Source organism: Streptomyces sp. NPDC039462 (assembly GCF_055639375.1).
The window spans coordinates 1,996,179-2,052,453 of record NZ_JBVKAO010000001.1; the positions used below are offsets into that span (position 1 = coordinate 1,996,179).

General features: G+C 71.2%; 52 protein-coding genes (2 of these 52 only partly in view). 35 read left to right on the plus strand and 17 right to left on the minus strand.

Annotation, left to right across the window (positions count from 1 at the left end):
• Both ACZ7LU_RS08000 and ACZ7LU_RS08005 read left to right on the plus strand, forming a co-directional pair.
• On the plus strand, positions 1-133 hold the final stretch of the coding sequence (locus tag ACZ7LU_RS08000; RefSeq protein WP_468084438.1) for an acyl-CoA dehydrogenase family protein. Its footprint begins 1,103 nt before the window's first position; the window shows 133 of its 1,236 coding nt (coding positions 1,104-1,236); its start codon lies off the left edge, out of view; its stop codon occupies positions 131-133.
• Positions 130-882 carry an SDR family oxidoreductase gene (locus tag ACZ7LU_RS08005; protein ID WP_471916080.1) on the plus strand — a complete coding sequence of 251 codons (753 nt, stop codon included), beginning with the start codon at positions 130-132 and terminating at the stop codon, positions 880-882. Before ACZ7LU_RS08000 ends, ACZ7LU_RS08005 begins: the two co-directional genes overlap by 4 nt.
• Positions 883-943: 61 nt before the next feature.
• Here ACZ7LU_RS08005 and ACZ7LU_RS08010 read toward each other — a convergent pair whose 3' ends face one another.
• Positions 944-1,567, minus strand: a complete 624-nt coding sequence (locus tag ACZ7LU_RS08010) for an MmyB family transcriptional regulator (protein WP_471916081.1) — start codon at positions 1,565-1,567, stop codon at positions 944-946.
• Positions 1,568-1,670: 103 nt separating this feature from the next.
• Complete coding sequence (locus ACZ7LU_RS08015) at positions 1,671-2,615, minus strand: MBL fold metallo-hydrolase (RefSeq protein WP_471916082.1); 945 nt, start codon at positions 2,613-2,615, stop codon at positions 1,671-1,673.
• A 182-nt stretch (positions 2,616-2,797) separates the two neighbouring features.
• Here ACZ7LU_RS08015 and pstS point away from each other — a divergent pair, with 182 nt between their 5' ends.
• Positions 2,798-3,949 carry a phosphate ABC transporter substrate-binding protein PstS gene (gene pstS / locus ACZ7LU_RS08020; protein WP_471916083.1) on the plus strand — a complete coding sequence of 384 codons (1,152 nt, stop codon included), beginning with the start codon at positions 2,798-2,800 and terminating at the stop codon, positions 3,947-3,949.
• A gap of 28 nt (positions 3,950-3,977) precedes the next feature.
• On the opposite strand, the gene ACZ7LU_RS08025 is transcribed toward pstS, so the two are convergent.
• Positions 3,978-5,210, minus strand: coding sequence for a cytochrome P450 (locus ACZ7LU_RS08025; protein ID WP_468559920.1), 1,233 nt, complete (start codon positions 5,208-5,210; stop codon positions 3,978-3,980).
• Positions 5,211-5,465: 255 nt separating this feature from the next.
• On the opposite strand from ACZ7LU_RS08025, the gene ACZ7LU_RS08030 reads away from it, so the two are divergent.
• From ACZ7LU_RS08030 to ACZ7LU_RS08040, 3 genes are all read left to right on the plus strand, one after another.
• Positions 5,466-5,777, plus strand: a complete 312-nt coding sequence (locus tag ACZ7LU_RS08030; protein ID WP_471916504.1) for an SCO0607 family lipoprotein — start codon at positions 5,466-5,468, stop codon at positions 5,775-5,777.
• A gap of 323 nt (positions 5,778-6,100) precedes the next feature.
• Positions 6,101-7,459, plus strand: coding sequence for a cellulase family glycosylhydrolase (locus ACZ7LU_RS08035; RefSeq protein ID WP_471916084.1), 1,359 nt, complete (start codon positions 6,101-6,103; stop codon positions 7,457-7,459).
• A 90-nt stretch (positions 7,460-7,549) separates the two neighbouring features.
• Positions 7,550-8,569 carry a LacI family DNA-binding transcriptional regulator gene (locus ACZ7LU_RS08040; RefSeq protein WP_471916085.1) on the plus strand — a complete coding sequence of 340 codons (1,020 nt, stop codon included), beginning with the start codon at positions 7,550-7,552 and terminating at the stop codon, positions 8,567-8,569.
• Between the two features lie 9 nt (positions 8,570-8,578).
• Here the strand turns inward: ACZ7LU_RS08040 and ACZ7LU_RS08045 are convergent, their stop codons facing one another.
• Complete coding sequence (locus tag ACZ7LU_RS08045; protein WP_471916086.1) at positions 8,579-9,616, minus strand: LacI family DNA-binding transcriptional regulator; 1,038 nt, start codon at positions 9,614-9,616, stop codon at positions 8,579-8,581.
• A complete protein-coding gene (locus ACZ7LU_RS08050; RefSeq protein ID WP_471916087.1) occupies positions 9,613-12,042 on the minus strand; it encodes a glycoside hydrolase family 2 protein in 2,430 nt (809 codons plus the stop codon). Before ACZ7LU_RS08050 ends, ACZ7LU_RS08045 begins: the two co-directional genes overlap by 4 nt.
• 267 nt (positions 12,043-12,309) lie before the next feature.
• On the opposite strand from ACZ7LU_RS08050, the gene ACZ7LU_RS08055 reads away from it, so the two are divergent.
• From ACZ7LU_RS08055 to ACZ7LU_RS08115, 13 genes are all read left to right on the plus strand, one after another.
• A complete protein-coding gene (locus ACZ7LU_RS08055) occupies positions 12,310-13,629 on the plus strand; it encodes an ABC transporter substrate-binding protein (protein ID WP_471916088.1) in 1,320 nt (439 codons plus the stop codon).
• Positions 13,630-13,653: 24 nt separating this feature from the next.
• Positions 13,654-14,622: a carbohydrate ABC transporter permease gene (locus ACZ7LU_RS08060; protein WP_471916089.1), complete on the plus strand. Its 969-nt coding sequence runs from the start codon at positions 13,654-13,656 to the stop codon at positions 14,620-14,622.
• On the plus strand, positions 14,619-15,497 hold the full coding sequence (locus ACZ7LU_RS08065) for a carbohydrate ABC transporter permease (protein WP_471916090.1): 879 nt from the start codon (positions 14,619-14,621) through the stop codon (positions 15,495-15,497). The genes ACZ7LU_RS08060 and ACZ7LU_RS08065 overlap by 4 nt, the downstream gene beginning before the upstream one ends.
• 73 nt (positions 15,498-15,570) lie before the next feature.
• Positions 15,571-15,966, plus strand: coding sequence for a four-helix bundle copper-binding protein (locus ACZ7LU_RS08070; RefSeq protein ID WP_398304067.1), 396 nt, complete (start codon positions 15,571-15,573; stop codon positions 15,964-15,966).
• 161 nt (positions 15,967-16,127) lie between these two features.
• Entirely contained in the window at positions 16,128-16,895 is a 768-nt protein-coding gene (locus ACZ7LU_RS08075) for a class I SAM-dependent methyltransferase (RefSeq protein ID WP_471916091.1), read from the plus strand.
• A gap of 81 nt (positions 16,896-16,976) precedes the next feature.
• The gene (locus ACZ7LU_RS08080; RefSeq protein WP_471916092.1) at positions 16,977-18,116 is read left to right on the plus strand and encodes a FecCD family ABC transporter permease; all 1,140 of its coding nucleotides are present in this window, start codon (positions 16,977-16,979) and stop codon (positions 18,114-18,116) included.
• On the plus strand, positions 18,117-18,992 hold the full coding sequence (locus tag ACZ7LU_RS08085; RefSeq protein ID WP_471916093.1) for an ABC transporter ATP-binding protein: 876 nt from the start codon (positions 18,117-18,119) through the stop codon (positions 18,990-18,992). It abuts the gene before it with no gap.
• Complete coding sequence (locus ACZ7LU_RS08090) at positions 18,989-20,008, plus strand: ABC transporter substrate-binding protein (protein ID WP_471916094.1); 1,020 nt, start codon at positions 18,989-18,991, stop codon at positions 20,006-20,008. The genes ACZ7LU_RS08085 and ACZ7LU_RS08090 overlap by 4 nt, the downstream gene beginning before the upstream one ends.
• 70 nt (positions 20,009-20,078) lie before the next feature.
• Positions 20,079-21,269, plus strand: a complete 1,191-nt coding sequence (locus tag ACZ7LU_RS08095; RefSeq protein WP_471916505.1) for a pyridoxal-phosphate dependent enzyme — start codon at positions 20,079-20,081, stop codon at positions 21,267-21,269.
• A complete protein-coding gene (locus tag ACZ7LU_RS08100; protein ID WP_471916095.1) occupies positions 21,266-22,540 on the plus strand; it encodes an ATP-grasp domain-containing protein in 1,275 nt (424 codons plus the stop codon). Before ACZ7LU_RS08095 ends, ACZ7LU_RS08100 begins: the two co-directional genes overlap by 4 nt.
• On the plus strand, positions 22,537-23,778 hold the full coding sequence (locus ACZ7LU_RS08105) for an MFS transporter (RefSeq protein WP_471916096.1): 1,242 nt from the start codon (positions 22,537-22,539) through the stop codon (positions 23,776-23,778). Before ACZ7LU_RS08100 ends, ACZ7LU_RS08105 begins: the two co-directional genes overlap by 4 nt.
• A 109-nt stretch (positions 23,779-23,887) precedes the next feature.
• The gene (locus tag ACZ7LU_RS08110; protein ID WP_471916097.1) at positions 23,888-25,075 is read left to right on the plus strand and encodes an acyl-CoA dehydrogenase family protein; all 1,188 of its coding nucleotides are present in this window, start codon (positions 23,888-23,890) and stop codon (positions 25,073-25,075) included.
• 90 nt (positions 25,076-25,165) lie between these two features.
• Positions 25,166-25,906, plus strand: a complete 741-nt coding sequence (locus tag ACZ7LU_RS08115; protein WP_471916098.1) for a hypothetical protein — start codon at positions 25,166-25,168, stop codon at positions 25,904-25,906.
• Between the two features lie 33 nt (positions 25,907-25,939).
• Here ACZ7LU_RS08115 and ACZ7LU_RS08120 read toward each other — a convergent pair whose 3' ends face one another.
• Positions 25,940-26,698, minus strand: coding sequence for a helix-turn-helix domain-containing protein (locus ACZ7LU_RS08120; protein ID WP_471916099.1), 759 nt, complete (start codon positions 26,696-26,698; stop codon positions 25,940-25,942).
• Between the two features lie 77 nt (positions 26,699-26,775).
• Here ACZ7LU_RS08120 and ACZ7LU_RS08125 point away from each other — a divergent pair, with 77 nt between their 5' ends.
• Positions 26,776-27,930 carry an NAD(P)/FAD-dependent oxidoreductase gene (locus ACZ7LU_RS08125; RefSeq protein WP_471916100.1) on the plus strand — a complete coding sequence of 385 codons (1,155 nt, stop codon included), beginning with the start codon at positions 26,776-26,778 and terminating at the stop codon, positions 27,928-27,930.
• A gap of 10 nt (positions 27,931-27,940) precedes the next feature.
• Entirely contained in the window at positions 27,941-28,492 is a 552-nt protein-coding gene (locus tag ACZ7LU_RS08130) for a GNAT family N-acetyltransferase (RefSeq protein WP_471916101.1), read from the plus strand.
• Positions 28,493-28,538: 46 nt separating this feature from the next.
• On the opposite strand, the gene ACZ7LU_RS08135 is transcribed toward ACZ7LU_RS08130, so the two are convergent.
• The 4 genes from ACZ7LU_RS08135 to ACZ7LU_RS08150 are packed head-to-tail and all read right to left on the minus strand — an operon-like array spanning position 28,539 to position 33,807.
• Positions 28,539-29,015, minus strand: a complete 477-nt coding sequence (locus tag ACZ7LU_RS08135; protein ID WP_471916102.1) for a (2Fe-2S)-binding protein — start codon at positions 29,013-29,015, stop codon at positions 28,539-28,541.
• Positions 29,016-29,031: 16 nt separating this feature from the next.
• On the minus strand, positions 29,032-31,320 hold the full coding sequence (locus tag ACZ7LU_RS08140; RefSeq protein WP_471916103.1) for a molybdopterin cofactor-binding domain-containing protein: 2,289 nt from the start codon (positions 31,318-31,320) through the stop codon (positions 29,032-29,034).
• Between the two features lies 1 nt (position 31,321).
• Entirely contained in the window at positions 31,322-32,545 is a 1,224-nt protein-coding gene (locus tag ACZ7LU_RS08145; protein WP_471916104.1) for an oxygenase MpaB family protein, read from the minus strand.
• Positions 32,546-32,577: 32 nt separating this feature from the next.
• A complete protein-coding gene (locus ACZ7LU_RS08150; protein WP_471916105.1) occupies positions 32,578-33,807 on the minus strand; it encodes an oxygenase MpaB family protein in 1,230 nt (409 codons plus the stop codon).
• 119 nt (positions 33,808-33,926) lie between these two features.
• Between ACZ7LU_RS08150 and ACZ7LU_RS08155 the strand changes: the two genes are divergently transcribed.
• From ACZ7LU_RS08155 to ACZ7LU_RS08175, 5 genes are all read left to right on the plus strand, one after another.
• Positions 33,927-34,625, plus strand: a complete 699-nt coding sequence (locus tag ACZ7LU_RS08155) for a TetR/AcrR family transcriptional regulator (protein WP_471916106.1) — start codon at positions 33,927-33,929, stop codon at positions 34,623-34,625.
• 63 nt (positions 34,626-34,688) lie between these two features.
• Complete coding sequence (locus tag ACZ7LU_RS08160; protein ID WP_471916107.1) at positions 34,689-35,831, plus strand: acyl-CoA dehydrogenase family protein; 1,143 nt, start codon at positions 34,689-34,691, stop codon at positions 35,829-35,831.
• An 88-nt stretch (positions 35,832-35,919) separates the two neighbouring features.
• Positions 35,920-36,894, plus strand: coding sequence for an oxygenase MpaB family protein (locus ACZ7LU_RS08165; RefSeq protein ID WP_471916108.1), 975 nt, complete (start codon positions 35,920-35,922; stop codon positions 36,892-36,894).
• Positions 36,876-39,113 (plus strand): serine/threonine-protein kinase, encoded by a 2,238-nt coding sequence (locus tag ACZ7LU_RS08170; RefSeq protein ID WP_398304103.1) that lies wholly within the window; start codon positions 36,876-36,878, stop codon positions 39,111-39,113. Before ACZ7LU_RS08165 ends, ACZ7LU_RS08170 begins: the two co-directional genes overlap by 19 nt.
• Positions 39,114-39,202: 89 nt before the next feature.
• Entirely contained in the window at positions 39,203-39,451 is a 249-nt protein-coding gene (locus ACZ7LU_RS08175; RefSeq protein WP_398304105.1) for an SCO4226 family nickel-binding protein, read from the plus strand.
• A 14-nt stretch (positions 39,452-39,465) separates the two neighbouring features.
• On the opposite strand, the gene ACZ7LU_RS08180 is transcribed toward ACZ7LU_RS08175, so the two are convergent.
• From ACZ7LU_RS08180 to ACZ7LU_RS08190, 3 genes are read right to left on the minus strand one after another with little or no spacing between them, the layout of a single operon-like run.
• Complete coding sequence (locus ACZ7LU_RS08180) at positions 39,466-40,143, minus strand: response regulator (protein WP_468084497.1); 678 nt, start codon at positions 40,141-40,143, stop codon at positions 39,466-39,468.
• Positions 40,140-41,375, minus strand: coding sequence for a sensor histidine kinase (locus ACZ7LU_RS08185; protein WP_471916109.1), 1,236 nt, complete (start codon positions 41,373-41,375; stop codon positions 40,140-40,142). The genes ACZ7LU_RS08180 and ACZ7LU_RS08185 overlap by 4 nt, the downstream gene beginning before the upstream one ends.
• Positions 41,372-42,004: a hypothetical protein gene (locus ACZ7LU_RS08190; protein ID WP_470977275.1), complete on the minus strand. Its 633-nt coding sequence runs from the start codon at positions 42,002-42,004 to the stop codon at positions 41,372-41,374. Before ACZ7LU_RS08190 ends, ACZ7LU_RS08185 begins: the two co-directional genes overlap by 4 nt.
• Before the next feature lie 155 nt (positions 42,005-42,159).
• Here ACZ7LU_RS08190 and ACZ7LU_RS08195 point away from each other — a divergent pair, with 155 nt between their 5' ends.
• On the plus strand, positions 42,160-42,498 hold the full coding sequence (locus tag ACZ7LU_RS08195) for a hypothetical protein (protein ID WP_398304113.1): 339 nt from the start codon (positions 42,160-42,162) through the stop codon (positions 42,496-42,498).
• Positions 42,499-42,572: 74 nt separating this feature from the next.
• Positions 42,573-44,144, plus strand: coding sequence for a phytoene desaturase family protein (locus ACZ7LU_RS08200; RefSeq protein ID WP_471916110.1), 1,572 nt, complete (start codon positions 42,573-42,575; stop codon positions 44,142-44,144).
• 34 nt (positions 44,145-44,178) lie between these two features.
• Here ACZ7LU_RS08200 and ACZ7LU_RS08205 read toward each other — a convergent pair whose 3' ends face one another.
• Positions 44,179-44,532: a VOC family protein gene (locus tag ACZ7LU_RS08205; RefSeq protein WP_471916111.1), complete on the minus strand. Its 354-nt coding sequence runs from the start codon at positions 44,530-44,532 to the stop codon at positions 44,179-44,181.
• Positions 44,533-44,628: 96 nt separating this feature from the next.
• Between ACZ7LU_RS08205 and ACZ7LU_RS08210 the strand changes: the two genes are divergently transcribed.
• From ACZ7LU_RS08210 to ACZ7LU_RS08225, 4 genes are read left to right on the plus strand one after another with little or no spacing between them, the layout of a single operon-like run.
• On the plus strand, positions 44,629-45,576 hold the full coding sequence (locus tag ACZ7LU_RS08210; RefSeq protein WP_468714127.1) for a MerR family transcriptional regulator: 948 nt from the start codon (positions 44,629-44,631) through the stop codon (positions 45,574-45,576).
• Positions 45,573-46,889 carry an MFS transporter gene (locus ACZ7LU_RS08215; RefSeq protein ID WP_471916112.1) on the plus strand — a complete coding sequence of 439 codons (1,317 nt, stop codon included), beginning with the start codon at positions 45,573-45,575 and terminating at the stop codon, positions 46,887-46,889. The genes ACZ7LU_RS08210 and ACZ7LU_RS08215 overlap by 4 nt, the downstream gene beginning before the upstream one ends.
• 54 nt (positions 46,890-46,943) lie before the next feature.
• Positions 46,944-48,071, plus strand: coding sequence for an NAD(P)H-dependent flavin oxidoreductase (locus ACZ7LU_RS08220; RefSeq protein ID WP_468307582.1), 1,128 nt, complete (start codon positions 46,944-46,946; stop codon positions 48,069-48,071).
• Complete coding sequence (locus ACZ7LU_RS08225) at positions 48,068-49,633, plus strand: acyl-CoA synthetase (RefSeq protein ID WP_471916113.1); 1,566 nt, start codon at positions 48,068-48,070, stop codon at positions 49,631-49,633. Before ACZ7LU_RS08220 ends, ACZ7LU_RS08225 begins: the two co-directional genes overlap by 4 nt.
• 17 nt (positions 49,634-49,650) lie before the next feature.
• Here the strand turns inward: ACZ7LU_RS08225 and ACZ7LU_RS08230 are convergent, their stop codons facing one another.
• Complete coding sequence (locus tag ACZ7LU_RS08230) at positions 49,651-50,529, minus strand: nitroreductase/quinone reductase family protein (protein ID WP_471916114.1); 879 nt, start codon at positions 50,527-50,529, stop codon at positions 49,651-49,653.
• Positions 50,530-50,718: 189 nt separating this feature from the next.
• Between ACZ7LU_RS08230 and ACZ7LU_RS08235 the strand changes: the two genes are divergently transcribed.
• Positions 50,719-51,117 (plus strand): MarR family winged helix-turn-helix transcriptional regulator, encoded by a 399-nt coding sequence (locus tag ACZ7LU_RS08235; RefSeq protein WP_468085013.1) that lies wholly within the window; start codon positions 50,719-50,721, stop codon positions 51,115-51,117.
• A gap of 84 nt (positions 51,118-51,201) precedes the next feature.
• Here ACZ7LU_RS08235 and ACZ7LU_RS08240 read toward each other — a convergent pair whose 3' ends face one another.
• Positions 51,202-53,613, minus strand: a complete 2,412-nt coding sequence (locus ACZ7LU_RS08240) for a penicillin acylase family protein (RefSeq protein ID WP_471916115.1) — start codon at positions 53,611-53,613, stop codon at positions 51,202-51,204.
• Between the two features lie 120 nt (positions 53,614-53,733).
• On the opposite strand from ACZ7LU_RS08240, the gene ACZ7LU_RS08245 reads away from it, so the two are divergent.
• Positions 53,734-55,236 (plus strand): acyl-CoA synthetase, encoded by a 1,503-nt coding sequence (locus tag ACZ7LU_RS08245; protein WP_471916116.1) that lies wholly within the window; start codon positions 53,734-53,736, stop codon positions 55,234-55,236.
• A gap of 20 nt (positions 55,237-55,256) precedes the next feature.
• Here the strand turns inward: ACZ7LU_RS08245 and ACZ7LU_RS08250 are convergent, their stop codons facing one another.
• Positions 55,257-55,607 (minus strand): helix-turn-helix transcriptional regulator, encoded by a 351-nt coding sequence (locus ACZ7LU_RS08250; RefSeq protein WP_398304133.1) that lies wholly within the window; start codon positions 55,605-55,607, stop codon positions 55,257-55,259.
• A gap of 128 nt (positions 55,608-55,735) precedes the next feature.
• Here ACZ7LU_RS08250 and ACZ7LU_RS08255 point away from each other — a divergent pair, with 128 nt between their 5' ends.
• A protein-coding gene (locus tag ACZ7LU_RS08255; RefSeq protein ID WP_471147348.1) for an anti-sigma factor antagonist crosses the window boundary here: on the plus strand, positions 55,736-56,275 show its 5' portion. 270 nt of this gene lie beyond the right edge of the window; the window shows 540 of its 810 coding nt (coding positions 1-540); it begins with the start codon at positions 55,736-55,738; its stop codon lies off the right edge, out of view.

Here is a 56,275-nt window from a genome sequence, read left to right on the forward strand (position 1 = left end):
CGACTTCCCGCTCGCGAGCATGTACGCCCATCTGCGCACCCTGCGCCTCGCCGACGGCCCCGACGAGGTGCACAAGCGCACCATCGCGCTGCGCGAGCTGCGGCGCCGCGAGACCGAGCGGAACGCGCGATGAGCGGCCCGCTGGACGGCAGGGTCGCCGTCGTCACCGGCGCGTCACGCGGCATCGGCCTCGCGGCGGCCGCCGCCCTGCGCGACCGCGGAGCGCAGGTCGTGATCACCTCGCGCAGTGAGGAACGCGCCAAGGAGGCGGCTGCCCAACTGGGCGGCAGCGTTGCGGGGTTCGGCGCCCATGCCACCGACGAGGCCGCCGCGCGCGCCTGCGTGGACCACACCGTCGCGACGTACGGCAGCCTCGACATCCTGGTCAACAACGCCGGGACGAACCCCGCGTACGGCCCGGTCATCGACCAGGACCACGGGCGCTTCGCCAAGACGATGGACGTCAACCTGTGGGCGCCGATCCTGTGGACGTCGCTCGCGGTGAAGGCGTGGATGGGGGAGCACGGCGGGTCCGTCGTCAACACCGCCTCCATCGGCGGGCTCTCGGTCGCCCAGGACGTCGGGATCTACCACGTCTCCAAGGCCGCGCTCATCCACCTCACCAAGCAACTCGCCCTGGAACTCGGCCCGAAGGTCCGGGTGAACGCCATCGCGCCCGGCGTCGTCCGCACCAGACTGGCCGAGGCGCTCTGGCAGGAGAACGAGGCGCGGGTCGCCGCGGCCACCCCGCTCGGCCGCATTGGCGAACCGGAGGACCTGGGGGAGGCCGTGGCGTTCCTCGCGGGGGACGGCGCGCGCTGGATCACCGGCGAGACACTCGTCGTGGACGGCGGTCAGCTCCTCCGGGGCGGGCCGTTGTGAGCCACCCATGACGGCCGGCGGACGCCCCGAACCGACGCGCGTGCTCAAGCCACCGGGCGTCTCAACTCCTTGACGTGACAGGAGTACTGGCGAGCGCGTCCGGACGCGACGACGCGTGTCCGGCTCGCAGGGGCGGGGGCTGTTGAGGACGGACCGTGCCCGGCCGGAACCGCATCATCACGAACCGCGCGTCGATGTCCGGGAGGGGGTTCGCGGCAGTCACGATCACCCAGCCCGGCCCGTGCGCGGCATGGTCGACCCGGCGCACGGCTCCGTCGGGGTGCACGGCGCGCGAGGCCGCCGTCGCCAGGTAGATGGGCCCGGCGACGGGGTCGAACCGGACATCGCTGGCCAGCTCGACGAGTTCGGGGTCGGCCGGGTGGTCCGTGACGGCCTGCCGGAGCGCCGGGCAGGCTCCCCGCGCCCAGTCCTCGGCCCAGTTCAGCAGCGTGCCCTCACGGGCCCGGTCGTCCAGCAGCATCCACCGCATGATGTTGGACGGCGCCCGGCCGTCCGGGAAGAGGCCTTCGAACTCGGCGTTGCACGCCACGACGTTCCAGCGCCGGTCGGCGATGTAGGCCATCGAACCCGTGACTCCCTCGACGACCGTCCGCCAGACCCCATGCATCGGCGCCCACCCCTGTAAGTCCTGCCCGTCCGGCTGCACTTGTCGTTCCCCTCGCATCACATCGTGTCGGCCCCCGTGCGATCACAGCTCGTCCGGACAAGCGTAGCCAGCGCCGGCCGACAACGGAGGCGGGGCTTCCGAGTGGCCGACGGACGGTGGACTACTGGTACACCCAGGCCGCCGCTCGGCCGGCGAGGTCGAGCACACCGGGCGGCGACGAGTCGCCCCGAAGGTGGCTGTACTCGAGGGCGGTCACGATCATGAGGCGCTCGGGCATTCCCAGGTGGGGGTAGAAGTCCCGTTGGGTCAGGTCCTCCATCGCCTTCTCCGCCGTCATCCCCGCCTCGAAGCGCAGCCGGATCTCGCGTTGCACGGTGCGGAGGTAGACGAGGTGCTCTTCGAGTCCGGCCCGATCGGTGCGCGGCCCGTGGCCGGGAATGACGACCCGTGGGTTGAAGCCGAGGACGAGTTCGCACGCGTCGATGATGTTCTGCAGCGGTCCCGCCCAGTGCGGGGGGTGGTCGTCGTGGAAGAAGATGTCGCCGGTGCAGACGACGTCCCCGACGCGGGCCACGAGGTCGCCGGCGTGGTGCGCGGGCCCCACCTCGTGCAGCTCCACCTCCTTGTCTCCGACGGTGAACGCGTACCGGCCGGAGAAGGTGAGGGTGGGCTCGGTCAGCCGGGCCGACGTGAAGTCGAAGACGCCGAAGTGCTCGCGCAGGTACCGGCCCAGAGGGGTGTCGAGCGGCGATTCCTGCACGAGTGCGTGCATCTGTTGCGGGGTCGGCTCGTGGTGGAGGTGGTCGCTCGCCGCGCGGGTGGCGACGATCTCCGCTCCGGGGAACAGGTGGTTGCCGAAGGTGTGGTCCCCGTTCGCGTGGGTGTTGACCACGGTCCGCACGGTCCGGTCGCCGAGCCGGGGCCGGGCCGCGGCGATCATCGCCTCGGTCAGCCGGCCGTCGTAAGGGGTGTCGACGACTGCCGCCTCGGAGCCGGAGACGATCCATAGGCAGTTCGCGTATCCCCAACGGCCCGCGCCGTCAGGAGCCCAGAGGAAGAGCCCGTCGGCGCCGGGTACGGGAGTGAGCTGGTCGGGTAAGTTCATGCGGACATTGTGTACCAAGTGACCGTATGACCTCACACTGCGTCATGTTCAGCCTACCGATCGACCTCCGTACCACGGGGTGTCGCCCGATGTTCGCTCTGGATTTACCCGGCGACGTCGTGGATCGGCGAGCATCTGAGGTCCGGTTGAGATCCATTTCGCGGTACCCCGAGGGGACAACGTTGCAACGCCCACGTCCAGGACGTACGTACCAAGGAGGGAGAGCGCGCACCGCGGTCTCCCTGACGGCTCTGCTGTCGCTGTCACTGACGGGATGCGGTGTCCTCGGGGACGGCGGTGACGACGGGGGCGGGGCGTCGTCCGCCGGTGCCGCCGCCGTCGCGGGGATCGACTGTGCCGCCACGGGCAAGGTCCAGGGGACCGGGTCGAGCGCCCAGCAGAACGCGATGAAGTACTGGATCAAGCACTATCAGGCCGCGTGCCCCGGCGTGCGGATCGCGTACAACCCGATCGGGTCCGGTGCGGGCGGCGCGCAGTTCCTGCGGGGCGCCACCGCGTTCGGCGGTTCCGACAGCGCGCTGAAGCCCGACGAGGTCGAGCGCTCGAAGGCTGTCTGCAGGGGCGGGCGGGCCATCGACCTGCCCATGGTCGGCGGCCCCATCGCGATCGGCTACGACGTGCCCGGCGTGACCGACCTCGTGCTGGACGCCCCGACCCTCGCCAAGATCTTCGACCGGAAGATCACCGCGTGGGACGACCCGGCGATCCGGCGCCTCAACCCCGGCGCCGAGCTGCCCGCCATGCCCATCCGCCCCGTGCACCGGTCCGACGACTCGGGCACCACGCAGAACTTCCAGGCCTATCTCGCGGGCGCGGCCCCCGCCGCCTGGCCCCACCCGGTGGGCAAGGCCTGGCAGGGCACGGGCGGCGCGTCCGCGAGCGGATCCAGCGGTGTCGCCTCCGCGGTGACCTCCGGCTTCGGCGCGATCGGCTACTTCGAGCTGTCCTTCGCGCGGGCTCGTCAGATAAAGACCGTGAGCATCGACACGGGGGCGCCCGCGCCGGTCGCACCGACACCCGGGTCGGCCTCGGCCGGCATCGCGGCCGCCGCCCGCGTCGCGGGCGAGGGCAAGGACATGAAGCTGAAGTTCCGTTACGGCGCCGCGACTCCGGGCGCGTACCCGATCGTCCAGGTCACCTACGAGATCGTGTGCGACAAGGGGAACCACAAGGAGACCCTGCCCGCGCTCAAGTCCTTCCTGACCTACACCGCGAGCAAGGCAGGGCAGAAGGACCTGTCCCGGCTGAACTACGCGCCGCTGCCGGAGTCCGTCGCCGGCCAGGTGCGCGACGTGGTGCGCACCCTCTCCTGACGCACATGCCCGGGCGCCGGGCCGCCGCCTACGAAGCGTCCCAGGTGACGGGGAGTTCGTGCACCCCGAAGATGTTCATGCCCTCGCGCAGCGGTACGTCCTCGGGCGCGACCGCGAGGCGCAGTGTCGGGAAGCGGGTGACGAGGGCGGGGAAGGCCACTCGCATCTCGACGCGGGCCAGCTGCTGGCCCAGGCACTGGTGGGCGCCGTGGCCGAAGCCCAGATGTCCGCCTGCCTTGCGGCGCAGGTCGAGCACGTCGGGGTCGGGGAACCTTGCCGGGTCGCGGTTGGCGGCCTCCATCGACACGGCGACGGACTCGCCCTTCCTGATCAGCTCGCCCTCCACCTCGACGTCCTCCAGCGCGGCGCGCACCCCGGTCTGCGCGATGGTCGCGTACCGCATGAGCTCCTCGACGGCCCGATCGGCGAGTTCGGGCTCGGTGCGCAGGGCGGTGAGCTGGTCCGGGTGGGTCAGCAGGGCGAAGGTGCCGAGGGCGATCATGTTGGCGGTGGTGTCGAGCCCCGCGCCCAGCAGGAAGCCGCCGATGCCGGTGAGTTCCTCGTCGGTGAGGTCGCTGTCGGTCAGATCGCTGAGCAGGTCGTCGGTGGGGGCGGCGCGCTTTCGCAGGACGAGTTCCCGCATGTACTCCTCGATCGCGGTCATGGCCGCGTAGCGCTCCTCCTCGGTGGAACTCAGCGTCATGGCCGTCTCGGTGTGCCGTTGGAACAGGTCCTGGTCGGCGTAGGGCACGCCGAGAAGCTCGCAGATCATGAGGGCGGGGATGGGCCGCGCGTACGCCTGCACCAGGTCGAGGACGGGGCCCTGTCGCTCCATGGCGTCGAGGTGGTCGGTGCTGATCCGCTCGACGCGTTCCGTGAGCAGCCGCATGCGGCGCACGGTGAACTTGCCCGCGAGCAGCCGCCGGTAGCGGGTGTGCTCGGGTGCGTCGATGCCCGTGAGGTCTCCCGTGGGGGCGGGCGGCAGCTCACCGGTGAACCCCATGGCCATGGGCATGTGCAGCAGTTCGTAGCGCGAGCTGAAGCGCGGGTCGCTCAAGACCGCACGGGCGGCGGAGTGCCCGGTGGCCAGCCAGCCCAGGTGCCCGTCGGGGTAGCGCAGCCGTGTGAGCGGCCGCTCCCGGCACAGCCGCGTCAGTTCGGCGGGCGGGTCGAAAGGACAGCCCTCGGCGCGGGACGTCGGAAAGCTGCCGACAGGTGTGTGCGAGCTGCTGACGGAATCGGTCGACAAATCGTTCTGCATCGGTGTTCCCCTCCGGTACGAAGCGCTGTGACGTCAGCATGGCACATGAAGTGGCACATGAGTGACGCCATATCGAGCCAGTGTGGCCCACGGTGGCGCATCGTCTGCACGCGCCGGTCTGAGTACTCGTACTCATGAACACTCCGCGCGGCTCCCGCAAGCTGGTCGTACAGAGTCGAAGTGATCGTGGAGAGGGAGTCAGCCGTGGGTGGCAGCATGCGAGTCCGTCCGGTGTCGCGAGTGCGTCCGCGTCCGATGTCGCGGGCGACGGGCGGCCGATCCGCGCGATCCCTTGTCGGGCTCGCACTGGCGGGCGCGACGGCCGCCGCGCTGCTGACCGGCTGCTCCGCGGAGGACGCGATCTGCGGCGGCGGGGAGTATCCGGTCCTGCGGGTCGGCGGCAGCGGATCCACGTGCCAGCCTGACGGGGAGGAGCCGCCGAAGGGCTACGCCCGCTACCCGGAGGGCAAGGTTCCCGAGCATGTGGGGGACAAGTGGGACACGTACTGGAGCGACCACACGCTCGACAAGAACGGAAAGATCATCAAACTGAAGGAAGGCCAGTGACCGGACGGTGGCTCGCGGGGCGCGCCCGGACCGAGGAAATCGGAACGCATTCCGACGCGTGGGTGTGAGCGCCTCCTCAGCGGGCACTCGACTGTTGGGCCCCGCCGTGTCTCCCCCGTCGCGGCGGGGCCTTCCTCGTCTTCGCGCGTTCTGCCGCGCCTCCTCCGACACGCCGCCCCAGCGGCCGCGCTCCGTCGACTTAACCGGTTCCGTTCGAACCATTGTGCTCGGTTTCCGCGGCCTCTAGTGTCGTGGCCGTCGCCGGGCCCGGGGACCCCTCACGCCCATCGTCGGGCGCGCCCCGATCGAACCAGGAGCACCAGATGAGACGTACCCGAGCCGCCGTCACGGCAGGCGCCCTGCTCGCTGCCTCCGCTTCTCTCCTCACCGTCCCCACCCCGAACGTCCAAGCCGCCGAGGCCGCCCACGCCGCCCAGGCCCCCGGCTTCCACATCCAGGACGGACGGCTGTTGGACGCCAACGGCGAGGAGTTCGTCATGAGGGGCGTCAACCACGCCCACACCTGGTATCCGGGCAGGACCGACCAGGCGCTGAAGGACATCAAGGCCAAGGGGGCCAACTCCGTACGTGTCGTGCTGAGCACGGGCGACCAGTGGACCAAGAACGACACCGCCGACGTCGCCCACGTGGTGGACGAGTGCAAGAAGAACCGGCTCATCTGCGTCCTGGAGGCCCACGACACCACCGGCTACGGCGAGGCCGGCGCCGCGGTCGCGCTCGCCGAGGCCGTCGACTACTGGCTCAGCGTGAAGGGCGCCCTCGTCGGCCAGGAGAAGTACGTGCTGGTCAACATCGGCAACGAGCCCTTCGGCAACACCGGCTACACGGCCTGGACCGATGCCACCAAGAACGCGATCGGACGGCTGCGCGACGGCGGCCTCGACCACACCCTGATGGTCGACGCCCCGAACTGGGGCCAGGACTGGTCCTTCACCATGCGGGACAACGCCGCCGGTGTCTTCGCCGCCGACCCGGACAAGAACACCGTCTTCGACATCCACATGTACGGCGTCTACGACACCCCGGCCGAGGTCAGCGACTACCTGAACCGCTTCACCAAGGCCAAACTCCCCGTCGTGATAGGCGAGTTCGGCGACATGCACTCCGACGGCAACCCAGACGAGGGTGCCATCATGGCCACCGCCCAGTCCCAGGGCATCGGCTACCTGGGCTGGTCCTGGAGCGGCAACGGCGGCGGTGTCGAGTATCTGGACCTGGTCCGGGATTTCGACCCGAACCAGCTCTCCGACTGGGGCAAGCGCCTCTTCGACGGCGCCAACGGCATCAAGGCCACCGCCAAGGAGGCCGGCGTCTTCGCCGACCCCGGAGACGGCGGCGGGAGCGGCGCCTGCGCTGTCACCTACCGCCTCAGCGACTGGGGCGACTCCTTCAACGCCGACATCACCGTCCGCAACACGTCCCGGCAGCCGGTCGACGGCTGGAGCCTGGACTTCGCCTTCACCGGACAGCAGAGGATCCGGTCGGTGTGGAACGCCAAGGCGACCCAGGATGGCGCCCGCGTACACGTCACGTCCGAGTCCTGGACGAAGACCATTCCCGCCGACGGGTCGGTGAGCTTCGGCCTCAACGGGTCCTCCACCGGGCACAACGCCGCACCGAGCACCTTCACCCTCGACGGCAAGACCTGCACCACCGCCTGAATCCTGGTTCCGCGACCGGATGAGCGCACTTCGGCGGGCGGCCGGTAAGGTCGGCCGCTGAAGTGCGGAACCGGTCCAGCAGGAGGGCGCATGAAACGGCCGACTATCGCGGACATCGCGCGCAGCGCGGGCGTCTCGAAGGTCGCGGTGTCCTACGCCCTCAACGACCAGCCCGGTGTCTCCGAGCAGACCCGGGCGAAGATCAAGGCCATCGCGCGGGACGTGGGTTGGCGGCCGAGCAGCGCCGCGCGCGCCCTCAACGGCGCGAAGGCCCGCGCGGTGGGCCTGGCCGTGTGCAGGCCCGCCCGCACCCTCAGCGTCGAGCCGTTCTTCATGGAGCTGATCAGCGGCATCGAGTCCGAGCTGGCGCCGCGGTCCATCGCGCTCATGCTGCAGACCGTCACCAGCCACGACGACGAGATCGAGCTGTACCGCCGCTGGTGGGGCGAGGGCCGGGTGGACGGCGCGCTCCTCGTGGACCTGCACGACGACGACATCCGCGTGCCGGCCTTCGCGGCCATGGACCTGCCCGCCGTGGCGCTCGGCCCGCCCGAGGCGGCCGGCGCGGTGCCCGCCGTCTGGTCCGACGACGGCGCGAGCATCCACGAGACCGTCGCCTATCTGTCGGCTCTCGGGCACCGGAACATCGCGCGCGTGGCGGGTCTGCCGAAGCTCGCGCACACGACCGTGCGCGACACCGCGTTCGAGGCGGGCTGCCGCGACGCCGGTCTGCCCGCGCCCGTCGTGGTGCACACCGACTACTCGGGCGACGAGGGAGCACGGGCCACCCGCAAGCTCCTCATCGCCGCGGAACGCCCGTCGGCGATCGTCTACGACAACGACATCATGGCGGTCGCCGGCCTCTCGGTCGCACAGGAGCTGAACCTGGAGGTGCCGCGCGACCTGTCCCTGGTCGCCTGGGACGATTCGCCCTTCACCCAGGTCGTGCGCCCGCAACTCACCGCCCTGACGAGAGACATCGCCGAGTACGGTGCCTGCGCCGCACGGACCCTGCTGGCCGCCGTCGACGGCGAACCCGTCGAGAACAGCCAGGCCACGGCCGCCAGGCTGGTCCCCAGGGCGAGCACGAGCCCGCCGCGGCACGCCTAGACGTACGGCTCAGGTCCGGGGCTGCCGCGGCGCCGCCGTGGACGCGCGCGGCGTCAACGAAGGCGTCGAGACCGGGTGGGCGGACACCGCACGGCCGGCGATGACGGCGAACAGCTCGCGGGTGACCTCGGCCCCGAAGCCGTACACGTCGTGGCTCATCGCCGACAGCGTCGGATGCGTGAGCCGGCACAGCTGGGAGTCGTCCCAGGCGAGCAGCGACAGCTCCTCCGGCACCGGGACGCCCATCTCGGCGGCGACGCCGAGACCCGCCACGGCCATCAGGTCGTTGTCGTAGACGATGGCGGTCGGACGGTCGGGGCGCAGCAGCAGCGAGCGGGTGGCACGTGCTCCCTCCTCACCGGCGAACCCGGTCGCAACCTGCGGACTCGGCTCCAGGTGCAACGCGCGCAGGGTGGCCTGGAACGCCTGCTCCCGGATGGCGCTGTGGCCGAGGCCCGTGGGGCCGCCGACGCGTGCGATGCGCCGGTGGCCCAGGGCGGCGAGGTAGCGGACGGCCTCGGCCACGGCGGTGGCGTCGTCGGTCCACACCGAGGGGATGCCCCCGGTCAGGTCCGGATGGCCGACCGCGACCGCGGGGAGGCCGAGCCGTCTGAGCGGTTCGACGCGCGGGTCGTCCCGGTGGAAGTCGACCAGGATGGAGCCGCCGATCTGCCGCTCCCGCCACCACGTCTCCTGGAGGGCGACCTCCTCCTCCAGGCTGCTGACCAGGCGGAGCAGCAGGGAGCAGGACCGTTCGGCCAGCACGCTCTCGATGCCGGAGATGAACTCCATGTAGAACGGTTCGAGACCGAGCAGCCGGGCCGGCCTGCACAGGGCGAGGCCGATGGTGTCGGTTCTCCGGGTGGACAGGTTCCTGGCGGAGGAGTCGGGCGCCCAGCCCAGCTCCCGGGCGACGGCGAAGATGCGTTCGCGTGTCGGCTCCGAGAGCCCGGGTTTGTGGTTGAACGCGATCGACACCGCGCCCTTGGAAACGCCGGCGGCAGCCGCGACGTCCTTGATGGTGACGCGCCGCGGGGGAGCGCTCACGCCGGTTCCACGCAGAACAGCGCGGCCCGGACGGTGTTGGCCCCGGCGCCCCGCGCGCCCCGCACGCGTATCCGGGTCCGCTCGCCGGGCAGCAGCGTGATCAGGCCGCGGTCGGCCGTGGCGTCGGGGGCGATGCGGTCGGACTGGAGCAGCAGGTCGCGCACGAGGGTCTGCGCGGTCACGACGACGTCCACCGTGTCGCGGTCGCCGCCCACGGTCGTGACGGTGATGTCGTAGCGCGGCTCCGGATAGTCGAACTCCTTGTCCCGCACGGGCAGCTGAACGGCGCGCAGTCCGTCGGCGTCGGCGACCAGGTACTCCTTGGCGGAGCCCGTCGCGGGGACGGCCTCCGGCGGGACCGGGAGCCGCAGCACCTCGCGGGGCGGTGCGGTCAGGCCGAGCGAAAGGCGTTCGGCGAGGGTGCCGTCGGTGCGCATCAGACGCAGCGTGACGGTGGTCGTCCACGGCTCGGCGCCCTGGTTGGCGAGGACGAGCTCGGGACCGTCGGCGCCCGGCTGGAGGGTGAGGAGACGGTCGGCGTAGACGCGGCGCAGTTCGTGGTGGAGCGGCTTGAGCCGGCCGTCGCCGTCCACGGCGGACCAGGAGCTGACCGGCCAGCAGTCGTTGAGCTGCCACACGACGGTGCCCGCGCAGCGCGGCCAGTTGGCCCGCCAGTGTTCGATGCCGGTGGCGACGGCGCGGGCCTGGACGACCTGGGTGAGGTAGTGCCAGCGGTCGAAGTCGCCCTCGGGCAGGGCGAAGTGACGGGCGACGCCGCGGTTCAGCTTGCCGTTGCCGTCCTCGGCCTTCTGATGGTGCAGCATGCCGGGGGAGTCCGGTGCGAGCTCCTCGCCCGGCAGGGCGCGGTGCAGTGTGGCCAGCGCCGGGGGCGCCTGCCAGCCGAACTCGGCGACGAACCGCGGTACTTCGGCGCGGTATTCCGTGTAGTCCTGCCGGTTCCACACCTCCCATGAGTGGTACGTTCCGTGATCGGGGTCGTTGGGGTGTTGGTCCCACGACCCCGACCACGGGCTGCCCGGGGTGTAGGGGCGCGAGGGGTCCAACTCGGCCACCACGCGCGGCAGAAGCCCGAGGTAGTACCCCTCGCCCCAGGACTCGCCCGCGAGTTGGCCCTCCCACTCCCAGTCGCGGAACCCCCACAGGTTCTCGTTGTTGCCGTTCCACACCACGAGACTGGGGTGCGGCATGAGGCGTACGACGTTCTCGCGGGCCTCGGCCTCGATCTCGCCGCGCAGCGGCTGTTCCTCGGGATAGGCGGAACAGGCGAACAGGAAGTCCTGCCAGACCATCAGGCCGAGTTCGTCGCAGGTGTCGTAGAACGCGTCGTCCTCGTAGATGCCACCGCCCCAGACGCGGATGAGGTCGATGTTGGCGTCGGCGGCCTGGGCGAGGCGGGTGCGGTAGCGCTCGGGGGTGACCCTGGAGGGCAGGACGTCGTCGGGTATCCAGTTCACGCCGCGTACGAAGAGGCGCTCGCCGTTGACGACGAAGGTGAAACCGGTGCCGTGTTCGTCGGCGGTGCGGTCCAGCTCCAGGGTGCGGAAGCCCACCCGGCGGCGCCACACGTCGAGCGGGACGTCCGCATCGAGCGGGATGTCTGCGGCGCACAAGGTCAACTCGAGGTCGTACAGGGGCTGTTCTCCGTACCCGCGCGGCCACCACAGTCGTACGTCCGGCACGTCGAGCACCAGAGTGACGGCGTCGCCCTGGACATCGGCCCGCGCCTCGACGTCCGCCACGGTGGCGCGCGCGACGAGCCGCTGGTCCGCGCCCCGCGCGGTGCGCTCCAGATCGACCCGCAGCTCCATGCGCCCCGCGCCGCCGTCGACGGTCACCAGCGGCCTGACCCGGGCGATGCGCGCCGTCGACCAGTGTTCGAGCCGCACCGGGCGCCACATACCGGCCGTCACCACGGTCGGCCCCCAGTCCCAGCCGAACGAGGACGCCATCTTGCGGATGTACTGGAACGGCTCCGGATAGACGTTCGGGCGCTCTCCGACCGCCTCCCGGACGGCCGCCGCCTCCGCATAGGCGGAGGCGAACTCCACGCGCAGCTCACCGTCGAGGCCTGTGATGTCGAACCGGTAGGAGCGGTGCATGTTGCGGGTGCTCCCCAGCTCACGGCCGCCCAGGGTGACGCGGGCGGCGGTGTCGAGTCCGTCGAAGACCAGGTCGGTCCGCTCGTGCTCCTCCGCGAAGGCCCCGTCGGCGTCGAACGGGTGCCTGTATGTCCAGGGCCGCCGTCCCACCCAGGCGATGTCGATCTCGTTCGTGCCGAGGAAGGGGTCGGGGATGAGGCCCGCGGCGAGCAGATCGGTGTGGACGCAGCCGGGGACGCGGGCGTCGAGGAGCGCCCCCTCATGGCTGAGACTCCAGCCTTCCGTCAGCTGGGTGACGTCCTTCATGTGTGGCTCCAATCGGACAGGCGCAGGCCCTGCTCGGATGCGATGCCGGTCAACTTAACTCGTGGTGGTTAACCGGTCCAGTAATTCGAGGCGATCGAGGACGCTCACATCGTGGCAGGTGGCGCGGGGACCGCCAACTACAGGTGCGCCAGCGGGTAACGATCGGGTATCGCGCCGGAAATCAGAGCTTTACCGGTTCACGGATCGCTGACATAGTGCCGTCAGCCGCTGGGGCCTGAGCCGTAACCCTTGAAAGGAGTTGGGCACATGAGGAGGAAGCCGCTGAGCGCCGCGCTGCTCGCCACCGCGATGCTGACCGTCGCGGGGTGCGGCGGGGGAGGGGCGCCGTCCACCGAGACGGCCACCGCCCCCTCGGACGCGGACGAGGTGTCGGGCACCGTCACGATGCTCACCCACCGCACCGATCTCGTGCAGGACGGCACGATGAAGAAGTACGCCGCCGCGTTCAACAAGATCTACCCCGAGGTGAAGGTCGAGTTCGAGGGCATCACCGACTACGAGGGCGAGATCAAGATCCGGATGAACACGGAGAACTACGGTGACGTCCTCTCCATCCCGGCCGTGATCGCCAAGGGCGACTACCCGAAGTTCTTCGCCCCGCTGGGCGACACCCCGACGATGGAGCGGAAGTACCGCTTCACCGGCAAGACCGACGTCGGTGGCAAGACCTACGGCATAGCCAACTTCGGCACCGCGAACGGCCTCGTCTACAACAAGGCCCTGTGGAAGAAGGCCGGCATCACCGACTGGCCCACCACTCCCGCACAGTTCCTCGACGACCTGAAGAGGGTCAAGGACAAGACGGGTGCCACGCCCTACTACACCAACTTCAAGGACGGCTGGCCGCTGAGCAGCCCCTGGACCAACAGCATCGGCTCGGCGAGCTGCGACGCCAAGGCATCCGACGCCCTGGCCACCTCCGACAAGCCGTGGGCCGAGGGCAGCGATCTCCACGTGATCGACACTCTGCTGCACGACATCGTCCACGGCGGGCTCTCCGAGAAGGACCCCACCACCACCAACTGGGAGAGCTCCAAGGCGCAGCTGGCCAAGGGTGAGATCGGCAGCATGCTGCTCGGCTCCTGGGCCATCAACCAGCTGCGCGACGCCGCGAAGAAGGCGGGCGAGAACCCCGACGACATCGGCTTCATGCCCTTCCCCGTCCAGAAGGGCGGCCGGTTCTGCGCCACGCTGCTCTCGGACTACCAGCTGGCGGTCAACGCGCACTCCGACAACAAGGGCGCCGCACGCGCCTGGCTCGACTGGTTCACCGAGAAGTCCGGCTTCGCCGCGAAGGAGGGCGGTGTCTCCGCCCTGAAGGCCACCAAGCTGCCCGACGTCCTCAAGCCCTACCTGGACAACGATGTCAAGCTGGTCGAGCGGTCCGAGGCCAGGACCGAGGACGTCAACGCGATCGACAACGCCGCCGAGATCGGCCTCGCCAAGCAGGACTACCGGCAGAAGCTCGTCGACATCGCCCGCGGCGCACGGGACGGCGATCTGCGGGGGTACTTCGACGACTTGAACGAGCGCTGGGCCGACGCGGCCGCGGCCGTCGGTTCCTGATCGAACACGAGAGGCCGCCGCCCCATGACCGACACCACGTCCAAAGCGCCGCCTACACCGCAACCGCCCCTGGCCGCCCCCCGCCGCCGCGCAGGCCGCTCCGTCGCGCCCACCCGCTCCTGGCGCGACCGTCCGCTGCGGCGGATCACCCCGTGGCTGTTCCTGCTCGCGCCGCTGGCGCTGCTGGTCACGTTCACCTACGTCCCCGTGGGCAACATGATCTATTACAGCTTCACGGACTGGGACGGGGTCAGCCCGGACCGGAACTTCACCGGACTCGACAACTACCGGCAGCTGTTCACGCGGCCCGAGCTGTTCCGGGTCTTCTTCGTCAGCTTCTACTACCTGGCCGCGTCCGCCGTGCAGATCGTGATCGCGCTGTACTTCGCGACGGTGCTCAGCTTCGATCTGCGCTTCCGGAACCTCTTCAAGGGAATTTTGTTCTTCCCCTACCTGATCAACGGCGTCGCCATCGGCTTCGTCTTCCTCTACTTCTTCCAGGACGGCGGCACCCTCGACTCGATCCTGTCCTGGTTCGGCGTCGGCGGCGACCACGCCTGGCTCGGCGACCCCGAGTCGGCCAGCACCTCGCTCGCCGGGGTCTCCGTGTGGCGTTTCACCGGCCTCAACTTCGTGCTCTTCCTCGGGGCGATCCAGTCCATCCCCGGTGAGTTGTACGAGGCGGCCCAACTGGACGGCGCCACCCGGTGGCAGCAGTTCCGGCACATCATCGCGCCGAGCATCCGGCCCGTGCTCAGCCTCAGCGTCATCCTGGCGATCTCCGGCTCGCTCGCCGTCTTCGAGATCCCGTACATCATGACCGGCGGCGCCACCGACACCTCGACGTTCGTGATCCAGACGGTGAAGCTCGCCTTCCAGTTCAACAAGACGGGCCTGGCCTCGGCCTGTGCCGTCGTGCTGCTCCTGATCATCCTGCTGGTCACCTGGATCCAGCGCCGGCTCGTGCCCGACGACAAGGTGGACCTCGTATGACCACGCCGACCATTCCCGGCAAGCGGCTCCGCGGCATCGAGCGGTCACGGCCGCGGCCCCGCGTCGGCCCGGCCCTGACCTACCTGTCGCTGGTCGTCGCCTCGCTCGTGGTGCTCATCCCGCTGGTCGTCGTCTTCCTGACCTCGCTCAAGACCTCCCGCGAGGTGACGGACGGCGGCGCGATGAGCCTTCCGCGGAACTGGCTGAACGTCTCCAACTACGCGACCGCCTTCCACGACGGCAAGATGCTCACCGCGTTCGGGAACACGGCGTTCATCATGGTCTTCTCGATCACCGGCACCGTGCTCATTGGCTCCATGACGGCGTACGCGATCGACCGCTTCGAGTTCCGCCTCAAGAAGACCGTCATGGCACTGTTCCTGATCGCCACGCTCGTCCCCGGAGTGACGACGCAGGTGGCGACCTTCCAAGTGGTCGACAGCTTCGGCCTGTTCGACACCCGGTGGGCCCCCATCCTGCTCTACATGGGCACCGACATCGTGTCGATCTACATCTTCCTGCAGTTCATCCGGTCCATTCCCACCTCGCTCGACGAGGCGGCCCGGCTGGACGGCGCGAACACCTTCACCATCTACCGCAAGATAATCCTGCCGCTGCTGAAGCCGGCGATCGCGACCGTCGTCATCGTCAAGGGCATCACGACGTACAACGACTTCTACATCCCCTTCCTCTACATGCCGTCCGAGGACAAGGGGACGATCTCCACCGCCCTGTTCCGCTTCAAGGGGCCCTTCGGCGCGCACTGGGAGAACATCTCCGCCGGGGCGATCCTCGTGATCCTGCCGACGCTGCTCCTCTTCCTCTTCCTCCAGCGCTACATCTACAACGGGTTCTCCCAAGGAGCCACGAAGTAGGCGGCCGCGGGGAACGGCTGGTTTCATCCGGCACGTGGCGGCTACCCGTGCGGGACCGAAGGGAGGGGTCCCCGTGACAGCCACGCCTGTGCCCGCAGCCCCGCCGACGAAGCAGCGGGAGGAGCTGAGCCACCAGGACCTCGTCCGCTATCTGGAGGACCGCTTCGCCTGCGCCCAGGCCTGCGACGACTGCGTGCGCGCCTGCGCCGTGCGCCAGGGCCCGGCCGAGTGCGGGGACGGGCCCCGGCTCAACACCGCCTGCGCGGACGTGTGCGACGCGACCTCCCGCATCCTCGCCGAACAGCCCGACCAGGACGAGCAGCGGATGCGCATGCAGGTCGAGTGGTGCCGCGAGATCTGTCTCCAGTGCGCCTCCCTCTGCGACCTCGACTCCACGTCGGCCCGCTGCGCCGACGCCTGCCGCCGCTGCGCGAAGGCGTGCGACGACTTCCTGACCACACTGGGCTGAGCACTTCCTGACCACACCGGGCTGAGCACCGGAGGCTGCGTGGCCACCGGGATCACGTGACCACCGACCCGTCGGGAACCAGAACGGCTCTCCGTCCGACCACTGCACCAGAGCCCCGCGCACTCCGCGCGCACCACGCAGTGGAACGAGGTAGCAGCTGTATGCACTGGTACGAGGACGACGGATTCTGGTCGGACTTCTCCGAGACCATGTTCTCCGAGCGCAGGCGCACGGAGGTCGAGACCCTGGTCACCGGGGCGCCGCTGCTCGACTTCCCGGCCGGCACCCGGGTGCTCGACCTGTGCTGCGGGCCCGGCCTCTATCTGGTGCCGCTGGCCCGCCGCGGCTGCGCGGTGACCGGGGTCGACCTCAGCGCGGCCATGCTGAAGCAGGCCGAGGCGGCGTGCGCGGCCGCCGACGTCGACGTCCGGCTCGTGCGGGCGGACATGCTCACCCACGTCGAACCGGAGACGTACGACGTGGTGCTCAACCTCTTCACCTCGTTCGGCTACTTCGACGACCCGCTCGACAACGAGCGCGTGCTGCGCAACGCCCACGACTCCCTCGTACCGGGCGGACGGCTCCTCGTCGACGTGATGGGCAAGGAGGTCCTCGCGGGCTGGATCGGCCGGCCGCAGGTCGTCGAACTCGACGGCGGGGCCTACGTCGTGCAGCGCGACACCGTCCTGGACAGCTGGACCCGGCTGCGCACCGACTGGACGCTGGTGCGGGACGGGCAGGCGCGCGAGTCGTCCCTCACCTCCTTCCTCTACAGCGCGGCCGAACTGCGCTCGCTCTTCGAGGCGGTCGGCTTCACCGACGTGCGCTGTTACGGCGACTTCGACGGCGGCCCCTACGACAACCACTCGAAGCGCCTGGTGGTGAGCGGCACCCGCCCCGAACCGGCCGTGAACACCCGGGAACTTTGAGGCGGTCGCGGCCGACTACTGGTCGGTGGACGGAGTCGAGCCCGACGCGTCCGCCGACTCGCACGTGAACGAGGGGACTTCATGACCGAGGCCGCATCCGCGACGCCGACTCCGGGTCGCGCCGCCCGCTCGCGCGGCGCGCCACGCCCGGGCCCCGAGGACGGTCTCGTGGAGGACCATCCCGCGGGGCGCGGCCGTCTGCTGACCACGCTGGTGGCGCTCTCCGTGACGCTCGTGGTGTCCGTCCTGGCGGGCATCGCGCTGGGACCGACCGTCGTACCGCTCGGCGACGTCGTGCACTTCCTCACCGCCGCCCTCACCGGAGGCGGCATCGGGGCGGACGAGGTGACGGGGTACTCCATCGTCTGGCACGTGCGCACCCCGCGGGTGCTGCTCGCCGCGGTCGTGGGAGCCGGGCTCTCCGTCGTGGGCGTCGCCATCCAGGCGCTGGTGCGCAACGCCCTCGCGGACCCGTTCGTGCTCGGCATCTCGTCCGGCGCCTCCGTGGGGGCGACCGGTGTCGTCGTGTTCGGGATCTTCGCCGGGCTCGGCGTCTACGCCCTGTCGGCCGCCGCGTTCCTCGGGGCCCTCGGCGCGACGGTCCTCGTGTATCTGGCCGCGCGCGGTCCGACGGGACTGACACCGCTGCGCCTCGTGCTGACCGGGGTGGCGCTCGCGTACGGCTTCCAGGCGCTGATGAGCGTCCTGGTGTTCCTCGCGCCGAACGGACAGGCCGCGCGGACGGTGCTCTTCTGGCTCCTCGGCAGCCTCGGGTCGGCGACCTGGGAGTCCCTGCCCCTGGTCACCGCGGCGGTGCTGACCGCCGTCGTGGTGCTGCTGCGGCACAGCAGGTCCCTGGACGTGCTGTCGCTCGGCGACGAGACCGCGGCCAGCCTGGGCGTGGACGCGGACGCGCTGCGGCGCGGGCTCTTCGTGCTCACCGCGGCCGTCACCGGTCTGATCGTCGCGGTGAGCGGCGCGATCGGCTTCGTCGGCCTCGTCCTGCCGCACGTGGTGCGGATCTGGGTCGGCTCCACGCACCGGCGGGTGCTCGCCGTCGCGCCCCTCGCCGGGGCCTGCTTCATGGTCTGGGTCGACCTGGTGGCGCGCACGGCGTTCGCGCCCGAGGAGCTGCCGCTCGGCGTGATCACCGCGCTGATCGGGGTGCCGGTGTTCGTCGTCCTGATGCGCCGCCGCGGCTATCTGTTCGGAGGCCGGTGAATGGTCCTCTCCCTGCACGACCTGACCGTCGAGGCGGCCGGGCGCGCGCTCGTCGACCGGTTGCGCCTCGACGTCGCCGCCGGTTCGATCGTCGGGCTCGTCGGCCCCAACGGAAGCGGCAAGTCGACCGCTCTGCGCTGCGTCTACCGGGCGCTGAAGCCGACGTCCGGAGCCGTCCTGCTCGACGGGACCGACCTGACGTCGCTGAAACTACGCGACAGCGCCCGCTCGATCGCCGCCCTGACCCAGGAGAGCCACACCGAACTCGACTTCACCGTCGAGGAAGTGGTCGCCCTCGGCCGCGCCCCGCACGCGCGGGGCAACGATCCGCTGACCGGTCGCGAGCGGGAGCTGTGCCGGCAGGCGATGGACCGGCTGGACGTCGCCTACCTCGCGGACCGCAGTGTGCTGAGCCTCTCCGGAGGGGAGCGGCAGCGGGTGCTCGTCGCGCGTGCCCTCGCCCAGGAACCCCGCCTCCTCGTCCTCGACGAACCCACCAACCACCTCGACGTACGGCACCAGGTGGAGCTGCTGTCCTTCCTGCGCGGCTCCGGCCTCACCGTGCTGACCGCTCTGCACGACCTCAACCTGGCGGCCCAGGTCTGCGACCGCATCGCCGTGCTCGGCGGCGGTTGCCTGGTCTCCTCGGGCGCCCCCGCCGAGGTCCTGACCCCGGAACTGGTGCGGAAGGTGTTCGGCGTCGACGCGGACGTCGTGCCCCACCCGCGTACCGGAATCCCCCAACTGCTCTACGACCTCGCTCCGGCCCCCACCGCCATCCCGAACCCGACCGCCGTCCCCGCCCCCACCGAGCCCCTGGCTCCCGCTGAACCACCGGCCTCCGCCGACGCTTTCCCGGAAGGACCACACTCGTGACCAGACCACCGTTTCCCCGAGCCCTCACCGCAGGGCTGCTGGCCACCGGGCTCGTGCTGACCGCCGGCTGCGGCGCCGAGGTCGAACAGAAGGCGGCGGACGGCAAGCCCGACACCGTCACCGTCTCCAACTGCGGCAAGGACGTCACGTACACCCGTCCCGAGCGGGCGGTCGCCTACGACGTGAGCGGCGCGGAGAAGATGTTCGCCCTGGGCCTGGCCGGCCGTATGCGCGGATACGTCATGAACAAGCTCGGCGACCCCGCCATCAAGGGCTCGCCCTGGCGCGAGAAGTACACCGAGGTCGAGCGGCTCGGCACCGAGCGCATCACCCGGGAGATCGTCGTCGACGCCAACGCCGACTGGGTGCTCGCGGGCTGGAACTCCGGCTTCAGCGAGGAGCGCGGCATCACGCCCGCCCTGCTGGACAAGGTCGGCGTCGCCAGCTACCTGCACACGGAGACCTGCTGGGACTACGGCAAGAAGAACGCCCGTGACACCGATGTGTCACCGCTCCAGGCGCTCTACACCGACCTGGACAACCTCGGCAGGATCTTCGGCGTCGAGAAGCGGGCCGACAAGCTCGTGAAGGACCTCAAGAACCGCGTCGCCGCGGTGAAGAAGACGTGGCCCGACAAGGGCGACCCGGCCAAGGTGTTCGTCTATGACTCGGGCACCGACCAGCCGTTCACCGCGGGCCGGCACGCCGCACCGGACAGCATCATCACCGCCGCCGGCGGCACCAACGTCTTCGGAGACCTCGACAAGGGGTGGACGACGGTGGGCTGGGAGCCGGTCATCAAGGCCAAGCCCGATGTCATCGTGATCGTCGACTACGCGGACCAGCCCGCGAAGGAGAAGATCGCCTACCTCAAGTCGCTGCCGTCCCTGAAGTCCGTCCCCGCGGTGAAGAACAACCGCTTCCACGTCATGTCGTATGGCGACGTCGTCAGCGGCCCCCGCAACGTCACGGGCGCCGAGGGCCTGGGCCGCTACCTGCGCTCGGTCGGGCGGTGACGGCGACGTGCCCCTGACACACCCCGCCCACAGCCCCGCGCCCGCCCCGGTCAACGCCGCGCCCGCCCCGGTGAGCCCCGCGCCCGCCCCGGCCGGCACCGCGCCCGTCCCGGTCCACGAGCACATCACCGACGCGATCAAAGCGCCCGACCTGCTGCGGCTCTCCGACAACGTCGTGCTCGCCCGCTTCGAGACCCTCAAGGTCTACGCCGCCCTCGGCGCGGTCCGCACGCTGCTGGAGCGCGGCACCGTGAAACCCGGCCAGACCCTCGTCGACAGCTCCAGCGGCATCTACGCCCTGGCCCTGGCCATGGCCTGCCACCGCTACGGACTGAACTGCCACATCGTCGCCTCCACCACCGTCGACGCCACGATGCGCGCCCAACTGGAAGTCCTCGGCGCCACCGTGGACCAGATGCCGCCATCGAAGGACCTGCGGCTCGACCAGGAGGGCCGCGTCAGGCGCGTCCGCCGGCTGCTGGCCGAGCGCCCCGGCATGCACTGGATGCGCCAGTACCACGACGCCGTCCACTACACCGGCTACCGGGAGTTCGCCGCCCTCGTCGACCGCGCGCTGCCCGACGTGCCGCTGACCGTGGTGGGCGCCGTCGGCACCGGCTCCTCCAGCGGTGGCCTCGTCCAGGCGCTGCGCGGGCGCGGCCGCGACGTACGCCTGCTGGGGGTGCAGCCCTTCGGCAGCGTCACCTTCGGCAGCGAGGGGTTCAGCGACCCCGAGGCGATCATCGCCGGGATCGGCAGCTCCATCCCCTTCGACAACGTCCACCACGATCTCTACGACACCCTCCACTGGCTCGACTTCCGGCACGCCATGGCGGGCGCCGTCGGCCTGCTGCGGGAGCACGCCGTGTTCGCCGGTCTGTCCACCGGCGCGGCCCACCTCGTCGCGGGCTGGGAGGCCGCCCGCGATCCCGGCCGCACGCACCTGGTCATCGGCGCCGACACCGGACACCGCTACACCGACCGCGTCTTCGCCCGGCACCGCGAGGCCCTCGACCCGCGCGCCCTGAAGCCCCACCAGATCGCCGACCTCGGCGACCTCGCCCCGCCCTGGTCGGCGATGGAGTGGAACCGGAGGCGGTACGAGGTACGCCGACCGTCAGTACCGGCACCCCCGTCATCCGTACCGGCGCACCCCTCACCCGTACCCGCGCCCCCAGCACCCGCATCCGCGTACCCACCCGTACCCGCGCAGCCGACCGCCGCGCTCGGCGCGCCGCCCCAGGAGGACCAGGCACCGTGACCATCGCCGCACTCGAAGCACTCACCTTCGGCCTGGGGCGCCTCGTCGAGGCGGCAGGGAGCGCCGGACACCGGCTGTGCCTGCTCACCGGCGACCGTGACGTCTACCGCCACGAACTCGCCCACCTCGACCCCGGGGCGCTCGACATCGTCGACGTCGACCCCGACGACACCGCGGCCTGCGCCGCCGCCCTGGCGGCCCTGCCCGACCTGAAGGGGCTCATCAACTCGACCGACACGTGGGGCGTCCCGGGCGCCGACCTCGCGGCCAAGTTCGGCCTGCCGGGACCGGACCCGAGCACGGTCCGGCTGCTGCGCGACAAGAGCCGGGTGCGCGCCCTCCTCCATGAGCGGGGCCTGAGCCGCAGCGGTACGGTCGACGTTCCCGCGGATGTCTCCGCGGCCGCCGACATCCTCCGTACGGTCGGCCTGCCCGCCGTCCTGAAGGACTCCGCGGGCACCTCCTCCCGGAACGTCTGGCCCGTACGCGACGAGCGGCAGCTCCGTACGGCACTCGCCGAAGCGTCCCAACGCGCCTTCAAGGGGCGGCTGTTCGCCGAACGCTTCTTCTCCGGCCCGGTCTACAGCGCGGAAACCCTCGGCTGGGAAGGCGAGACCAGGCTGCTCGGCGTCCTCAGCCGCCAGATGTCAGCCGAGCCCTCCGTCCGCGAGGAGGCCGCGGCCTTCCCCGTCGCCTTCCCGCACGCCGAACTCGTCCTGATCGAGGACTGGGTGGGGCGTGTGCTGGCCGCCGCGGGCCACGACAACGGGTTCGCACATGTGGAGTTCGTCCTCACCGCGGACGGCCCGGAGCTGGTGGAGATCAACCGCCGCATCGGCGGCGCGCTCGTCGGTGAGGCCCTGTGCCGCGCCCTGGGCACGAACGTCTACGACGCCATGGTCGACGTGGCGCTGGGCCGGCGCCCCGCGCTGCTGGACGCCGTGGTCGGGCCGGGCGCTCCGGACGCGCTGAACCCCCAGGCCACCGGGCGCCGTTCAGCTGGCCCGGCCACGGCGTTCGTGCTCGTCTACCCCGACAGCCCCGGCACCCTCACCGGCTGGACCGGGCTCGACGGCCTGTCCGCCTTCCCCGGCTCACCCGAGTGGTATCCCACCGCCGTCCCGGGCCGACGCGTCGAGCACCTGAGCGACCAACGCGGCTGCACCGGCATCCTGCTGGCCGAGGGCGACACCGCCGAGCTGGCCCTGCACCGGGCGCTCAGCGCCGCCGGGAGCATACGGCCGACCGTCGTGGCCGACGGCCGGGGATGACGGAGGCGCCGTCGCGGAAGCCGCTCGGGCGGCGGGACTCCCGCCTCGCACGGTTCACGGAGCTCACAGGACCGCAGTACTTCCTGCTGGCCGGTTCGTTCCTCATACCCCTGGGCAGCTTCGCCGTGCTGCCCTTCATGTCGGTCCTGCTGCACGAACGGCTGGGCATCGGGCTCGGCACCGTCGGCGCGGTGCTCGCCGTCGCGTCGTTCGTGCAGTTCTCCGGCGGTGTCGTCGGTGCCGCCATCGCCGAACGCATCGGCCTGCAGCGCACCATGCTGCTCGCGCTGCTGGTCCGCACCGCGGGGTTCGCCGCCTTCCTGCCCGGACTGAGCCGACCGGCGGCCGCGATCACCGCGCTGTTCCTCGTCTCCGGCGGGGCCGCGCTCTATCTGCCCGCCAACAAGGCGTACTTGGTGCACGGCGTGGGGGAGAGCCGACGCCCGCTGCTGCTCTCCGCGAGCGGCTCCGCCCTCAACGCCGGGATCGCGCTCGGCCCCATCGCCGCCGCCCCGTTCATACTCACCGCATCGGCAGGGCTCTTCACCGCCGTGACGGTTCTGTTCGCGCTGATCACGGCGGGGCACGCGCTGTTGCCCGTTGAGACCCCCGAGGGGCGGCGAGAAGCGACAGGACAGACGGGTGGGGAGCGCTCAGGTGACGGCCCGATCGTTCTGTCCCTCCCCTTCGCGATCACCGTGCTGAGCGTGTACGTCTTCATGTTCTTCCAGCACTACCTCGCGATCTACGTGGTGGGCAGAACCTCAACGCTCTTCTACAGCCTCGTCCTCGCGCTCTACGCCCTGCTGCTCGTCGTTGCCCAGCCCCTCCTGTCGGACTGGATAGCCGACCTGCCCTATCCCCGCGCCCTGCGCGTCGGCTTCACGGCGCTCGCCACCGGCATGGCCGCCCTTGCCCTCGGTCACCCCGCCGCCATCCTGGCCGGAGCCCTGCTCATCTGCCTCGGCGAGGTCGTCCTCTTCCTCAAGAACGACCTCGAAGCCCTGGCCGGGTCCGCCCGTTCACCTGCCGTCGTCTTCGGCCGCCAGCGCATGGCCGCCGGGATCGGCGCGTTCGCCAGCGGCATCGCGGGGGGCGAGGGCTATGCGTGGGCCGAACGGGCCGGCCACGCGAGCCTCTTCTGGCTGGCGGTCGCGCTGCAGTGCGTACTGCTGCCCCCACTGCTGATCCGAACCCTGCGCCGCCTCCGTCCCACAGGGGTTCCTGCGCGGAGCTGAGCACCGTCCATTCCCTATTTCTGCAACGGGTTCTACTGTGTGCGCCGTCAGGTCGGGGCCGGGCGATTCTCTCGGTCCGAGCAGTGAGGCAGCAGAGCCTGGAGGGGCCGTGCATCTCGAATACACGCCTGAGCAGCAGCAGTTGCGCACCGAGCTGCGCGCGTACTTCGCCGAACTGGTGCCGGACCATTCCGCCGCGCGCTACGGCGAACCCGCCGCTCAGAAACGGTTCTACCGGGAGACGATCCGGCGCCTGGGGGCCGACGGGTGGCTCGGGGTCGGCTGGCCACAGGAGTACGGCGGCCGCGGGCTCTCGCCCATGGAGCAGTTCATCTTCTTCGACGAGGCGGCGCAGGCGGGCGTTCCGCTGCCCCTCATGGCCCTCAACACCGTCGGCCCGACCATCATGCAGTTCGGCACGGACGAGCAGAAGGCGTACTTCCTGCCCCGGATCCTCTCCGGCGAGCTCGACTTCGCCATCGGCTACAGCGAACCCGACGCCGGCACGGATCTCGCCTCGCTGAAGACCAAGGCGGTCAGGGAAGGCGACGAGTACGTCGTCAACGGGCAGAAGATCTGGACCACCAACGGCGACACCGCGGACTGGGTCTGGCTCGCGGTCCGCACCGCCACCCCCGAAGAGGGCGTCCCGCTCCACAAGGGCATCACCATGCTCCTGGTCCCGACCAGCGACCCCGGCTACTCCTGCACCCTCATCAACACCCTGGCTTCGCACGACACCACCGCCAGCTACTACGAGAACGTCCGCGTTCCCGTCTCCCGTCGCGTCGGCGAGGAGAACAAGGGCTGGCGCCTGATCACCAACCAGCTCAACCACGAGCGGGTCACCCTCGCCGCCCACGGCACCATGGCCATCCGCGCCCTGCACGACGTGCAGCGCTGGGCGATGGACACCAAGCTGGCGGACGGCCGCCGCGTCATCGACCTCACCTGGGTCCGCAGGCGGCTCGCCATGACCCACACCAAGCTCGACGCGATGAAGCTCCTCAACTGGCAGATGGTCAACGCCCTCCAGGAGGGCACCCTCACCCCGCAGGACGCCTCGGCCGTCAAGGTCTACGGCTCCGAGGCGCGCCGCGACGCGTACGCCTGGCTCATGGAGGCCGTCGGCGCGGCCGGCGCACTGAAGGAGGGTTCGGTCGGCGCGATCCTCCACGGCGAGCTGGAACGCGGCTACCGCTCGGCGGTGATCTTCACGTTCGGCGGTGGGAACAACGAGATCCAGCGCGAGATCATCTCCTGGATCGGCCTGGGAATGCCACGGGTGCGCCGCTGATACCGCGTCGCTAGTGCCTCGCTGGAGGGAGCCCGCCGCGAGGCGTCGCAGACCCTGCACCCTCAGGCCGAGCGGCTAATCTCCGTACGTATGACCGATTCTCAAACGCGGGGCCGGGTCGTGGGTGGCCTCGCGAGACCCTCGTCCCGATCCCACCGCGTCTTATGGTGCGCCGCGGGCGCCACCGCGGCCTTGCTCCTCGCCGATCTCGCCACGCGCGCCTACAACCACTACGACCCCATCCCGACCGTCCGCAGGCTGGTGAACGTGGACGTCGAGGCCAACCTCGCCACTTGGTGGAACAGCACGCTGCTGCTGGCCGTGGCGGGCATGGCGCTGACCGCCGCGCTGCTCAGCGGGCGCGGCGCGCGCCCCGGGCGGCTGTCCTGGCTGGGTCTCGCCGCCGCGACGGCCCTGCTCAGCATCGACGAGACGGTCTCGTGGCACGAGCGACTCGGCGAGGTCGGCCGGTCGTGGAAGGAGTGGGCCGGGGGCTCGCTGCCCACGCACGCCTGGGTGTTGCCCGGCGCGGTCCTCGCGGTGGCAGGCACCGTGTGCGCAGTGTTGTGGGCGCGGAGGCTGCCGCGTGACCTGCGGTACGGGCTGTTGGGCGCGCTAGCGGTCTATCTGGGCGGGGCGTTGGTGACCGAGGCGTTCAACGGGTGGGCGCTCGACGGCGGTCACAGCACCGTCCTCATGCTGGGGACCCTCGTGGAGGAGGGCCTGGAGATGAGCGGCTGCCTCGTCGCCCTCGCCGCCCTCAGCCGCTACGTGGTGCTGGAGTACACCCCGGCGACGGGCCGCGCGGCGATTCGGCTGCGCGACGGCTGAGCCCCGCCGCCGACTCTCCCGCGAAGTCTGCCCTCACACTTCGCTACGTCGTAGCGAGGCAGGCGTACGCCCTATGAACTCCCGTGCCGTACGGGCGAGATGAGCCTGGTCGGCGAAGCCGGCGGTGGCCGCGGCCAGGGCGGCGGTCGAATCCGGCAGCTCCGCGACGGCCGCGCGGAGCCGGCCCCACCGGCGCAGGTGGGCGAGTGTGATGCCCACGTCCCGCCGGACCAGGGCGCGCAGCCGCGGGGCCGACACGCCGACTTCTTCGGCCACGGACACGAGGGACATCTCCGGATCGCACGACACGCACAGGCGAACGGCGTGGGCGACTCTCGGATCGAGCCGTGCGAGCGGGGCAGGGGACCCGGCGAGCGACCGCAACTCGGCGTATCCGGCGGCCACATCCGCACCGGGCCCGGGACCGTCGGCATCGGTGGTGCCGAGCGCGGCAAGCAGGCGACGGACCTCGTCGGCATCGAGCCGTATCGGTCCCGGGTGTGAGGGCAGCAGCCAGGAGTCGATGAACAAGGCGATGTAGGACGAGGTCGACACACAGCTGTGCACCAGCTGGGGCGGAACGATCAGCCCCGGCGCCGCCACCACGGGCCGGCCGGGCGAGCGGAGTTCGGCGTGGCCGCCGATCGACAGCACGGCCTTCCAGGCGGGCAGCCGGTGCTGGGCGACGCGGAACGGACGGGACTCCGCGAACATCGTCGCCTCGTCGCCGGAGGCGAAGACGACGCGGCGATCGTTTTGTTCAAGTGCCCAGGCGCGAGGTGAAAGGATCATCGTGCCCCGCACGCTACCGCTGCCGTCCGGTCGGCAGCCTTCCTGGTCGTGCCCGAACTCCCAGAGGAAGTCATGCCATGAGTCATCGCCTGGTCATCGTGGGCGCCGGCTACGCCGGTCTGTCCGCGGCCCGACGCCTCGCCCGCAAGCTGCGCGGCAGCGATGTCACCATCACGCTGGTCAATGCCTCGGACCGGTTCGTGGAGCGCGTCCGGCTCCATCAACTGGCCGCCGGGCAGCGGGTGGCGGCGCCGTCGTTGCGTCAACAGCTCAGCGGTACACCGGTCCGGCTGGCCGTCGGACGCGTGACGTCGATCGACACCACCGGCCGGACCGTGGTCATGGACCGCGCGCCCGGAGCGATCGGCTACGACACCCTGGTGTACGCGCTGGGCAGCCGGGCATGGCTCGACGACGTGCCGGGGGCGGCCGAGCACGCGTACGCCGTAGCCACGCCTGAGGAGGCGACGCGGTTGCGGCACAGGGTCGCGGAGATCGCGTCGGGCGGCACTGTCGCGGTGGTCGGGGGCGGGCTTACCGGGTTGGAAACCGCCTCCGAGCTGGCCGAGAGCCACCCCGGGCTGCGCGTGCGGCTCTTCACCGGTGCCGATGACGTCGGGCCCGGCCTCACGCCGCGCGCCCGCACCCACTTGCGGCGTGCTCTGCGCCGACTGGACGTCTCGGTCCATTCCGGGGCCCTCGTCACAGCAGTGCGGGAGGACGGCCTGGACCTCCGCGACGGCGCGCCGTTCGCCGCTGACGCCGTGGTATGGACCACCGGATTCCGCGCGCCGGAGCTGGCACGCGCGGCGGGGTTCGCGACGGACGAGAGCGGACGGATGCTCGTCGACGCGACCCTGCGCTCGGTCTCGCACCCCGAGGTGTACGCCGTCGGCGACGCGGCGGCCGGTGTCTCGGTGGGCGGGGCACCGAGCCGCATGTCCTGCCAGGCGGCCCTGCCGATGGGCCGAGGCGTGGCCGACGTCGTCGCGGCGAGGCTGACGGGCAGGGAGCCGGAGCCCGTCCGGATCGGCTACATCTTCACCAACATCAGCCTCGGCAGACGCGACGGCGTCGTCCAGTTCACCCGCGCCGACGACAGCCCGCGCAGGTTCGTCCTGACAGGACGCGCCGCGGCAGCTTTCAAGGAAGCGATCGTGCGCAGCACGGTACGCTCCGGACCGCGCGACGGGTCAAGCCTCTTGGAAAGCACCCCGACAGACGTGCGATAGGTTCCCCGCCATGACGGAACCCGCACCCCTGCCCTGGCCACCCGCCGCGCCGATCAGGACCGAGCGCCTCGTGCTCCGGGAGTCGGAGGCCCGGGACCGCCCGGCGTTCGTCGAGCTGTTCGCCTCGCCGGAGGTGAACGCCTACGTCGGCGGCCCTCGACCGCGCGACGAGCTCGAGCGCGCGGTGCCCGAGGTGCCAGGGCGGCGCCCCGGCTTCTTCGTGGTCGAGCTCGACGGAGCCATGATCGGTACGGTCATGCTCGACCGGCACGACGCGAGCCGTCCGGGACACGTCCGTCCGGATGTCGGGGAGACCGAACTCGGCTATCTGTTCCTGCCGGAGGCGTGGGGGCACGGGTACGCCGCCGAGGCGTGCGCGGCGGCGCTCGGCTGGTTCGCGGACGAGCTGCCCGGCAGGTCGGTGGTGCTGCGGACCCAGACCGCCAACGAGCGGTCGATGCGGGTCGCGGCCAAGTTGGGGTTCACCGAGGTGGAGCGGTACGAGGACTACGGTGCCGAGCAGTGGTTCGGGGTGTGGTCCTCGGCCGGGTCGCCCGGGTGACGCGGCCCGTCGGCGGGCCGGTCCCGGACTCCCCGACGCCCGTGCGTCACATGTGGCGGGCGCCCTCCCTGACCGCTTCGCGGATGCGGAAGTACGTGCCGCAGCGGCAGATGTTGCGGATGCCGTCGAGGTCCGCGTCGGTGATCTGGCGGCCTTCCTCGGCGACGCGTCTGACCAGGGCGACGGCGGCCATGATCTGGCCGGGCTGGCAGTAGCCGCACTGGGCCACGTCCTGGTCGAGCCAGGCCTGCTGCATCGGGTGCAGCTCCGCGTCGACCGTGGCCGGGAGGCCTTCGATCGTCGTGACCTCGTCGGTCGGGCGCAGGTCCTTGACGGGGATGGCGCAGGGGTTCGCGGCCTTGCCGTTGAGGTGGCTGGTGCAGGCCTTGCAGACGTTGATGCCGCAGCCGTACTTGGGCCCGGTGACGCCGAGGATGTCGCGCAGCACCCACAGCAGCCGTACGTCGTCGGCGACGTCGACCGTGACCTGCTCGCCGTTGAGTCGGAAGGTGTGCTCGGGCACAAGATTCTCCTGGTGGTCAGCGGACGTGGTCCAAGCCGTCGGTGGGGGACTGGGGGATGGGCGGTACGGTCGGTTTGGGCACGAAGGAGAGCGTGCCGTGGTTGATCGGAAAGGTGGTCGGCATCGTGCCCGTCGCCCGGCCGTAGGCGCAGGCGACCGCGGCCGTCGAGGCGGCGACACCGAGTTCGCCGGCACCGCCGGGTCTGCCGGTCGTGGTCGGCATCACGACGATCTCCAGCTCGGGTGGCGTGTTCCACTGCCGGGTGTAGAAGTAGTTGTCCCAGCTGGCCTCCAGGAAGTATCCGTCGCGCAGGTGCAGGCTCGACGTCAGGGTCAGGGCGATGCCGTCCATGAGGCAGCCCATCATCTGGGCCTCCAGGCCGCGCGGGTTGACGGCGAGTCCGACGTCCACGGCGATGACGGCCTTCGTGACGCGCGGTCCGGTCACCCCGTCGCGGATGGGCCGGTTGACGGTCTCCGGCCGGCAGTCGATCTCCACGAGCACCGCGCTCGTGGCGTGGTATTCGGAGTGCACGGCGATGCCCTGCGCGGTGTGGGCAGGCATCGGCCGGCCCCACTTCCCCACCTCGGCGGCCTTTTCCAGCACCGCTCGCATGCGGTCGTCGCGGAGGAAGTCCCTGCGGAACGTGAAGGGGTCCTTGCCCATCTTCGCGGCGAGCCGGTCGACGATGAGCTCCCGGGCGCAGGTGACGTCGGGGGAGTACACGTTGCGCATGCTGCCGGTGTTGAAGCCCTTGTCGGTCTCGCTGAGCAGTCGGCTGTGCACGCCGAAGTCGTAGGGCATCGACTGGGAAAGGTGGAAGAACGTCTGGGAGAAACCGATGTCGCCCACGGGCAGCTTCGCCGCCATGGCGGTGAAGAGCTCGCCGAGGCCGTGCCCGAGGTCCGTGGAGACACTGGTGTGCCGTTGCTTGTAGCCGAGTACGGTGTCGCCCGCGTAGGCGACGCGTACCCGTGAGGTGGCCATGGGGTGTGTGCGTCCCTGGCGGGAGTCGTCGGCGCGGTGCCACATCAGCTTGACGGGTTTGCCGAACTCCTTGGAGATCTCGGCGGCCTCCAGCGCGGCGTCGAAGAACAGCTTCCGTCCGAAGGAGCCACCGCCTTCGGTCACGTGCACGGTGACCGCGCTCTGCGGAAGCCCGAGCCGGGCGGCGATGGCCTGCTTGGCGACGATCGGCGCTTTGAGGGCGGACCAGATCTCGGCGCGGCCCGGACGCACGTCGGCTATCGCGCAGTTGGGTTCGAGCGCGCTGTTGCTGCGGAAGTGGAAGGTGAACGAGGCCTCGACCGACGGCGTCACAGGCGGCAGCCCGAGCGGCAGTTCGGCCGCCCGCAGCTCCTTGAGCACCGTCTCGTCGGACTTTCCTTCCGCACTGCCGGGTTTCCACGACACGCGCAGGGCCCGTACGGCGTCGATGCACTGGCCGAAGGTCCGTGCACGTACCGCGACCCCGGTGGAGATCACCGCGGCGTCGGTGACGCCCGGCATGGCCCGTACCTCTTGGAGATTGGCCACCGAGCCGACCTTGCCGTTGAGGGTCGGCGGGCGGCACACCATGGTCGGCAAGGCGTCCGGCACGTCGAGGTCCAGCGTGAACTTCTTGCGCCCGGTGACCGCGGCGAGTGCGTCGACGCGGTTGTGGGGCCGCCCGATGACGGTGAACCGCTCGCGCTCCTTGAGCTCCACGGACATCCGCCGCGGGCTGCGGCTCGCGGCCTTCCCGGCCAGCTCCCCGATGCCGACCCGGCCGCCCGCGCGGTCGGTGACGACACCGGCCTTCAGCGTGAGGTCGCCGACGGCCGCGCCGAGTTCGACCGCCGCGGCGTCGAGGAGCCGACGCCGGGCGACGGCCGCCGCCACCCGGATCGGGGTGTACGTGGAGATCGTCGTGTTGGACGCGCCGGTGAGCTGGTTGAACACCAGCTCGGGGCGCGCGTCGGCCAGCGTCACCCGGACCCGGTCCAGCGGTACGTCCAGCTCCTCGGCGATCAGCATGGCCGTCGACGTCGTGATGCCCTGCCCGACCTCCGCCCGTGGCAGCGCGAACGACACGGTGCCGTCCCCGCCGACCTCGACCGTGATCAGGTGCGAGGTCGGCAGGGCCGCCGCGGTCATCACGTCGTTCAGATCGACCAGCTCGGTGACGTCCGGCGACGGCACCGCGGCCTCGGCCTCGGCTTCGGACACGAGCGGGGCCGCGGTCACCAGGGTCGGCGCGGCGAGTACGTAACCGAGGAAGCGACGCCGCCCGAAGCCGGACGTGCTCGACTGCGATTCCCCCATGTCAGTGCGGCCGGTTCGCGTCGGGGATCTCCAGGTGGATGGGTCTGCCCTCGGACAGGAAGAGCAGGACGAACCTGCGGATGGCCTCTTCCATCGCCCAGGCGGCCTCCGGGACCAGGGGCAGCGGAATCAGCTTCTCCCGGAACGCCACCAGGAGGGGCCACGCCTTCGAGATCAGCGGCTGCCAGAACGGTTCCCGGGACAACCCGATCATGTCGCCGATCCGGTCGCCCAGCGTGTACCGCGAGAACGCGCTGACCAGGGGCCGCGTCACACCGGCGTCGAGCTCGGCGACGATGTCGAGGAGCACCTCGGTCAGCTTGACCCCCTCGTCCGTGCGGGCGAGGACCGGGTCGAGGAGCTGCCGCGACTGGGCGTTGGCCGCGTCCCAGGTGGCCGGGATGTACTCGTCGTGGACGCCGAGCATGTGGGCGGTCACCTGCCACACGTGCAGGTATGCCTCGGACTCGGCGCGGGACACCGGAACGTCCCAGTCGAGCAGCTTGCGCATGACGAACGTGGCCAGGCTGTGCCAGGTGACCAGCACGTCCGCCTGGCTGATGGGGATCTTCTGACCGCCGCTCGTTCCGGACCAGCCCGGGGACTTGGGCAGCAGATTGCGTACGGCCGCGTGGACCAGCCGGGTCCGTACCGCGGTCGCGATCATCGAACCCTGCGGCTGGTACGCGTCCAGGTCCCCGACGTCGTATCCGAACTTCGCGGTCTTGGCGATGCGGTCCTTCATGTCCGCGCCGCCCTTGGAGTAGTAGACGGCCCGCGCCTCCCTGGGGATCGCGGTACTCATCAGCCCGCTGCCGAGGCCGTACAGCGCGCCGACGTAGATCCCCTTGGTCTTGTTGAACTTCGCGGCGGTCTCGAGCTTGGCCCGGTCCACCCACGGCGGCAGCCGGCGCGCCTTCTCCATGAACTCCTTGAGGTCCCGCGGGAGTTCGTCGGGCAGCGGCTGGTCGTTGCGGGTCCAGTTCCGCAGCAGCTGGTTGACCTTCGGTATGTCCCCGCGGTCGAGCAGCGAGCCGAGCAGCCGGTCGGCCTCGTCGTCCCACATCAACTGCGGGTCGGTGCCCGCGCCCGCCCCGGCCACCGAACCGCTCGCTGCCCACGACCACAGGGGCCGCGCGCTCGCGGGCGACGCCGCGCCGAGCACACCGAGCGCGCCCAGCGCGCCGCCCGTGAGCAGCATCTTGCGCCTGCTGAGTTCGTCCATGAGAGAACTCCTCCTTCTGTAGGGCTCGTTGGTCAGGCGGGGCGGTTGGTGTCGGGGATGTCTATGTGAATCTCACGCCCTTTGGAGAGATAGAACAAGATGTACTTGCGGGCCGCTTCGTCGATCGTCCAGGCGATCTGCGGCACCAGGGGCAGCTTGATGAGGCCCTCGCGGAAGGCCACCAGCGGCGGCCAGGCGGTCTTGACCGCCGCTTCCCAGAACGGCTCGCGCGGGATGCCGTCCCAGTCGGCGATCCGGTTGCCGACGAGGTACCGGGCGAAGGCGTTGACGAGGGGCCGGTCGACGCTGCCGGGGCTCGTCTGCTCGGCGAGCTGCCCCAGGAGGATGTCGGTCAGTTCGACGCCTTCCGGCGTGGGGCCGAGGACCGGGTCGAGGAGCTGCTTGGACTGCGCCTCGGCCGCGTCCCAGGTCGCGGGGATGTACTCGTCGAGAACGCCGAGCATGTGCGCCGTCACCTGCCACACGTGCAGATACGCCTCGGACTCGGCGGACGTGATCGGGACCTTCCACTCCCGCATCTTGCGCATCGCGTAGGTGGGCAGCGTGTGCCAGGTGACCAGCATGTCCGACTGGCTGATGGGGATCTTCTGGCCGTCCCCGGTGCCCGTCCAGCCCGGCGACTTCGGCAGCAGGTTACGGACCGCCGCGTGCACCATGCGGGTCTTCACGGCCTCCACGACGCAGGTGCCGTCGGGCCGGTAGGCGTCCAGGGCGCCGACGGCGAAGCCGAGCTTGCTGGTCTTGGCGACCCGGTCCTCCATGTCGGCGCCGCCCTTGGAGTAGTAGACGGCCCGCGCCTCGCGGGGGATGGCGGTGCTCAGCATGCCGCCGCCGATGCCGTTGAGGATGTTGAGGTAGAGGCCCCTGCTCTCGTTGAACTTCGCGGCGGTCTCGAGCTTGGCCCGGTCCGCCCACGGCGGCAGCCGGCGCGCCTTCTCCATGAACTGCCGCAGATCGCGGGGGAGTGCGCCGGGAAGCGGCTGGTCGTTGCGGGTCCAGGTGCGCAGGAATTCGTTGACCCTCGGCACATCGCCCCGTGCGAGGACGGCTCCCAGGAGCTCGTCGGCCTCGTCGTCCCACACCCACTGCGGGTCGGTGCCCGCACCCGATCCAGCCACCGAGCCGCTCGCGGCCCACGTCCACGTGGACCGCGCGCTCGCCGGCGATGCCATGCCGAACACGCCGAGCGCGCCCAACGCGCCGCCCGTGAGCAGCATCTTGCGCCTGCTGAGTTCGTCCATTCCCGGAACTCCTCCTTGAGTCGCCTCAGCGCTGGCTGATACCCTGCCTGATACTCTGATACAGAGTCCGTATCTGTGTTTCATCGAGAGAAGCACAACCCGGATCGGAGCACCAGACTGTGGAACCCGCATTTCCCTTTCTCGCCGCGCCACAGGACTCGGACTCCGTGCTGGACCGCGCGTTCGCCGAGGCCGCCGAGCGGGCCGAGGCCGCCGACCAGACCGGTGACGACCATGACGAGGTCACCACACGCGTGCTCGACGCGGCCTTCGAGCAGTTCTGCCGCATGGGCATCAGGCGGTCCACGATGGAGGACGTGGCCCGCCGCGCCGGGGTCTCCCGGATCACGCTCTACCGCCGGTTCGCCTCCAAGGACGCACTCGTCGAGCAGGTCGTCCGCCGCGAATTCCGGCGGTACTTCGACCAGTTCATCGTCGACGTCCGGGGCGCGGAGACCGTCGCCGACCGCGTGGTCCTCGGCTTCGTGAGCTCGCTCCGCGCCATTCGCGGCAACCCGCTCATCGGCGGCTTGATCGACGCGGAGCCGGACGCGGTCGTGCCGTCCATGACCACGGACGGGGGCCGCACGCTGGCCGTCGTGCGGCAGTTCGTCGCGGGCAGGCTGCGCCGCGAACAGCAGGCGGGCAACGTCGCGCGCGACGTGGACGTGGACGTGGTCGCCGAGCTGATGGTCCGGGTGTCGGCGTCCTTCCTGGTCATTCCCGGCCAGGTGGTCGACCTCGACGACGAGGAGCAGGTGCGGGCGGTGGCGCGCCAGTTCCTGGTACCGATGCTGGGACCGCCGCCCGCCCGGTGAACGCGATGTGCCCTTGATCCTTGATCTTCGGCTCTTGACCCTGTTCGAGGAGGAACGCGCACCATGCCCCGAGTCCTGACGGACGAGCGACGCGATCTGGTCAAGGCGGTCGGCGATTTCTGCCGCCGCGAGTGCGGCACCAAGGAGCAGCGGGACAAGCTGACCGAGGGCGGCCGGGAGCCGCACAACCAGAAGCTCTACGAGAAGATGGCGGAGCTCGGCTGGCTGGGCATCGTCGTCGCCGAGGAGTACGGCGGCGCGGGCCTGGGCATGGCGGACCTGTGTCTCTTCCTGGAGGAGACCTCGTACGGCCTCGCGCCGATCAGCGGCTTCTCCACCACGGTCATCGCCGCCGCGGCCTACGACAAGTTCGGCACCGAGGAGCAGAAGCGCGTCGTGCTCGAAGGCGTGGCGGGCGGCCGGGTCGAGGCCATCTCGATGTCCGAGCCGGGCGCGGGCTCCGACGTGGGCGCGCTCATCTGCCGCGCGGACCGCACCGACGGCGGGTACGTGATCAACGGACAGAAGACCTGGTGCTCCAACGCCCACATCGCGGACCACATCCTGCTCATCGCCCGTACGTCGCACGGGGCGTCGAAACACGACGGGCTCACCCAGTTCATGGTGCCGAGCGACGTCGAGGGCCTGGAGATCAGGGGCATCGACACGATGGGCGGCCGGGAGGTCAACGACCTGTACTTCACCGACTGCTTCGTCCCGGACTCGGCGGTCGTCGGCACCCCGGACCAGGCCTGGCCGCAGCTGATGTCCGGTCTCAACCTGGAGCGGATGATCCTCGCCGCGCTGATGCTGGGCACCGCCCGGCGCGCCTTCGACGACACCCTTCAATATGTGCGGCAGCGCGAGCAGTTCGGCCGGCCCATCGGCTCCTTCCAGGTCCTCAAGCACCGCATCGCCGACATGGCCACCGAGCTCGAATGCGCCCGGCTCCTGGTGGACGACGTCGCTGCGGCCATCGACGCCGAACCCGGCCGGGTCTTCGCCCGCGAGGCCTCCATGGCCAAGCTCAAATGCACCGAGCTCGCCAAGCACGTGGCCCTGGAGGGCATGCAGATGATGGGCGGCTATGGATACGCCACCGAGTACGGCATGGAGGCCCTGCTGCGCTCGACCGTCGTGTCCACGGTGTACGGCGGGACGAGCGAGATCCAGCGAGACATCATCGGCAGGACGTACGGGCTGTAGAGGGCGCCCCGGCGGCGCTGGTGTCAGGGCACGGAGCCGGGATACTGGTCGCGGACGTCCGCGTCACCCGTCAGGAGAGGGTCGCATCATGCCCAAGCACATATCCCCGCCCGATCCGGCGTCCGGACCCGCGCCCGCGCCCCGGCCCGACCCCGGGCTCTTCGGGCCGGCCTCCGTGACCTGGCAGGCGCACTCGGACCCCATGATGTGGATCGCCGGGATCCGGGCGCTCTACCTCCAGGCCCTGCACCCGCGCGCCGTCCGCGGCGTCATGGAGAACTCCGACTTCCGCAAGGACGCCTGGGGCCGCCTCATGCGCACCGCCAACTTCGTCGGCACCACGACCTACGGCACCACCGAGGTCGCCGAGAAGGCGGGCGCCCGCGTGCGGAAGATCCACACGATGCTCAAGGCCACCGACCCCGAGACGGGGGAGCGCTACGGCGTCGACGAGCCGGAGCTGCTGCTCTGGGTGCACTGCGCGGAGATCGACTCCTACCTCCACGTCGTACGCCGCTCAGGCCTCCCCCTCACCGACGCGCTGGCCGACCGCTACGTCGACGAACACCGGCAGAGCGCGCGCCTGGTCGGCCTCGACCCCGCGGACGTACCCGCGTCGACGGCCGAACTCGCCGCGTACTTCGAGGAAATGAGGCCCCGGCTGGCCGCCGGGCCCGACGCCCGCGCCGTCGACGCCTTCCTGCAGCGCCCGCCGACGCACCCCCTGCTCGTCCCGGCGCGCGAGCTGCTGTGGCGGCGCGTGGCGAATCTGGCCTACGCCTCCCTGCCGCCGTACGCCCACACGCTGTACGGCAGGGCCGCCCCGCCACCCGCCACGGTCACCCGCCGCCTCGTCCTCACCGGCACCGCCCTGCGCCGCATCCCCGCGCGTGTGCGCTGGCAACTCCCGCCCAAGCACATCCTGCGCGCCGTGGCCCGGCTCGGGCCCGGCAGCCGCCCCGCCCCGTACAAACTCGACAGCCGGAACGCCATACTGGACGGGCCGGGGAGGGCGCAGCGAGGCAACGGGGGCGACAACACGAGATGGCGGACACCAGGCTGATCCAGGGCCGGTACCGGCTCCTGGATCTGATCGGGCGCGGCGGTATGGGCGAGGTGTGGCGGGCGCGCGACGAGTCGCTCGGCCGCCAGGTCGCCGTCAAATGCCTCAAACCGATGGGGCACCAGCACGATCAGTCCTTCACGCGCGTGCTGCGCGAGCGCTTCCGGCGCGAGGCGCGCGTCGCGGCGGCGCTCCAGCACCGCGGCGTCACCGTCGTCCACGACTTCGGCGAGTACGACGGCGTGCTGTACCTCGTCATGGAACTCCTCGAAGGGCGCAACCTCAGCCAGCTCCTGGAGGACAACAAACAGCACCCCCTGCCGGTCGCCGACGTCGTGGAGATCGCCGACCAGGTCGCCGCCGCCCTCGCGTACACCCATGAACAGGGCATCGTGCACCGGGACCTCAAGCCCGCGAACATCATGCGGCTCGCCGACGGCACCGTGAAGATCTGCGACTTCGGCATCGCGCGCCTCGGCGCCGACATCGGCTTCACCTCACGCCTGACCGGCACCGGCATCGCGATGGGCACCCCGCACTACATGTCGCCCGAGCAGATCAGCGGCGACCCCGTCGACCAGCGCAGCGACCTCTACTCCTTCGGCTGCGTGCTCTACGAGATCGCCACCGGCGCCCCGCCGTTCGACCTGGAGGACGCCTGGGCCGTCCTCGTCGGACACCGCGACACCGCCCCCGAACCACCCCGCAGGCACCGCGGCGAACTGCCCGAGTACTTCGACCGGATCGTCCTGGACCTGCTCGCCAAGGAGCCCGGCGACCGCCCGCCCGACGCGCGGGAGCTCGGCCGCCGCATCGCCGCGGGCCGCACCTCGCTCACGTACGTCCCGACCGTCGCCACGCCCCCCGTGCGCCGCCACGACCACCTGCCGCCGCACGAACCACGGCTGCCCTCCTGGACGCGCGGCATGACCACCGGCCACAAGGCGAGCGGCGCGTCCGTGCTGCGCACCACCCCGCCCGACGCGGCCGCGGGCCTCACCGGCGAGTGGATCCCGCGCATCGACGCCCGGCGCGCCGCGGCCCCCCGGCAGCCCGAGCGGCCCACACCTTCTCCCGAGCTGGTCGCCACCCTCACCAGCCGCCACAACGCGGGCCTCAGCCTGGGGCGGCTCGGCCGCTGGGCCGAGGCGGGCGAGGTGCACCGCGCGGTCGCCGCCGAACGCGAGCACGCCCTCGGCCCCGACCACCCCGACACGCTCGCCAGCCGCTACGAGGTCGGCTTCACGCTCAGCCGCACCGGCCGCGCCGCCGACGCGCTGCGTGAGTACGACCGCGTGGCGCGGGGGCGGGAGCGGACGCTCGGCCCCGAGCACCCGGACACGCTCGCCGCGCGCCAGGAGATGGCCTACGTCCTGGGCCGGCTCGGGCGGCACTTCGAGGCCCACCAGACCTACACCTCGGTGCTCGCCGCCCGAGAGCGCACGGCGGGCCCCGACCACCCCGACACGCTGCGCTGCCGCCACAACCTCGCGTACAACCTGAGCCGCCTCGGCCGTCTGGAGGACTCCTACCAGCTGGCCGAGGAGGTCGCGGCGGCCCGCGCACGGGTGCTCGGCCCGACCCACCCCGACACGCTCGTGACCCGCTACGAAGTGGCGTACGCGCTCGGGCAGTTGGGGCGTTGGCCGGAGGCCCTGCAGACCTACCGCGAAGTCGCCGAAGCGCGCGTGCGGGCCCTCGGCGCCGACCACCCCGACACGCTCGCCGCGCGCTACGAGGTGGGGATAAGCCTCGGCAGGCTCGGCCGCAGCGCCGAGGCACTGGAGCTGTACCGCGACCTGATCGAGGACCGCACGCGCGTCAATGGCCCCGCCGACCCCGAAACGCTGCGCGCCCGGCACGGGCTCGGGGTGAATCTGGGACGCCAGGGCCGCTGGGAGGAAGCCCTCGCGGAGGCCCGTGACGTGTGCGCCATCCGCGAGCGCGTGCTTGGCGCCGACCACCCCGACACGCTGGTGAGCCGCCGCGAGGTCGCCGTCGGCCTCGGCTGGCTCGGCCGCTGGGCCGACGCGCTCACCGAATACCGCAGGGTCGCCGCCGCCCGCGAGCGGGTCTTCGGCGCCGACCACCCCGACGCACTCGCCAGCCGCAACGACGAGGCCCACTGCCTGGAACAGCTGGGCCGCGGCACGGAGGCCGTCGAGCTGTACCGCCGGGTGGCGGCCCTCCGACAGCGGCGGGGCGCCGGGAGTCTCTGAGAGCCTGTCTTTGAGGCTCCGACGGAGTCGACCGCACCGGTGTACGGGCGCAGGATGGAGATAGCGCAGACAGAAGGAGGTGCGGCGCCATGTCGAAGTTCATGGACGTCCACCACGGGATGAACGGCATCACGGCAGAGGACCTGAAGAAGGCCCACCAGGCAGATCTCGCGATCGAGAAGGAAGAAGGCGTCCACTTCGAGAAGGCATGGGCGGACCCGCAGTCCGGCACGGTCTACTGCCTCTCCGAAGCACCCTCGGCCGAAGCGGTCCAACGCATCCACGAACGCGCAGGCCACCGGGCCGACGAGGTCCACCCGGTGCCGCTGACCGTCTGAACCGATCCTCCAGGTCAGGGCAGCGGCGGGGACGAGCCCGGTGGGACGAGGCCGCTCTGGTAGGCCGCCGCGACCGCCTGGGCGCGATCGCGCACGCCGAGCTTCAGGAGGATCCGGCCGAGGTGGGTCTTGACCGTCGCCTCGCCGATGAAGAGGTGGGTGGCGACCTCCGCGTTGGAGAAGCCGTGCGCGACGAGGACGAGCACCTCGCGCTCGCGTCCGGTGAGCGCTGCCAGCTCCTCGGGGGCGGGCCTGATCCGCTCCGGCCGGGCGGCGAACTCGGCCAGCAGATCGGAGGTCACCGCGGGGTCCAGCCAGCCGTCCCCGGCGGCGAGCGCCCGGACCGCGCCGACCAGTTCGTCGGGGGCCGCGTCCTTGAGCAGGAAGCCGGAGGCCCCGGCCCGCAGCGCCTGGTAGACGGCCTCGCTGACGTTGTACGTCGTCAGCACGAGCACGCGGGCCTCGCCGGGAAAGGCGTCTGCGGTGATGCGCCGGGTCGCCTCGACGCCGTCCGTGCCGGGCATCCGCACGTCCATGACGACGACATCGGGGCGCAGCTCGGCTGTGCGGGCCACGGCCTCGTCGCCGTCGGAGGCCTCGCCCACCACCTCGATGCCCTGCTCGCCGGTGAGCAGCATGGCGAGCGCGGAACGAACCATCGCCTGGTCGTCCGCGAGCAGTACCCGGATCATGACGCGGCCTCCTGCCGGAAGTGTTCCTCTGTCGGCAGGGTGGCGGCGACACGGAAGCCACCCTCCTCGGTGGGCCCGGCGTCGAATGTGCCGCCGCAGACGGCCACCCGCTCGCGCAGGCCCAGCAGGCCGTGCCCGGTGGAGAGCGCGGACCGGGCCGCCGCCGGAGTGCCCCGGCCGTCGTCGCCGACCTCGATGCTCAGCCGTCCGTCGGCCCTGTGCCAGTCGAGGCGTACGACGGTGGCCGCTCCGGGGCCCGCGTGCTTGGCCGCGTTGGTGAGCGCCTCCTGCACCAACCGGTACGCGGTCAGGTCGACGCTCCTCGGGAGCGCGGCGGGGACGCCCGTCACCTCCACGCGGGCGTCGAGACCCGCCTGGCGCACCCCGTTGACGAGCGGGTCCAGGTCGGCGAGCCCGAAGCCGGCCCCCTCGGCGGCGAGCCGCTCACCGTCGGTGCGCAGCACCAGCAGCATGTGCCGCAGCTCGGCGACGGCCGTCTTGCCGCTCGACTCGATCTGGTCGAGCGCGTGCTCGACTCGGTCCGGGTCGGTCCGCAGCACATGGCGGGCACCACCCGCCTGCAACACCATGACGGTGACCGCGTTGGCGACGATGTCGTGCAACTCCCGCGCCGTGCGCGCCCGTTCGGTCAGGATCGCCTCCTGGGCGCGGGCCAGCGCGAGCCCGTCCCTGGCGGCCGCGGCACGCCCCGCCCGCACCCACCGGCCGACGCCCCACACTTCCAGGTTGAGCAGTCCGTAGAAGCAGGCCACCCCGAGCAGGGTGGTCAGCCGCTCCGCGGCGGGTACGTCGGCGAGCGCCGCCCGCACCGACAGCGCGACCGGCACCGTCACACAGGCCAGCGCCAGCACGGCCGACCGGGCGCTCTGCAGAGCGGCGACGGTGTACAGCGCGGCGAGCAGCGCCAGCGTCGGGCTGTAGTTGAACACCTCGGCGAACGTGAGCAGTTCACCGCCGAGGGCATGGGCCCACACGTAGCCGAACACCGCACGGGGAGCGCGCCGCCGCGCCGCGAGCGCCGCATAGCCGAGGACGGCGTACCCGACCGTGATCAGCCGGTCGGCCGCGCCGACGTTCGGGAGCGCGAAGTCCGAGAAGAGGAACAGGTCGGGCAGCAGAAGGGCGGCGGCAAGCACCGAGTCCTGGACGGCGGGTGCCGCCCGATACAGATACAGCCCGCCGGGGGCGGCTCCGGACCCGGCGGCCATCATGGTCCGGTCGGCGGGTGCGGGCCGTCGCGGTGGGGGCCGTCACGGTGCGGGTCGTCGCCGTGCGGCGGGTGCGGGTCGTCGGGGCGGGGCGGGTGGGGCAGGCACGTGCGGATGACCCGGCAGGGACCGGCCGCGAAGGCGTCGAACGCCTCGAAGGCATCGGACACCTGGGGCCTTTCGCCACCCGCTCCGGCCAGGCCCGCCTTCCCGGGCCGCTCGGGCACCGGCGCGTCGTAGCCGAGCGTGCGCATCGCCGCCCACAGGTCGCCGTCCTCGGCGAGCAGTGCCTCGGTCAGCCGGCGCTGGGTGGAGGGCTCGGCACGCACCACGTAACGCGAGCGCCCCGCCAGCCGGACCACGCTCGCTCGCACGCCCGGCGCGGGCTCGCCCGAGCCGAGGTGCTCCACGTCGGACACGGCGATCCGCTCCACCGGTCCGCAGCCGGCGGGCACCGGCGCGATCACGGCGACCAGCGCTCCCGGCGGACGGACGAGGAGCGGCGGCGGATCAGGGACGAGGAGCGCGTCCCTGTCGACGAGGAGCGCCCGGGCGCCGATCGGTTCGAGGGTCACGTCAGCAGCCGTGACCAGCACGGTTGCCTCATCCATGGGGTCGGTCCAGTCACTCATGGATCCATGAAACTTTCTCTTCTCCCCGCAGAAACGTACCCCCTGGGTCGTACACGGGTAATCCACTCCGGAGTGGACGCGGGCATGGTCCCGATGCGCGCATTCTCGTGGGTGTCGGAAACTCGTCCGACGCGGAGAAGGACCGGGAGACAGTCATGGGATACCAGGTCAAGTTCTACCAACTGCGGTGCATCGAGACCGAGGACAACGGCGAGGACGAGCTGTGGGTGGACTTCCGCGGCCAGCGCGTCTGGGGCCGGGGTGACATCAACAACGGCCAGGTCATCAACGTCAACAACGGGCCGTTCACGATGGTCAACAGCGGGGCCGACGTCGTCTCCATGTGGGACAAGGACGACTTCGACCCGGACGACCACCTGGGCGACTTCCACATCAGCACGGCGGTCTCCGGCCGCGGCGAGCAGGTCGCCGTGTTCCGCAACAACGGTGCCCACTACACCCTCACCTACGAGGTGCGGCCGGACAACTGGTAGGCCGCTTCCGGACGCCCCCGGAGCCACGGGTGCGTACACGGCCCCCGGCGCCGGGGGCCGTGTTAGGAAGAGCCATGCCTGATCGTGATGCGTACGACGCCGTCATCGTCGGCGGTGGCCACAACGGTCTCGTCGCCGCCGCCTATCTCGCCCGCGCCGGACGGTCCGTGCTGCTCCTGGAGCGGCTCTCCGCGACCGGCGGCGCGGCCGTATCCAGCCGGCCCTTCCCCGGGGTCGACGCGCGGCTGTCCCGCTACTCGTACCTGGTCAGCCTCCTCCCCAAGAAGATCGTCCGGGACCTCGACCTCGACTTCAGGGTGCGCACCCGCACCGTGTCCTCCTACACGCCGACCGAGCGCGGCGGCCGCCCCACCGGCCTGCTCGTCGGCGGCGGCGAGGCCCGTACCCGGCAGGCGTTCGAGCGGCTCACCGGCGGCCGGCGCGAGTACGACGCCTGGCGCGAGTTCTACGCGATGACCGGGGAGGTCGCCCGCCGCGTCTTCCCCACGCTCACCGAACCCCTGCCGACCCGCGCCGGGCTGCGCGCCCGCGTCGACGACGACACCGCGTGGCGCACCCTCTTCGAAGAGCCGATCGGCGCCGCGATCGAGGAGCGCTTCGCCGACGACCTGGTGCGCGGCGTCGTCCTCACCGACGCCCTCATCGGCACGTTCGCCGACGCCCACGACCCGTCCCTGCGCCAGAACCGCTGCTTCCTGTACCACGTCATCGGCGGCGGCACCGGCGACTGGAACGTGCCCGTCGGCGGCATGGGCGCCCTCACCGCGGCCATCGCCGACTCGGCGCGCGTGTCGGGCGCCCGGCTGCGGACCGGATGCGAGGTGACGCGGATCGCCACCGACGGGCGGCGCGCCGAGGTGACGTACGCGACGGAGGACGGCGAGCGGACCGCCTGCGCCCGCCACGTCCTCGTCAACGCGTCGCCGCAGGCCCTCGCGGAGCTCCTCGGCGAGGAGCAGCCGCCGCCCGCCGAAGGCGCCCAGTTCAAGGTCAACATGCTGCTCGGACGGCTGCCGCAGCTGCGCGACACGTCCGTCGACCCGCGCGAGGCGTTCGCCGGCACCTTCCACATCGCGGAGGGATACGAGGAGTTGGCGACCGCGTACGCCCAGGCCGCGGCCGGCACGCCGCCCGCCGCGCCGCCCTCCGAGATCTACTGCCACTCCCTCACCGACCCGACGATCCTCGCCCCCGACCTCGTCGAGAGCGGCCACCAGACCCTCACCCTGTTCGGGCTGCACACACCGGCGCGGCTCTTCGCCCGCGACAACGACGTCGTACGCGCCGAGCTCCTCACAGCGACCCTCGCCCAGCTGGACGCACACCTGGCCGAGCCGATCGCCGACTGCCTGGCCCTCGACGTCGAGGGGCGCCCCTGCATCGAGGCGAAGACGCCGCTCGACCTGGAGCGGGACCTGCGGCTGCCCGGCGGCAACATCTTCCACCGCGACCTCTCTTTTCCCTACGTCCAGGAGAGCGCGGCCGCGGAGCGCGCCGGACGCTGGGGAGTGGGGACCCGGCACCCGAACGTCGTGCTGTGCGGCGCGGGCGCGGTGCGCGGGGGCGGCGTCAGCGGCATCCCCGGGCACAACGCCGCGATGGCGGTGCTGGAGGCCTTGGACTGAGAGCCGACGGCTACGGGGACGACGAGGCTGACGGTTACGGGGACGAGGGGAGCGGCGCGCCGCCGAAACCGATCTCGTTGCCGTCGGGGTCGCGGTACGTGGCCTTGCGGACGCCGTTCGTGTACGTCTCCCGGACGGCGGGCCGCAGGCCCCGGTCGGCGATCTGCTCGACACGCGTGTCGAAGTCACCGGCGAAGACGGTGTGGCGGGCATGGCCCGCGTGCTCGGGCAGCTGCTCGATGTACAGGTAGCGGTGTTCCGCGAGCTCCCAGACGGCCTCGACGTCGTTCGGGCAGAAGGCGGGCGGCTCGCCGAGCAGGCGTTCGTACCAGTGAAGCGCTGACGCGTAGTCGCTGACCGGGATGCCTGAGAACAGTTCGATGGCCATGCCGCCATCGTAGGAACCCCGCCCCCACACCGCGTGCCGATGTGATCGAAAGGCGGCGCTTGAGTCTCCAGTAGGGGGAGACGTCAGAGTGAGCGCATGAACGGCGACATCCTCTACTCGATCGGTGAGCTGGCCCGGCGTACCGGGCTCACGGTCAAGACCATCCGGTTCTACTCGGACTCCGGCATCGTGACGCCGACGGACCGCAGCCCGGCCGGCTACCGGCTGTACGGCATCGACGCCGTCGCCCGCCTGGACCTCGTACGGACCCTGCGCGAACTGGGCATCGACCTGCCCGCCATCCGCAAGGTGGTGGACCGGGAGGTGCCGCTCCAGGAAGTCGCCGCCGCGCACGCCGACGCGCTGGACGTACAGATACGGACCCTGCGCCTGCGCAGGGCGGTCCTGACCGTGGTGGCCGGCCGCGGCTCCACGGCTGACGAAACGGAGCTCATGGACCTCATGCACCGCCTCGCCCGCCTCTCCGAAGACGAACGCCGCCGGCTGATCGACGGCTTCCTCGACACCGTGTTCGACGGCCTGCAGGACCACCCCGCCTTCACGGCGGTCATCCGCTCGTTGACGCCCGAACTGCCCGACGAACCCGACGTCGAGCAGGTCGAGGCATGGGTGGAGCTCGCCGGACTGCTGCAGGACCCCGACTTCCGCACCAGCATGCGGGGGATGGCCAGGAACCTGGCGACCGACCGTGCGCCGGACGACGCCCTGGGCCTGCCCCGCATCCTGGCCGAAGCCGTCCGCGCCCTGGCCGAACCGACGCTGCGCGACGGCATCGACCCCGAAGGGCCGGACGCCGGCCCGATCGTCGAGGCCCTCTCCGCCCACTACGCCCGCATCGTCGGCAGCCCCGACGACGACGCGCTCCGAGCGCGGCTCGCGACCCACCTCGACGGGATGAACGACCCCCGCAGGGACCACTACCTGCGGCTCCTCGCGGTCGTCAACGGCTGGCCCGCACCGGACAGCCTGGCTCCGGCACTCGACTGGGCCGTCCGCGCCCTGCGCGCCCGGAGCGGGGCGTGACGGGGGCCGACCCCGCTGCCCCCTCTGCCCCTCGACGGTTCGGCGGCTACCGCCAGTTGGCGGAGGTCACCGGTTTCCGGCGGATCGCGGCGCTCGGCATGGCGTCGAAACTCCCGGTCGGCATGACCGCCCTGAGCGTGCTGCTCCTGGTGGGCCGGCACCACTCGTACGGCACCGGGGGCCTCGCCGTCAGCAGTCTCGCGATCGGGCAGGGCCTGACCGGGCCGCTGCGCGGGCGGCTCGTCGACCGGCATGCGCCGCACGCGGTCCTGCTCTGCTGCCTCACAGGGCACCTGACGGCCCTCACCCTCCTCATCCTCACGGTGTACGGAGGCGGCCCGGTCGCCGGGGTCCTGGTCCTCGCCGGCTGCGCGGGCGCCACGGCACCTCCGGTCGCCGTCATGATGCGCACGGTCTGGCATCCGTTGACCGACAGCCGGACGCTCGCCACCGCGATGGCCCTGGACACGGCGATGACGGGCGCCGCTCTCGTCACGGGCCCGGTGCTCGCCAGTTGGCTCAGCCTCTCCTTCTCGGCAGCCGCGCCGTTCGCCGTCATCGGCGCGATGACCACATGCGTGGTGATCCTGCTGATCGGCTCACTCTCCGGACCGCCTGGACGAACCGCGCGACCGAGGCAGCCCGAACCCGGGTCCACCCGGCAGACCGTCCCGCCCCGCCCACCGGAAAGCCACCCCGTCCCCCTCGCCTCCGCGCCCCTGCGGCGCCTCCTGGCCGCCAACGGCCTCTTCGTCGCCGCCGTCACCGCCGCCGACGTCGTCCTGCCGATCTACGCGAAGGAGCACGGCGCCGCCCCATACACCGGCCTGTATCTGGCGGCCCTCTCCGTCGGCAGCGTCCTGGGCAGCCTGGCTCTCGGAGCCGCGCCCTCGCTGCTGCCCCGCGGCGGGGGTTCCGGGCTCCCCGGGCTGCTCTGCGCCTTCGCGGCGGGCGCGGGCGCCCTGGCCCTGGCCGCCCGGTTCTCCCCGACGGCGGTCCTGGCGGTCTGCCCGGTGGCCGGGCTGGTCATCGGTGCGGCCTTCGGGGTCCTGCGCACGCTCGGGGGAGATCTCGCGCCCCCGGGAAGGGTGACCGAGACGATGTCCTGGCTCGCGAGCGCCGACACGGCGGGCGCGGCGGTGGGCGCCGCGGCGGTGGCGCAGCTGGCGGGCGCGGCGGGCAGCGGGACGGCGCTCCTGCTGGTGCCGGCGGTGGCCGTCCTGGCGGCGGTCGTCGGCGGCGGCCGGCACGAGGAGGCGGACAGCGGTGGCGGCCGGGTGGTCCGCAAGTCCGACGAGCCAAGCTCGATCTGACACCGCATCAGAAAATCTCTTCCCTCGTATGGGCGGCTGCGGCATCCTGCGCCCATGCAGACGGAGTTGAGCAAGAAACTGGGGATCGAGCACGCCGTCTTCGGCTTCACGCCCTTCCCCGCGGTGGCCGCCGCCATCAGCAGGGCAGGCGGTTTCGGGGTGCTCGGCGCGGTCCGCTACACGGCGCCGGACGAGTTGGCCAGGGACCTCGACTGGATCGAGGAGCACGTCGACGGGCGGCCGTACGGCCTCGATGTCGTCATGCCCGCCAAGAAGGTCGAGGCCCAGGACGGTCAGGCGCTGACCGAGGCCGACGTAGAGGCGATGATTCCGGAGGGGCACCGGCAGTTCGTCAGGGACACCCTGGCCAAGCACGGTGTGCCCGAGCTCGCCGAGGGCGAGGCGTCCGGCTGGCGCATCACCGGCTGGATGGAGCAGGTCGCCCGCAGCCAACTCGACGTCGCCTTCGACTACCCGATCAGACTGCTCGCCAACGCGCTCGGGTCACCACCTGCCGACGTCATCCGACGCGCCCACGACCACGATATCCTCGTCGCCGCCCTCGCGGGCAGCGCCCGGCACGCCCGCAAGCACGCCGAGGCGGGCATCGACATCGTCGTCGCCCAGGGGTACGAGGCGGGCGGCCACACCGGCGAGATCGCCTCCATGGTGCTCACCCCCGAGGCCGTCGAGGCGGTGGCGCCGCTGCCCGTGCTCGCCGCCGGGGGCATCGGCAGCGGGCAGCAGATCGCGGCCGCGCTCGCGCTCGGCGCGCAGGGAGTCTGGCTCGGCTCCCTGTGGCTCACCACCACGGAGGCCGACCTGCATTCACCCGCCCTCACCCGGAAGCTGCTCGCGGCCGGCTCCGGTGACACGGTCCGCTCCCGTGCCCTGACCGGGAAGCCCGCCCGGCAGCTGCGGACGCGGTGGACCGACGCCTGGGACGACCCGGAGGGGCCCGGGGCGCTGCCGATGCCGCTGCAGGGGCTGCTGGTCGCCGAGGCCGTCTCGCGCATCCAGAAGTACGAGGTGCAGGACCTGCTCGGCACGCCGGTCGGGCAGATCGTCGGCCGGATGAACAGCGAACGCAGCGTCCAGGCCGTCTTCGACGATCTGACGCGTGGCTTCGAGCGGGCAGTCGACCGTGTCATCCGCATCGCGGGAAGGGAAGGCAAGTCGTGAGCACACCGACCGACAGCGCCCCGCCGAACGGCTTCTGGGCCCAGGCCACGGCCGACCCCGGCCGCACCGTCCTCATCACACCGGACGGCGAGGAGTGGACGGCGGGCCGACTGCACGCCGCCGTCAACCAGTTGGTGCACGGGTTGCGGGCCGCGGGCCTGGAGCGCGGTGACGCGTTCGCCGTCGTGCTGCCCAACGGCGTGGAGTTCTTCACCGCGTACCTCGCCGCCTCCCAGGCCGGCTTCTACCTCGTCCCCGTCAACCACCACCTGGTCGGCCCCGAGATCGCCTGGATCGTCGCCGACTCGGGCGCCAAGGTGCTGATCGCGCACGAGCGGTACGGGGACGCCGCGGTCGCGGCGGCCGACGAGGCGGGCCTCCCCACGAGCCACCGCTACGCGGTCGGAGACGTGCCCGGCTTCCGCCCCTACGCCCAACTCCTGGACGGCCGACCGGAGTCGGCGCCCGCCGACCGCACGCTCGGCTGGGTCATGAACTACACCTCGGGCACGACGGGCCGTCCCCGCGGCATCCGCCGCCCGCTCTCCGGCAAGCTCCCCGAGGAGTCGTACCTCGGGGGCTTCCTCGGCATCTTCGGGATCAAGCCCTTCGACGGCAACGTCCACCTGGTCTGCTCGCCGCTCTACCACACGGCGGTCCTGCAGTTCGCGGGCGCCGCCCTGCACATCGGCCACCCGCTGGTCGTGATGGACAAGTGGACGCCCGAGGAGATGCTCCGTCTCATCGACGTACACAAGTGCACGCACACGCACATGGTGCCGACCCAGTTCCACCGGCTGCTCGCCCTGCCCGAAGCGACACGGGCCGCGTACGACGTGTCCTCCATGCGGCACGCCATCCACGGGGCCGCGCCCTGCCCCGACCACGTCAAGCGCGCCATGATCGACTGGTGGGGAGAGTGCGTCGAGGAGTACTACGCGGCCAGCGAGGGCGGCGGCGCCTTCGCCACCGCGCAGGACTGGCTGAAGAAGCCGGGAACGGTCGGAAAGGCTTGGCCCATCAGCGAGTTGGCGGTGTTCGACGACGACGGGAACATCCTCGGCCCCGGCCAACTCGGCACCGTCTACATGAAGATGTCCACCGGCGGTTTCTCCTACCACAAGGACGAGTCCAAGACGAAGAAGAACCGCATCGGCGACTTCTTCACCGTCGGCGACCTCGGCCTCCTCGACGAGGACGGCTATCTCTTCCTGCGCGACCGGAAGATCGACATGATCATCTCGGGTGGGGTCAACATCTACCCCGCCGAGATCGAGTCGGCGCTGCTCACCCACCCCGCCGTCGCGGACGCCGCCGCCTTCGGCATTCCGCACGACGACTGGGGCGAGGAGGTCAAGGCCGTCGTCGAGGTCGCCGAGGGCCGGACCGCCGACGACGCGCTCGCCGCCGAGATCCTCGCCCACTGCGAGCACCGCCTCGCCGGCTACAAGCGCCCGAAGAGCGTCGACTTCATCGACACGATGCCGCGCGACCCCAACGGCAAACTGTACAAACGCCGCCTGCGCGAGCCGTACTGGGAGGGCCGCGAGCGCACGGTGTAACAGGACCGGCCCTGGGCTCAGCCGCGGGACCCGTACAACGACGGCAGCAACTGCTCCTCCTCGTACGTGAAGTGCGCCTCCAGGTCCGATGTCAGCCTGTCGAGTTCGGCGACGAGGTCGACGGCGGCGTCCGGGTCCGCGAGCAGGGCCTGGAGGTCGCCGAGGGCCCGTGCCACGACCTTGTGTTCCTCGCGGAGCCGGGTCACGGCGGGGGACAGTTCGGGGAACTGGCGCTCCAGCCGGGTGAACGCGTCGTCCTCGTTGGTGTGATGGTCGTGGAGTGCGCCGCACAGCGTGAGGCAGTGACGGGCGAGCTGCTGCCCCAGGGGCTGGGTCGGCCGGGTCGGGGCGCCGGTCCTTCGCTGCCCGGCCTCTTCGCGTACGGCGGCCAGCTCGCGGCGTAACTCTCCGTGGACGCGCACCAGATGGTCGGCGATCGCGCGGTGGCGTGCCGGCTCCGTCACGGTGAGCCGGTGCAGCGCGACGACGGGGATGGTGCGCTCTGTGGCTTCCTGGTAGGCGGTGAAGGCCGGATCGCGTTCGCACTGCGCGCGGCACTGGGCGTCTCGCTCCCGGCCGCGCAGGACCTCGGCCGTCGCGGGGAAGCGGTCCACGCCGCCCGCGCCGTCGCCGACCTCGACGGTGACCGCTGGGTGGGCGAGGAGGTTGTGGTACCAGGCGGGGTGGCTCGCGGCGCCCGCGTCGGACGCGAAGACGAGCAGGCGGGCGCCGTCACGGGCATAGCCGACGGGGTTCGTGCGCGGCTCGCCGCTACGGGCCCCGGTGGTGGTCAGGAGGAGGAGTGGCGTGCCGGCGAACCTGCCGCCGACCCGGCCGCCGCTCGTCCGGAACTCCTCGATGACCCGCAGGTTGAACTCTTCGATGTCGTCGGGCATGGGTGTGGCCTCTCCGATAGCATCGGCGTCACAGCCTTCTTTGCTTTGAAAGCAAAGAAGATTTGAGAGCAAAGCTATTGAGGGGAGTGCCGGGTGTCAACCGGCGACGAGAAGCACGACGGCCCCGCCCGGCCGGCCGACGGCACCGGGCCGGAGGTCGACGACGCCGTCAGGACGCTGCTGCTGCTCATGCCGCGCATGGTCGGACGCGTGAAGCGGATCAGGATCCCGGACGAGCTCCAGGCGCTGCAGCTGGCGCCCCGGCACCTCTCGCTCCTCGCCTACCTGTTGTTCGACGGGCCTTTGAGCGTCAACGACATCGCGGACCGCCTCGGCGTCGCCCCGACGACCGTGAGCCTCATGGTGGGTGACCTGAGCCGCAAGGGAGTCCTGGAGCGCCAGGAGGACCCTGCCGACCGCAGGCGGAAGATCGTGAGCATCGCCGACGCGCACCGGACGTCGATCGACGGATGGCTCGGCCGGGGCGCCCACGCCTGGCGCAAGGCGCTCGCCCCGCTGAGCCCGGCCGAACGCAAGCTGTTCATCGACACGCTGACGGCGTACGAGGACGGGCTCACCGAGGGCTGACAGCGTCGCGCACCGCGCGAGGCCGGGCCCACCGCTGGTAGCACGGTGGGCCCGGCCTCGGCACGGGGGCCGGCCGAAGGGGCTTCAGCGGCGCTCGCGCACCCGCACCACCTTCAGGGCCGGGTCGGCGAGGATGTCCTTCTCGCAGAAGCGTGACGTCACCCACCGCTCCTTCGCGTACAGCCTCGTCTGGTCGCTGTAGTGCGGGGAGTTGGGGTTGGAGGACTGGGAGTACGACAGGAGGGTGCGGGCCTCGGGGCAGCGGCCCTTGTTCCAGCCGACCGCCTGGATGTGGCTCGAACCGTGGGCGACCTCCGTGTAGCCCTTCTCCTTGTCCCAGTTGGCCTCGATCTTGTTCCACACGCCGAGGGACTCCGTGCCGCCGGAGACCGGTATGCGCTTGCCGCCGCGTACGACGTACTGGTTCTCGCCCAGCGGCGCGTCCAGTGCGATGCCCGCCGCGGTCAGCTCGGTCACCGCGTCGGCCAGTGCGGCCCTGAAGCCCGGCCGGGTGGTGTCGAGCGTGTTGGGGGTGCGCACCGGGTCGGCCGCCGAGAACGGCACCTTCCAGAGCTGGGCGTTCGGCACGGTCGCCGTCAGCTTGCGCCAGAAGCGGTCGAAGAGCAGGGCGCCGCGGCTGCCGGTGTCCATCGTGCGGTCCCAGCGGGAGAGGACCGTGCAGGCCTTGCGGACGTCGACCGCCTTGCCGTCGCTGCCCGTTGCCGTGCCGCCGGGCAGGGCCGCGCACGCCTTCGCCGTGTCGGCCGCCGCGAGGTCGGCCGCGGGCACCCGGTTGGCGAACTGCTGGCGCTGCAGGTCCCGGACCGTGAGGTCGCCCTTCTTCGCCATCGCCGCCACGTCCTCGATGGCGCCCCGGGTACGCATCGAGCGCTGTGTGCCGATCGTGCCGAAGATCCGCTCGTAGCCGGTGATCGGCCGGTCCGCGTTGGTCAGCCAGGCGCTGTCGTTGGAGTTCTCCGCGTACGGGGCGTGCTTGAGGGTCGGCATCCGCGACGGGCCGAAGATGCCGGGCTGCACGGCGTCCTTGTCGGAGCCGAGTGCGCACGCGCCGCGCGAGCCGTCGAGGGCGGCGACGCCCGATGCCGGGTAGGTGACCTTGCCGAGCGGCGTGCTGCAGCGCTGCGCCAGGTCGTCGGTGATGCGGGGGAGCACCTGGGACTGGCTGAGCAGCGAGTGGCCGTGCCGGTCGGCGGCGACGGTGTTCACCCACGGGAGCCCCTGGGTGTCGCGCAGCGACTTGAGGATGCCCGCGGTGGAGCGGGCCTTGCCGAAGCCGAGGTCGGTGTCGCTGCCGCGCAGGTTCACGGCGTTGGGGTCGTTGAGGGCGTACGCCGTGGTCGAGGACCAGGGCAGCGGGAGCTGGGGGCCGAGACCGGTGACGACGGGCCCGTATCGGGTCCACCACTGGGTGCGGGTGACGTGCCCGCCTTCCTTGACCGGGACCGTGACCGTGCGCTTCGTCATCCGGTGCGGCTTGCCGTCCACCAGATAAGTGGTGGGGTCGGCCGGGTCCAGGGTGAGCTGGTGCAGGTTCAGGGTGACGCCGGTCGCGACCGTGTGGCTCCACGCGACATCACCGTTGAAGCCGATGTTGACCACGCTCGTGCCGAGCAACGAACCACCCGACACGTTGAGTTCGCCGGGAATGGTCTGCTGCGACTGCCAGAAGCGCCGGCCGCCCTGCCAGGGGTAGTGCGGGTTGCCGAGCAGCAGCCCCTTGCCGTTCGCGGTGGTCTCTCCGCTGAACGCGACGGCGTTGGAACCCATGTCGGCGTCCTGCGCGGAGAACAGCTCGCGGGCCGCCCTCGCCGTGCGCTTCGGATCGGGCGCGGGGGCCGCGTCAGCCGCGGCGCTCGGCGGGGCGGCGGCCGTGATGCCGTCGATCCCGCGCCCCTGGCCGCCGAGCACCTGCACGGCGAAGCCCTGCCTGGCCACGTCGAGCGCGCTGATCGGGCGGACCCAGTCGGCCTTCGCGCAGGCCGGGTCGGTGATGCGGTTCTGCTTCAGCCAGGCGTTGTAACCCGCGGCGAAGCCGCGCATCAGATCCTTGGCCCGGCGGCTCGGACCGGCGGGCGCGGGCCGGTCGAGGAGCTTCTCCACGGTCCCCGCCTCCCGTACGCCACGGAAGTAAAGGTCGCTGCTGAGGTTCGTGGACGCCGACGACAGGGCGGAGCCGGGCGAGGCGTCGGGTCCGAAGTGCCGGGAGCGCTCGCCGCGGACGGTGAGATAGCCGTCGGCGAGCGTGCACACCTGGTCGGCGGCCTGCGCCCAACCGGTGCCGAAGCCGAGGTTCCTGTAGTCCTTCGCGAGGATGTGGGGAATGCCGTACTCGGTGTAGCGGATGGTCGCGTGCAGGCCGCCGCCGGAGGGGCGGGCCTCGCGGGGCGCGGCCCCCGCGCCGGACGCCGGCAGCAGGGCCACCGCCGTCAGCAGGGTGATTCCCACGGCCGCCGAGCGTCTTGTGCGGATGCGCATCGTGCCTCCCAACTGGGTTTCGGGAAGGAGCGGTTGAGCGTACCAAGCGGTTGGTCATTTGCGTTGCCCCTTGTCCCCGGCCTCTTGACCCCCGGCGGTCGGGGGACACAGGATCACGCCATGACGGGTGTACGCGACAGCACGGTCGACGGAGTCCTCAGGCGCAGCGCGCGCCGCACACCCCGGCGCACGGCCCTGCGCTACGGCGAACGGGCCTGGACGTACGCGGAACTCGACGACGCCGTGTCACGGGCGGCCACCGCACTGCGCGCCCACGGCCTGGCCCCCGGCGACCGCGTCGGCGCCTACGCCCACAACTCCGACGCCTACCTGATCGGGTTCCTCGCCTGCGCGCGGGCGGGCCTGGTCCATGTGCCGGTCAACCAGAACCTGACCGGCGACGACCTCGCGTACATCGTCCGGCAGTCCGGCAGTTCCCTCGTCCTCGCCGACCCGGACATCGCGGGACGGCTGCCCGCCGACGTGCCCGTCCTGGCCCTGCGGGACGCGGACGACTCGCTGCTCACGCGGCTCGCGGCGGCATCGGCGTACGAGGGTGAAGGGTCCTGCGGCGACGGCCTGGTGCAGCTGCTGTATACGTCGGGCACCACCGCCCTGCCGAAGGGTGCGATGCTCACCCACCGCGCCCTCGTCCACGAGTACATCAGCGCGATCACCGCCCTGGACCTCAAGGAGACCGACAGGCCCGTCCACGCCCTGCCGCTCTACCACTCGGCGCAGATGCACGTCTTCCTCATGCCCTACCTTGCGGTCGGCGCCGAGAACACCGTCCTCGACGGACCGGACGCCGAGCGGATCTTCGACCTCGTCGAGGCCGGCTGCGCCGACAGTCTCTTCGCGCCGCCGACCGTGTGGATCGGCCTCTCGCGCCACCCCGGTTTCGCGAGCCGTGACCTCGGGGCGCTGCAGAAGGCCTACTACGGGGCGTCGATCATGCCGGTGCCGGTCCTGGAGCGGCTGCGCGCCAGGCTGCCGGGGCTGCGGTTCTACAACTGCTTCGGGCAGAGCGAGATCGGTCCGCTCGCCACCGTCCTCGGCCCCGACGAGCACGAGGGCCGCCTCGACTCCTGCGGGCGGCCCGTCCTGTTCGTCGAGGCGCGCGTCGTCGACGAGCAGGGGAGGGAGGTGCCGGACGGCACCCAGGGCGAAGTGGTCTACCGCTCACCGCAGTTGTGCGAGGGCTACTGGGAGAAGCCGGAGGAGACCGAAGCGGCGTTCCGTGACGGCTGGTTCCGTTCCGGAGATCTCGCGGTGCGGGACGCCGAGGGGTACTTCACCGTCGTCGACCGGGTGAAGGACGTCATCAATTCCGGGGGAGTTCTCGTCGCGTCGCGGCAGGTGGAGGACGCGCTGTACGAACACGCGGGAGTCGCCGAGGCCGCCGTGATCGGGCTGCCGGACGAGCGCTGGATCGAGGCGGTCACCGCTGTCGTCGTACGCGGTGACAAGGAGCTCACGGAAGCCGAACTGCTGGCCCACACACGCGAAAAGCTCGCCCACTTCAAGGCGCCCAAGAGGGTCCTCTTCGTGGACGAACTGCCGCGCAACGCCAGCGGGAAGATTCTCAAGCGGGAGCTGCGCTCCCGCTTCGCAACCGGCTGAGTCGGGGGTCTGATCGTGTGTCAGGCCCTGGCGTGGTGTCGCTCGTCTTCCTGCTCGGAACCGGTCCGGTGGGCCTCATCCCTGGCCAGCAGGGAGAGCAGGGAGGCGACGGCTAGCCCGGATTCGGCAGGGTGACGCAGCACCTTGCCTGGATCGATCCGGTATGTGTTGGTACGTCCCTCACGGGTGTGAGAGAGGTAACCATCCTGTTCGAGGTCGGCAATGATCTTTTGGACGGCACGCTCCGTGAGCCGGCAGTGCGCGGCGATGTCACGGATGCGGGCGTTGTGGTTGTCGGCGATGGCCGCCAGTACGCGGGCGTGATTGGTGAGAAACGTCCATCCAGTGTGTGGCTCGGGCACTCCATCCATGCGTCAACTCTAGTGCCTGTCATTCACGGTTTCAAAAACACGTACTAGATTTCAGGTATTAGTTGACGTGTGTGTGGAATGAGAGGCAGCCTAGGAACGGCGGTAGGCAGCGACATGAGGGAGAGGCCATGCCGGAGCCCGCGTACTCACAGCGGCCCTTCGTGGAAATGGGCGGCGAGCACGAGCAGGGCGGCAGCACATCGACGGCCCCTTCGCCGCGTGCACCGCTCGATGCCGTCATGGCCGGCTCCGGCGCCAGGAGGAGCCTGGCGCTGCGGGGCGAGCTCGATCTCGACACCGGCCAGTGGCTGCGGGCCGACCTGTTCCGTGCCCTCGCCCACGCGGCCGACGGGGTCGACCTGGACCTGGCCGACGTGGAGTTCTGTGACTGCTCCGGCCTCAACATCCTGCTCAGCCTGCGTCAGCACGCCCTGAAACAGGGCAAGACCGTCGTCATCCGCTCCGCCAGTCCCGCGGTGGAGCGACTGCTCGACGTGACCGGCACCCGCCACCTGTTCATGCCCCCCGGCCCCGAGGACGAGGACACGCGGTGCCCCATCGTCCACGAAGCGATTCCGCCGGAGGGCGACGAACAGGATCTGCACCTTCTCGTGGCGCAGCTGCGCCGGGCCATGGAGACCCGGCCCACCATCGACCTGGCCCGCGGC

Coding starts and splice junctions, on each gene's coding strand:
- ACZ7LU_RS08115 (WP_471916098.1), top strand. CDS start 25,166: ATGACCGATTCTCAAACGCGGGGCCGGGTCGTGGGTGGCCTCGCGAGA.
- ACZ7LU_RS08065 (WP_471916090.1), top strand. CDS start 14,619: ATGACCACGCCGACCATTCCCGGCAAGCGGCTCCGCGGCATCGAGCGG.
- ACZ7LU_RS08010 (WP_471916081.1), bottom strand. CDS start 1,567: ATGCGAGGGGAACGACAAGTGCAGCCGGACGGGCAGGACTTACAGGGG.
- ACZ7LU_RS08165 (WP_471916108.1), top strand. CDS start 35,920: ATGCCCAAGCACATATCCCCGCCCGATCCGGCGTCCGGACCCGCGCCC.
- ACZ7LU_RS08105 (WP_471916096.1), top strand. CDS start 22,537: ATGACGGAGGCGCCGTCGCGGAAGCCGCTCGGGCGGCGGGACTCCCGC.
- ACZ7LU_RS08130 (WP_471916101.1), top strand. CDS start 27,941: ATGACGGAACCCGCACCCCTGCCCTGGCCACCCGCCGCGCCGATCAGG.
- ACZ7LU_RS08120 (WP_471916099.1), bottom strand. CDS start 26,698: ATGATCCTTTCACCTCGCGCCTGGGCACTTGAACAAAACGATCGCCGC.
- ACZ7LU_RS08230 (WP_471916114.1), bottom strand. CDS start 50,529: ATGCCCGACGACATCGAAGAGTTCAACCTGCGGGTCATCGAGGAGTTC.
- ACZ7LU_RS08140 (WP_471916103.1), bottom strand. CDS start 31,320: ATGGGGGAATCGCAGTCGAGCACGTCCGGCTTCGGGCGGCGTCGCTTC.
- ACZ7LU_RS08025 (WP_468559920.1), bottom strand. CDS start 5,210: ATGCAGAACGATTTGTCGACCGATTCCGTCAGCAGCTCGCACACACCT.
- ACZ7LU_RS08060 (WP_471916089.1), top strand. CDS start 13,654: ATGACCGACACCACGTCCAAAGCGCCGCCTACACCGCAACCGCCCCTG.
- ACZ7LU_RS08245 (WP_471916116.1), top strand. CDS start 53,734: ATGACGGGTGTACGCGACAGCACGGTCGACGGAGTCCTCAGGCGCAGC.
- ACZ7LU_RS08200 (WP_471916110.1), top strand. CDS start 42,573: ATGCCTGATCGTGATGCGTACGACGCCGTCATCGTCGGCGGTGGCCAC.
- ACZ7LU_RS08185 (WP_471916109.1), bottom strand. CDS start 41,375: ATGATGGCCGCCGGGTCCGGAGCCGCCCCCGGCGGGCTGTATCTGTAT.
- ACZ7LU_RS08180 (WP_468084497.1), bottom strand. CDS start 40,143: ATGATCCGGGTACTGCTCGCGGACGACCAGGCGATGGTTCGTTCCGCG.
- ACZ7LU_RS08145 (WP_471916104.1), bottom strand. CDS start 32,545: ATGGACGAACTCAGCAGGCGCAAGATGCTGCTCACGGGCGGCGCGCTG.
- ACZ7LU_RS08250 (WP_398304133.1), bottom strand. CDS start 55,607: ATGGATGGAGTGCCCGAGCCACACACTGGATGGACGTTTCTCACCAAT.
- ACZ7LU_RS08125 (WP_471916100.1), top strand. CDS start 26,776: ATGAGTCATCGCCTGGTCATCGTGGGCGCCGGCTACGCCGGTCTGTCC.
- ACZ7LU_RS08050 (WP_471916087.1), bottom strand. CDS start 12,042: ATGAAGGACGTCACCCAGCTGACGGAAGGCTGGAGTCTCAGCCATGAG.
- ACZ7LU_RS08175 (WP_398304105.1), top strand. CDS start 39,203: ATGTCGAAGTTCATGGACGTCCACCACGGGATGAACGGCATCACGGCA.
- ACZ7LU_RS08055 (WP_471916088.1), top strand. CDS start 12,310: ATGAGGAGGAAGCCGCTGAGCGCCGCGCTGCTCGCCACCGCGATGCTG.
- ACZ7LU_RS08030 (WP_471916504.1), top strand. CDS start 5,466: ATGTCGCGGGCGACGGGCGGCCGATCCGCGCGATCCCTTGTCGGGCTC.
- ACZ7LU_RS08210 (WP_468714127.1), top strand. CDS start 44,629: ATGAACGGCGACATCCTCTACTCGATCGGTGAGCTGGCCCGGCGTACC.
- ACZ7LU_RS08240 (WP_471916115.1), bottom strand. CDS start 53,613: ATGCGCATCCGCACAAGACGCTCGGCGGCCGTGGGAATCACCCTGCTG.
- ACZ7LU_RS08170 (WP_398304103.1), top strand. CDS start 36,876: ATGGCGGACACCAGGCTGATCCAGGGCCGGTACCGGCTCCTGGATCTG.
- ACZ7LU_RS08195 (WP_398304113.1), top strand. CDS start 42,160: ATGGGATACCAGGTCAAGTTCTACCAACTGCGGTGCATCGAGACCGAG.
- ACZ7LU_RS08205 (WP_471916111.1), bottom strand. CDS start 44,532: ATGGCCATCGAACTGTTCTCAGGCATCCCGGTCAGCGACTACGCGTCA.
- ACZ7LU_RS08075 (WP_471916091.1), top strand. CDS start 16,128: ATGCACTGGTACGAGGACGACGGATTCTGGTCGGACTTCTCCGAGACC.
- ACZ7LU_RS08160 (WP_471916107.1), top strand. CDS start 34,689: ATGCCCCGAGTCCTGACGGACGAGCGACGCGATCTGGTCAAGGCGGTC.
- ACZ7LU_RS08085 (WP_471916093.1), top strand. CDS start 18,117: ATGGTCCTCTCCCTGCACGACCTGACCGTCGAGGCGGCCGGGCGCGCG.
- ACZ7LU_RS08220 (WP_468307582.1), top strand. CDS start 46,944: ATGCAGACGGAGTTGAGCAAGAAACTGGGGATCGAGCACGCCGTCTTC.
- ACZ7LU_RS08190 (WP_470977275.1), bottom strand. CDS start 42,004: ATGAGTGACTGGACCGACCCCATGGATGAGGCAACCGTGCTGGTCACG.
- ACZ7LU_RS08080 (WP_471916092.1), top strand. CDS start 16,977: ATGACCGAGGCCGCATCCGCGACGCCGACTCCGGGTCGCGCCGCCCGC.
- ACZ7LU_RS08035 (WP_471916084.1), top strand. CDS start 6,101: ATGAGACGTACCCGAGCCGCCGTCACGGCAGGCGCCCTGCTCGCTGCC.
- ACZ7LU_RS08005 (WP_471916080.1), top strand. CDS start 130: ATGAGCGGCCCGCTGGACGGCAGGGTCGCCGTCGTCACCGGCGCGTCA.
- ACZ7LU_RS08040 (WP_471916085.1), top strand. CDS start 7,550: ATGAAACGGCCGACTATCGCGGACATCGCGCGCAGCGCGGGCGTCTCG.
- ACZ7LU_RS08015 (WP_471916082.1), bottom strand. CDS start 2,615: ATGAACTTACCCGACCAGCTCACTCCCGTACCCGGCGCCGACGGGCTC.
- ACZ7LU_RS08235 (WP_468085013.1), top strand. CDS start 50,719: ATGCCGCGCATGGTCGGACGCGTGAAGCGGATCAGGATCCCGGACGAG.
- ACZ7LU_RS08150 (WP_471916105.1), bottom strand. CDS start 33,807: ATGGACGAACTCAGCAGGCGCAAGATGCTGCTCACGGGCGGCGCGTTG.